Here is a 57,671-nt window from a genome sequence, read left to right as displayed (position 1 = left end):
CGTGCGATGCAACAACTTGTCGACCAGGGCTGGGTTGAGCGTCGTCGTGGCCAGCCGTCACGCGTGGCCGCCAGAACCTCTGCAAATAATGCTTCTGGTAGCAGTTTATTAGCACCGCAGTTAAGCGCATTAGTTGAGCAAGCACAACAATTAGGTGTGGATTACGACGAGTTACAGCAATTGTTAAAGCAATTTTGGGATAAAAAGTAATAATTATTTAGTTGAATGTTGATAGGAAAGTCGAACATGGAAGCCGAAGATAAGCCCGTTTTACAGTTTAATCTAGTCAATAAAATCTATGCCGAGACAACTAAGTCTGCAACCGGACATAAGGTGTTGCGCGATTTGTCGATGACACTTTACCCTGGCATGGTGGTAGGATTACTCGGTCAAAACGGCGCGGGTAAATCGACATTAATGCGTTGCGCGTTAGGGATTGTCGATATCGACAGCGGCAACATCAACACCTTAGGTGAATCGCCTGAAGCGCTATCTATTGCCGCAAAACAGCGTATTGGCTATGTACCACAACAGCCTTTTGGTTATGAAGGCTTCACCATCGATAAAGCCTTAGAATTGCACCGCAGTTTTTATTCCCATTGGGACATCGCCTTAGAGCAAGATTGGTTAAAGCGTTTTGATTTAGATGTCACTCAAGCCGTGCAAAAACTGTCTGTCGGCCAGCGCCAATCTTTAGCATTAATCATGGCGATGGCGTATCGACCAAGCTTGTTATTACTCGACGAACCCGTCGCTAGCCTCGACCCTATCGCCCGTCGGCAATTTATGGGTGACTTATTTGACCTCGCCCTCGATTCTGGCTCGGCAGTTTTATTTTCATCGCACATCACCTCCGATTTAGAACGTGTCGCCAGCCATGTTGCACTAATTAAAAAAGGCGAGTTAGTGCTGTTTAAAGAAATTGATGCTCTACGCGAGGAGGTTAAATTACTCAGTATTAGCGATGACACTCAGTTACCCTCAAACTATAAAATATTAAGCCAAACCGGACAAACCGTGCTGGTGGACACCCAGGGTAATCCAGAGGTTATTGCAGGTGTACAAAATGAAAAATCATTAAATTTAGAACAGTTATTTATGGAGCTGCACCGATGAGTGCGCTGCAAACTCATAGCCCACAAGCTACATGGCGTAAACCATACCAAGGGATGTTGCGCTTATGGTTATATGACTTAGGCAGTGTCAGCTTTTTGGGCACAAGCCTGCTTGGGTTGGTATTGGGGATTGTGTTGCTAATCAGTGGAAAAACTGACGTGGTGAGTTTGGTTTTTGCAATGTCGACAGTCTCAGCCGCTGCCAGTATTGCCTGGCAGTTAAATCGTTTAGTGGCGACTGAGAACAGCCAGTTAATTCCGGGTTATCAAGCCAATGTATTGCAACAATCACTGACTATTGCAATCGCTATTATTAGTTTGCAGGTGTTGGCTTGTGTGATCTTTTCGGCGTATGACGTGATAGCGCAATTGTGGTTAGCCGTTGCGGTAGGACTTGGATTTATATGGCTCTGCTTGTGGCGTAGCCACTATTTTCACTTATCTTTTGCGCTGTTTATTATGGTGCCATTTTTAGACGAGCTCGCCTCTAGTGTGTCGCAGTGGGCCAGTGTAATCATTGTCGCTATGCTGTTTTATCGTGTGACTGTTTTGTGTCGGCAACTGCGCTGGAACAGCGATGCTCGGGTGGTGTATCTCAATGCTGTGCAAATGGGTTTGATGTGGTTACCGAGTATTAAAGGTTTCGCGTGGATTAGCAGATTCGAGCGCTTGTTTCATCCAATGAATTTCTTTATTGGCCCAGTATTAACCATGATGATGTTAGCCCTGCCTGTTATTGCTATCGGGTTAATGCTGTTTTCGTGGCTGTTTGACTTTAATCTGCCTGCGATGTTTTTAATTGCTCAATTCTCGGTAATAAGCTGTGCGATTATTCATTGGAGCCGTATTCAGCGTTGGCGTGCCACCGAAAGCTTATTTTTATTGCCTTGTTATAGCGGGTTAAACGGGATGAAAGACGCCTTTTTTTACAGCCAATATCGTTTTATTGCGGCCATGGTGTTCATTGTCACAGGGATTGGTTTATTGCAATTCTTGTTTGAGCCACAATTTAGCTTATTGTTTTTAGTCCACTTAGGGTTAAGCACCTTTTGGGGTTGCGCAATTATGCTCGGCACTGGGTCGGCAAGCCGTAATAGCCACCAAGCAACCGCGGCAATGTTTGTGGTGTTTGTACACTCGATAATTGTGTCGATGAGTTTTGCCGCACTAAGAGATGGCGACAGTATTACCCCGTGGCTATTGCTGGATATTCCGTTAGCCGTAGTGGGTGTGTTGGCATTAAGGTGGGGTAAACGTCAACTTTGGAAGCATGGCATCACCGCGCCTTAAACCGGCGTTTGTTGTTTATCAGTTTTGCTTGTGAACGTGATGTTAATCGCACTTATAGAGTAAAAGCTCTTATGGTTTTAATTGGCTTAAGGTAGAATGCAAAAAGCGGAACACCTGTAAGCTAAAAAGGCCACTGTTAAATGTCATTAAATCAATACCACGTCGTACGACTTCTGCAACAGCAAAGTCAGTCTTTAGGCAATAATATTGCTCTAGAAGGCTTCGAAATGCCAGCTCCTTGGCATACTGTTACTTGGAATAAATTCAATACATTAACTGACACGGTTGCCCAACTGTTGATTGAGTTTGGCTTACAAGTGCAAGACAAAGTAGTGATATTGTCACAAAACTGCCCACAGTGGACTTGTGCTGATATTGGTGCACTTAAAGCGCGTAATGTAGTGGTGCCTGTCTATCCAACCAGTACACTTGAACAAGCGGTGTTTATTGTTAATGACGCTCAAGCAAAATTAATTTTTGCCGGTGATCAGCAGCAATATGACATGGCGTGTGACATTGCCGCTCAAGCCGACTGTGTGCAACAGATTGTCGTGTTTGATGCCAATGTTAGCTTACGCGCCGATCATCACCTGTATTTTGATTCGCTATTAACCGCACAATTTAATCCAAGCGTGACCCAAGAGTTAACCAGCCGACTAGCCAATACCAATCTTGATGACTTGCTCACATTGATTTATACCTCTGGCACAACTGGTAACCCAAAAGGGGTGATGATCGATTACCGCAATTTTGCCTCGATGATCAATCAACATGACCAAAAATTACCTTTTACCGCCGGTGATGTGTCTTTAGCCTTTTTGCCGTTAAGCCATGTATTTGAACGCGGCTGGAGCATGTATGTATTGTGCCGTGGCGGACATAATGTTTACTTAAATGACACCAATAAAATTAAACAAGCTCTGGTTGCCGTTAAGCCACACACCTTATGTGTCGTGCCACGATTTTTAGAAAAAATTTACAGTGCCGTGCACGACAAAGTCGGTAAAGCGCCTAAAGTACGCCAAGCATTGTTCGCCTGGGCGATGAAAGTCGGTAAGCGTCAATTTGAAGTAGACCAAGGCCGTGCTAAATCGAGTTTATGGTTAAGTGCCCAGTGGACGCTGGCGAATAAGCTGGTTTACAGCAAATTACAGCAAGTGCTCGGCGGCCGACTTAAATTTATGCCAGTGGGTGGCGCAGCACTCGATGTCAATGTGGGTAACTTTTTCCACAGTATTAGCGTACCTGTGTTGTGTGGTTACGGCATGACCGAAACCTGTGCCACAGTAACGTGTAATACCCTAGATAATCGCGTGCCAGGCTCAAACGGTAAGCCGTTAGATGCCATGCAAATCAAGCTGGGCAAAGACGATGAGATTTTAGTCCGTGGCGACACGGTAATGCGAGGCTATTACAATCGCCCCGATGACACCGCCGAAGCCTTTGAGGACGGTTGGCTAAAAACCGGTGATGCAGGACGTATTGATGAACAAGGTAACTTATATATTACCGACCGTATCAAAGAGTTAATGAAAACCTCTAACGGTAAATACATTGCCCCACAGCGTGTTGAAGGTAAGGTTGCATGTTGCCCGTTTATCGAACAAGTGGCCATAGTTGCCGATGCACGCAATTACGTGTCAGCGCTGATTGTGCCAGCATTTGAAGCGTTAAATACCTGGGCTACTGCGCAGGGCATACATGTTGAAAACCCAATTGAGTTGTTACGTCACTCACAAGTGGTGGCACATTTTGAACAGCGCTTAATCGAGCTTCAACATGAGCTAGCTGGGTTTGAAAAAATCAAAAAATTCACCTTATTACATGAAGCATTCTCGATGGAATCTGGACTTATCACTCCAACACTAAAGCTGCGTCGTAAAATGATTTACAGCAAATATCACAGTGAAATTAATGCCATGTATGGGCAGTAACGCTTCATCAAGAACATCCCCAAAGGACGCATTCGCGTCCTTTTTAGTAATACTTAGTGATAATTGTCAGTATTTCCAGTAGCGGTACAATACTCTATTTTAAAATTAGGCAGCATAGAGGGAACTATGGAAATAATCACGGTAAATGGAAAGCCTGTTTTTAGATCTAGCACTCAGTCGTTTTATGACAATCATTTAGCTAGAAAATTGCTAGTGGTTTTTTGAAGAGATGAGTGTTGAATGATGAAAAATACGCAAGGTGAGGATGTTACTTTTGGGATATTTCCGCCCTTGTTGTCATTTATAACCTTTTTAATTGCTTCTGTGCTGATGACTATATCATTAGGTGTAGGGGCATCTGTTGCAATGAATTTTTATTTTGACCCTTCACCAGAAGCGATTTTAGGCGTGTTAGCCGTTTTATCTATCATTTTTTTCTTGGTGAATTACCAAGTTATTCTAGGTTCATTTTTTGCCGTCAAGGTTCTAAAGCTATTCCAATATGCTCTCTTAGTTTTACTGATCCCTATTGTGATAATAGAAGGCTTTTCCGTGGAATTATTTATTGTTAAATTGGTTTCAGCAGTTTTAGCGATGAGCTCAATTTTTATTTTAGACAGTAAAAAATATCGAATTTTTGTTCAACATCGATTAAATAGTGTTGAAGACTATAAATCTGTTCTTGCGGAGATAGCTGCTGAAGAAGGCGCTAAATATTAAAACCGCTCTTCGTTGATTAAACTCACTTGTAGATCTGTTTTATTGGTCAAAAAGTGTAATCAGTCCTTGGACGTTACCCGCCTTAATTTACCTAGTTATTTCAGGTGAGTTAGTAAAATTAATGGCTCGAAAAGGCAACATAAAAATTATCCATGAATTTCGTTTACATTTAATGGATGCCGTTGGAGTTTCAATGAGCGTTTCTGGTAGCCTATTCAATGGAACAATTGAAACAATGGCTATTGGTATATATGAAGAGCTCGCTGATTGATGAAAAGACAAACTAAAAAGAAAAGTGATGGCGATATTGTCGGATTATTTCCACCTATGAAGTCCATAGGGGCTTTTTTAGCTACGATACTATTCATGATGCTTGCCATATCGCTTTTAAATTTTCTCATTTTAGAGTTTTATTTTGGTATAGTTGATATAGGGAGCGAGCTTCTATTCTTATATTTTGCGGCATTAGTAATTCTTTTCAATGGCTTCAATTATGCAATTGTTAGAGGATCTTTCTTTGCTGTAAAAGTCTTTAAATGGTATTTCTGTATTTTATTTATTATATTTTTGCCGACAGTGTTTTTAATCGCACAAGAGGCCACATTTATTTATGCATATCTGTTAGCCGTCATTGTTTTATTCATGTCACTTTACCTGTTACAGAGTAAATACTATCAAATTTTTGTTGAGTATCAGTTTGATGCTTTAGAGGACATCAAGGAAGTTCGTGCTGAAATAGCGGCTGAAGTTGCAGCAGACAAAGCTAAGCATGGAAATAAGTTCTAGTTGTTTGGCTTCAGAGTGACAATGATTTAAGCCGATATTTGATGGCATTTTGTCTGTTTAGTTGATTTTGGCCATCATAGATGAGTACGATCCCCAATCGAGAAAATAATTTTATTTGATTTTTTAGATGGTTACTGTTTGCCCCCTAACATGCCCCAATAATTCCTTCGCAATAAAGACATTTTTAATGACCTCGAGTGAGATGTGTCGTTAGAATGGGTTAATGACATTTGTTCATCGAAAAACATCAATGGACTCAACATAATAAGAAAGGACTTTTTTGTGGCAGACACTCAATTTAGCATGACCCTTAAACCGCGTTTTTGTGAAACCGATGCTTTAGGACACATCAATAACACCGTAATCCCTGTGTGGTTTGAAGCAGCGCGTGAGCCGATTTTTGATATTGTAAATCCGGGGCAAGATTTAACTAAATGGAATATGATTATTGCCGGTTTTACCATCGCCTTCGCCGCGCCAACCTACTACGGCACAGAAGTGACGGTGAAAACTCACATTAGCCGTTTGGGCAACAGTAGTTTTGATATTTTACAAAGCTGTTGGCAAAACGGTAAAAAGACCGCAGAAGCCACTACCACCATGGTGCATTACAATTATCAAACCGAAAAAAGCGAACCATTGGCCGACAATGTGCGCCAGCAATTAGCTGCGTTGACGGGTCCGGTAAACGGCTAATTAACGCAAAAACTTAACCACATAACTGCAGCTGGCATTAATATGAAAACCTTCAGATTTTGCCCATGCCAGCCCAGTACGCACTAGCTTTTCTGCAATCCCCTGGCCGCGCAATGCTGGTGGAACAAAGGTGCGATGAAAATCAATACTTTGGTCCGCTAAGTGGTATTCAAGCATGGCTTCAACGCCTTGAATGTTGACCACAAAACGATGTTGTTCGGCTTGGTGCTCTACGGTGACGACGTCTTGATTACTCATGGTGTTATCCTTGTAGTGTATTGATTTCAATATTTATTACAGACATTTACTGATGCTTCGATAGGGCGGCCAGTAATTCTGGGGTTAATTTGGCTTTTTGTCCCGTTTTAAAGTTAAACATCACCACTTTAGCCCAACCCTGTGTAGTGACCGATTGCTGAGTCTGGCTAAACACGGTGTAATGCATCACGAAGCGGTCTTCTGTAATGTCGCTAATTTTGATGCCTACAATAATTGAGTCAGGAAACGTCAGCGGGCGCTTAAAGCGGGCGTTAGTTTCGCTTAATACCGGGCCTACACCTGTGGTTTTTAAGTCGGCAAGTAGGTTAATTTGATTAAAGAAATCGAGACGCGCCGTTTCAAAATACTTAAAGTAGACCGAATTATTAACATGTTGCAGTGCATCCATTTCCCCCCAGGCGACTTGAATTTGAGTGCTGATAGCGTGTTTGGCTAAAAAGTCTTCCATGGGATACCCTGTGTGAGATTAAAATTAAACGCTTGTTTGAAAGCGTCGTTAATCTACCAGTCACAAGACGGAACAACAAGGGTTATGGCCACTGGCCGACAATTTATAAGGACTTTATCTTGCCAAAACCGACATTATTAACCACCTCTAGCACATGGCTGTCGTCTGGTTGGGCGGTATTTTCAGCACGGCTAACAAGGTTACAAACCCAACTAAGCTTACCGCAAAAGTTGTATCTGCTTGCGATAGTATTATTGTTTACTACAGACTCTGTGGTGTGGGTAGCGGTGATTAGTGTTATTGCAATGTCGATTGAGTTTTGGCATTTGTTTGAACGTATGTGGCACAGTTTGGCGGGTAAGGCGGTGTTATTATTGTTTTATGCCATTGTGGCTAACTTTGCGGTTGCCAGTTCAAGCTCGGTAGTAAACGATGTAGTAGGCGTGGCATCGAACAGTTTCAATTACACTCACAACTTTGCAATATTGCTTTATATTCCTGCGTGGAGCGTGATTATGAGCAGTATTGTGTTGTTGCTTTTACAGCTTATTTTCCCGCTAATGTTTAGCGTGTCATTTTTATTGCGTCCTTTTGGCGTGACTAATTTTAGACTGATTAATCATCAACATTTTCATCGCACCACATTTTGGGTGCGAGTGGTGCTTGCGGCTGTGGTGTTGTATCACTTAGCCATGTTAATGGATCTTTACGGCCAAGTAGAAAAAGCCTTAGACGACCCGCAAGTCGTGCAACTCGTTGAAGCCCAACCTGAAGAAGCGTTAATAGTCGAAAATGATTTGGCTTTGGTTGCGAGCGGCCTAGCAAAAGAGGTGAAGCCGAAACCTAAACCAGTACCTAAAGCTAAAACGGCGGCAGAAATTGAGCGTGAAAAAGAATTAGACGCTATCGATGAAATTGCTAAACAACCTTATAACCAACTACGCAGCCAGTATTTTTCTAGCGTGCGTAAAGCGATTGCTTTATTTGCATTTCAGCTTGAGGCCAATGCCAAATCGCGTTGTAAAAAGTCAGCGAAGTCGCATGTGGTAGAGCTTAATGATTATGAAATTTTAGAGATCACCCCTGATATCAATGGCGAATATGGTTACCATTTTGAAGTGAAGAAATGCATCTCGCCGGCGTTTCCCAGTTAAGTCTGGTGAGTTATGGTGAGCTAGGTAAATAAGATGAGTTGGGTGAACGAGCTTTGCTTTTAACGAAAACAAAAAACGACCCTTAAGGTCGTTTTTTTAGTCATATTGTTTAAACCCGAGGCTTAGTCAAAATGCAGCTCATTAAAACTGGTCACTTTTTTACAATCTGCTTGGCGCTGGCCGGCAAAGCGAAGCATTTGGCAGGTTGTCATTCCCGCTGCTGCAGCGGCTTTTAGCTCTTCAGCAACATCTGACACAAACAAAATTTGCTTTGGCTTGAGGCTAATCGTATTGCAAATGTTGCAATAGGCTTGCTTGTCTAATTTATTGCCAGTGCGACTATCAAAATGGCCGCTAAATGAAGGGGTTAAATCACCTGAGTCAGAGTGGCTAAATAACAGTTTTTGTGCTTCGACAGAACCTGAAGAAAAGCTATAAATACGGATACCTTTTTCTTTAATGCGCTCAATGCTGTCGATAAAATCAGGGTAAATATGCCCTGTAAAATCAACACGATTGTAGCCTTGCTTCCAAATCAAACCTTGTAAGGTTTTCAGAGGCGTAACTTTACGGTCTTCGTCGATCCACTGCTGTAAAATTTCAGTCACACGCGCTAACGAGGCATCTTGCTCAAGGGCGATATCTTTAATGTCGCTGATGCAACAATCAACCAAAACATTGTGTTGGTTTTGCTCAAGAAACTCAGCCATTGCAGTGCGTGAATATGGAAATAACACATCCTGAATAAAGTTAAGATCGGTAGTGGTACCGGCGGTATCAACGATGATAGCTCTAATACTCATAAGATTTGTGACTCCCAAACAATAATTAACTTAATGATGATCCTATGCTTTATTGGCCGCTAAGGCTAGTGCTATTGATTATATTGCGTCGAGGTTTGACGACTTTTAGTACAAGATGTGAGCTAGATTTAGATAATGCTAAATTGCCTTGTGTTAGTGGGTCTGTTAGGTTCAATAAGGTGTACAAAACAAGGACGATAATATGGTTACAGTAATTAACGGCTACACCACTAAGGGATTGAATTTATGGGGGCGATGCCTGTTTATTGGCTCGCTGTTACTGAGTGTCATCGCTGTAAATACCCATGCTGCGAATGCGCCGAAAATTGATGCATTTCCACAACCGCAAACCGAGATCCTCAGCGTTAACTTAAACTCATTTAGCACCGCGGCCGACTTTGTTGTGACGTTACCTCATGACTATGCCGAGCACCCCGACAAACGTTATGTGGTGTTATTGGATCTCCATCCTCGCAGTCATTTGTATTTAAGCGGTATGCACGATTGGATGAGCCATAATGGTGGTTGGCCGTGGTTAGACACCATTATTATTACTGCGCCAAATGGCCATAAAGGGTTGGGGGAGTTAAAGTCTGCCGCGATTGAGAAACGAGGCGATCAAGGATTACTCGACTTTTTTGAACAGCATTTGCTGCCCGCCATCGACAAGCAATACCGCACCAATGGCTTTCGAATTTTTAACGGCTTTACTGGCAATGCTGGCTTAGTGTTGCATAGCTTACTCAATCGCCCTCAGTTATTTAATGCTTATATTGCTGCCAGCCCAGTACTGTCTGATGATTTTGCCTTTGTGCTAAACGATGCGCCTAAGCGGCTTAACACTCTCAAGGGTAAGCAAAGATTGTTGTTTATGAGCACCAGTGACAGCGATTTTGAACAAAGACAACTCGACTCGTTTGCCATGCTTGAAGATATGCTTGTAACCCACGCCAATGCGCAACTGAGTTATAAAATAAAACGCTTTGATGGCAGTTACTATATGACGCAACCCATTTTGGCTACGGCCATGGGTATCGAGATGATATTTAACGATGTGCATACTGTATTGGCTGCAGACTCCGCAATATCACAACAAGGAACGAGAACGATTTTAGCCTACTATAAACGCTTGTCTGATGACGTGTATGGTTTTGATGTACCCGCTATTGATTCGTTATTGGCACTTGGAGACAGTTTTGTTGACAATAATCCTGCACAAGCCATTGCGGTCTATCAAGATACGCTAAATGCTTATCCGAAGGCGCATACCGCGTATCATGCTTTAGCCATGGTGTATGCGGACTCAGGCGAGTTAACTAAAGCGATTACGGCTGAAAAACAAGCCTTAGCAAGTACTGAGCATCCGTTTTATCTGAATAAATACACTCAGCAATTAGCGACATTTCAACAGCCTCAACAATAATTCACACCAGTCAATGTAAAGTGTCACAGGGCCGAGCTGTCCTGTGACACACGTTATCATGGCCCGTTAATCAACCTATTTTGCGGTTTCGTGGGCCAGCCACTGATTAATTTTTTGCTCCATCAAATCCAGCGGCAATGCGCCGTTTTCTAATAAACGGTCGTGAAACACTTTAATGTCGAACTTATCGCCTAAGGTTTGTTTGGCTTTTTCACGTAACTCAATAATTTTCAATTCACCGAGTTTGTAACCTAGCGCTTGCCCTGGCCATACGGTGTAACGTTCAATTTCGGCTGTGGCTTCTGATTGATGAATTCCTTCGGTGGCAATGGCATAGTCAATGGCTTGCTCGCGGCTCCAGTCTTTTGCATGCATGCCAGTATCTACGACTAAACGTACTGCACGATGCAGCTCAGATTGTAGGCGCCCAATATCGTCAATTGGGTCATCGGCATAAATGCCCATCTCGGCAGCTAAACGTTCAGCATACAAGGCCCAACCTTCACCCGCAGCGTTAGAGTAAAACACGGTACTGAGTAATGGCAGTTCATCAGATAAGCCAATAATGGTTTGCAAATGATGCCCAGGATTGGTTTCGTGGTAAGTCAGGGTTTGCAATGAATATGATGGCAATGAAGCCGTGTCATATAAGCTTATCCAAAACGTACCTTTACGGCTGCCATCTTGTGAGGGTGCATCGTAAAATGCGCCACTAGTTGATGCCGCGCGGCTGTCTGGTACCGCTGCAATCGCTACGTCTTGATTGGGTAAACGACCAAACCATTGCGGTAATTTAGCGTCAATAAGTGCTAAATCAGCATCAATATCGGCCATCAGCTGTTGCTTGCCTTCAGGTGTATTGGGGTAAAGGTATTTGGGATCATTTAGCAATATCTGCATGCGCTCACCCACAGTGCCGTTAACATAGCCGACTTTTTTCAGTAATCCGTCCATTTCTGCGGTGATACGTGCAACCTCTGTTAACCCAAGCTGATGAATATCCTCAGCGGTTCTGTTTGAGTTACCTAAATGCTGGATCATTGCTTTGTACAGCTTTGCACCTTGGGGTAGGTGGCCAATACCTGCATTATGGCGAGCCTTGGGCTGCACAGCTTCTAGTGCAGCAATTAATTGGCGGGTTGCTGCGTAGTATTTGGTATCGACTAATTCAGTGGCTGATTTAACCAAAACATCACGATTAACCACGTTAGCCGTATTGAGTTTAGCGTTAAAGCTGGTAACTAAAGGGTGAGTCTTTGCCGGGCCACTTATTTGAGATTTTAAGCCGCTCAAGGTGTTATTAATCACAAAGTCTGGTGGGATAACACCCACTTCTACATCATGGTTTAATTTGTCGATTAAGGTGCCCATCGCCGCAGGGTACATGCTTAAGCGAGTTAAATAAGCCTTTGCTTCGGCGGTATTGGTGACGGCAAATTTGTCTTCCATGTAACCTGGAAACTCAATCTGTAAGCCTGATAAATGATTCACAGCATAAGGTAAAAACCACACACCATATTCGCCCAAAACCGTGCCATAATTAACCACTTTAGCGGGTAATAATGCGCCTTTAATTTCAGACTCAATGGCCGCTAAGCTGACTTTTTCTGATTCGGTTAACGTTTTAACGTCAATGGCTTCAAGTTGCTTGAGCATCGCTTTTAAGCCATTACGCCGATGGGTTTCACCTGATGGACTGTAGTCTGTGAGTTTTGACATGATTGTGGCATTGATGCTGGCATCACTGACACCATAATAAGTGGCAATTTCCGGGCGCATGACAAAGAAATCTTTAGTTATTGAGGCCATTTGTTGCTTAAGGCTTTGGCTTGTCGCGGCGCTAGTTTGGCTCGCTTCACCTGTTGTGCTGTCGGTTGGGGTTGCTGAATCAGTACATCCGCTGACAAGTAGGGCGATTACTAGGGCGTTTATTATTTTATTCATGGGTTACTCTGCCGGGCTGGTTGGCGAATTAGGCTACATAGCCAATGACTTCTCGTTATACTTCTCGTTACTTGTGCTAACGACTTATGCCAACTACTTATGTAAGTGAATTAGTCGGTTTTGCTAGTCAATAAGGGTATTGAATGTCGATGGTTTTTACGGTTATTGACGACTGTTACTGACTAGGTTTTTTTCACCAGAGGTGTAAGCTTGGTGATGTATCGTGTTCGATTTTGGTTATGGTAGCAGTTTTTAGCGTTAGATCACGATTTTACCGAGTACAGAAATATAGTCTAACCTTAGGACTGTTTAATACTGTTATTTAATCCCCTTATTAGCGCCTTATTTAGTGCGCAATATTGCTACAAATCCTTAGAACTGCTTATTAATACGGTTAAATATAAAGGAGCGAGATATGTTAGGTGAAAGCCATGCGTTATTAGTCGATTTTCCTGAGTACACAGTGACCATTTTAACGTTAATTGATGGTGACAGTGAGTTTGCTGCCAATGCTCGTCGATATCATGATTTAGACACTGAAATCCGCAAATTAGAGTTGAAAAATTCCCCAACGAGTGATGAGTTTATGCATCAAGCGAAACACGAGCGATCTGTGCTTAAAGATAAGCTTTATCTTCAGTTTACTAAAACGTAGAGGTTTTTCGGCAGCGAGGTGTCGATAGTATTTTTCGTCTTCCCGGCAGTGTTTTTAAGCCGGGATCCCGGTGTTAGTTTTTGTCGTGTTGTACTCATGCCCTGCGGCCACTAACGTCGTGGCGCTTCGCCCACACCAGACCAAGAGGAAACCAACGGCTGTTTCCTCTTTCTTTTTTATAAAAGAACTGGCCCAGCCGTCACATCAAAATTATCCCATTTGATTTAAATAATAGAGGCGATAATTTCGCTACGTGGCTAAATCCAGCTTTTTGACTGCGCTTATAGCCAGCTTCATCCCATCTTGTCATAAAGAGTGAAAATGCTAACGCATCAGATGGGGCGTCTGAGGTGAATTCCTTCACATCAGACAAGTGGCTGAGCAACAGGGATGTACTGGTGTGTGTCGGAGAGTGAATGCCATGATGAACCTGTGACATGAGTGCTCAGTGATACATTCTTGGCTCTAAGGTTTTCAAACTAATTCAAACTCAATCTAATACACAATTAATTCATGCTTTATATCATTTACTCTTTCACAAACACCTGACGGCCGTTTACCCAGGTGGCGATGACCTTGTTTTGCCATATTTGTTGCGGGTTGATAGCAAAGTAATCGTCCTCAACCAGAATAAAGTCTGCTTTCTTGCCGGATTCTAGCGTACCTAATAACTGCTCTTGGTGGCCGGCATAGGCAGCGTCGATGGTGAAGCTTTTAAACGCTTCAATACGCGACAGTTTTTCACCCGCTAACCAACCATCTAAAGGTTTGTTGAGATGATCTTGACGGGTGACAGAAGCGTGTAGACCAAAAAATGGGTTTGGCGATTCAATAGGAAAGTCTGAACCATTAGCGATGACCGCATTAGCGTTTAACAATTTACGCCATGCATACGCACCGGCAAGGCGGGCTTTGCCTAAACGATTTTCAGCCATGTTCTTGTCGCTGGTGGCGTGGGTTGCTTGCACTGACGCGATAACGCCAAGCTGAGCAAAGCGGGGCACGTCGGCAAGGTCGAGTATTTGTGCATGTTCAACACGGTGGCGTAATGCTTTGGAGTCAGTTGCTGCAATGGCGGTTTGATATTTATTGAGCACCACTTGATTGGCGTTGTCGCCAATGGCATGAGTGTTGACCTGAAATCCGGCTTTCATTGCCTGTAAAATGAGTTTGCCTAATTGCTCGTCTGAATACAGCATTAACCCTTTGTGACCGGGTTGATCTGAATATTCTTTAATTAACGCAGCGCCGCGGCTACCTAATGCACCGTCGGCAGATATTTTTACACTGTCGACTTTAAACATGTCGTCGGCAGTGGTGATGTGGCCTTGTTTTAAGATGTTATCAAACCTTGGGTCTTCAACCGACAGCATGCCATTGACTCGAACGATCATGGCATTGTTAGCTGCCAAATGTTGATATGCTTTGATGTTATCGATGCTGATGCCGGCATCATGTACGCTCGTGAGTCCGTATGAGGCTAAACTGTCCATTGCTAGGGATAAGGTTGATTGTAATTGCTGCTGATTAAGGTCTGGAATGATGTTAAATACTAAGTTCATCGCATTATCGATAAGCACACCGGTAGGGTTACCTTGCTCGTCTTTAACTATTTCGCCGCCTTCTGGTGCAACAGTAATGGCGGAAATTCCGGCCAGAGCTAACGCTTTGCTATTAACCCAAATGGCATGACCATCAACACGGCCAAAAGATACTGGATTAGCTGTAAAGGCTTTATCTAATGTGTCTTTGGTTGGGAATTGTTTGCTGTCCCATAACTCCTGGTTCCACCCGCGGCCCATTAACCAACTGTCAGTGGGGTTTTTCTTAATGAATGCTTGGGCGCGTGTTACGGCGTCTTGTTCGCTACTGGTGTTGGTTAAATCAGCGGTTAATAAGCTTAAGCCGTAACTGAGCACATGACCGTGGGCGTCGATTAATCCTGGCAGTAAGGTTTTACCTTTACCATCAATGGTGATGATATCGGTTGAAGAGGGTAAAGTCTGGTCTTTGGTGAAGAGTTGGTCGACTTTATCGTCGGTGAACTGAATCGCATTAAAGGTGTGTAATTTACCGTTAACTAAGGTGTAGCCATTAACATCATGCACTAATGTGGTTTGCGCAACGGAGTTGGCGCTTAAACCGGTAAGGCACAATGCTACCGACAGTGCTAAATACCCTTTTTTCATCATTTTATCCCTTTATGCAATTCATTATTCAACACTTATTAAATGTTAATTAATCGTTAATGGCAAGGGCTAAAAAAATTGGAAAAATCGCCTAACAGGGTTAGGCGATTGTGGTGCTGATGCTTATTTAAATTTAGCTAACGTTTTAGCCAAATCATTCACATCTAGCACGTTGTAGTCAGGTTGTGCCGCTAGTGGGAACAACACTTTACCAGGACGACGAATAAATGCAGTTTGTAGGCCGGCCTTATCAGCACCAGCAATATCCCAACCGTGGGCTGCAACCATTAGGGCTTCGTTAGCATTAACGCCTAAATCTTTAATTGCCCATTGGTAAGTGCTTAAATGCGGCTTAAATACACCAACAGACTCGATGCTTAAGTTGGCATCAAAATATTGGCTTAAGTTTGCATTTTTAAGCTGTAATTGAACGCCTTCTAATGATGAATTCGTTAAGGTTACGAGCTTATAACCTTGAGCTTTTAATGCCGCTAAACCCTCAGCAACATCAGGATGCGCGGGTAAAGAGCGTAATGGCGTAACAATAGCAGTTTTAGCCTGTTCGTGAGTGATGGCAATGCCGTTAATCTCGGCCACCATTTCGAGTGATGCCACTCCAATATTACCAAACGATTGATACTCGCCAGTGGCTGAAACCACTAAAGAGTGATGCAACATAGTTGAGAACCATAATGGCAATAAATCGTCACGACCATTTAGCGCCGTGCCGACTGATTTACGCATGTTTTCTAGATCTAACAGGGTTTCATTCACATCAAAAATAATCACTTTTGGCTTGGTGAGTTGTGCTGCTGATTCTGTTGAGTCATTAGCAAAAGCGTTGCTGCTGTTAAGCAACAAAAATGCACTAGCAAGTGATAATAGTGTGCGGATTTTCATAATACCTCTGTCAATATAGGTTAGGTTAAGGGTAAATAATTTTGAGCGTTCGTTCATAATATGCCTAGCCTAAATGAAATAGAGCTTAAAATCACCCTTTAATTGATATTGGCTGTTGAGTGAAACCATGATTGTGTGTTTGAAATGAGCTTTAGATGCGCTAAAAACCGGCGGCAGTAATAATATACTAACGCCGGATATATAGCTTAGCGAGGCAGGGCAACCACCTGACCATTTTTGACCACGTTTTGACAAGGATTAACCCCATAGGCATACGCCAGTTGTGCTGGAGTGTTGATATCCCATAAGCAAAAATCGGCCTGTTTGCCCACAGTAATACTGCCAACGCGATGCTCGAGCCCCAATGCCTTGGCGGCATTAAAGGTCACACCTTGTAAGGCTTCTTCTGGGGTTAACCTAAATAAGGTACAAGCCATGTTAAGCATTAATAAGGTTGAACAAATCGGTGATGAACCAGGGTTAAAGTCGCTGGCAATCACCATCGGCACCTTGTATTGACGCAGTAAATCGATGGGTGGTAATTGAGTTTCGCGTAAAAAGTAAAAAGCCCCGGGTAATAAGGTCGCGCAGGTACCACTTTCGCTTATCGCTTTAACTCCAGCCTCGTCTAAATACTCAATATGATCAACCGACTTAGCACCCAAGCTTGCGGCTAAGGCGCTACCCCCCATATTAGATAACTGTTCAGCGTGTAGTTTTATCTGCAACCCGGCTTGTTTAGCCGCACTTAATACTCGCTCGGTTTGCTCAAGATTAAAGGCGATATTTTCGCAAAATACATCAACAGCATCCGCTAAACCTTCTGCAATAACCGCGGGCAGCATGTCATTAATCACAAGGTCGACATAGCCGTCTACATCGTTCTGGTATTCTGGCGGAATGGCATGGGCGCCTAAAAATGTGGTGCTAACATCGATATGATGATGCTCGCCAAGCTCACGAGCGATGCGCAATAGTTTGAGTTCGGTTGCGGTATTTAAGCCGTAACCCGATTTAATCTCAACGGTAGTAACACCTTCTCTGGCGAGGGCATTTAAGCGTTGGCGGCCGAGTTCAAATAACTCTGCTTCATCGGCATCACGACAGGCATTAACCGTTGAAATAATACCGCCACCTGCGCGGGCAATATCTTGATAACTGGCGCCTTGGAGCCGTTGTTCAAACTCATTGGCGCGATTGCCAGCAAACACCAGGTGAGTGTGCGCGTCGATAAGTCCTGGGGTTATCCAACCCCCTTTACCTCTGTAAACCGGCGTTGCCAAAACATCAAATTCGGGCAGTTCACTGCGTGGGCCTACCCAGGCTATTTTACCGTCTTTTACGGCAATCGCAGCTTGAGGTATCGCCCCGTAAACACCATGAACGCTCGGGTCCATCGTTGCTACGTTGACATCTATCCAGACTTGATCCCACACCATGATAACCCCTAGAAAGACAAAATCGCGGTAAATAATTATTCGCTAAACAATACTTGTTTTAACTTGTATATACAAGGTAGAGTTGATGCAGTAATAAACAATCATCCTATTTTAATGAGCGTGGAAATCCTGATATGGCCCAAGCAAAATTTGCCCAAATTAAACAATTTATTTTGAGCCGTATTGAAACTGGCGAATGGCAAGAAAACGAACGCGTGCCGTCTGAAAACCAATTAACGGACTTGTTTGCGTGTAGTCGCATGACCGCAAGGCGGGCGTTAACTGAGCTGGTGGACTCGGGCGTGTTAGAGCGTACTCAAGGCGTGGGGACTTTTGTGGCGGGGTTAAAATCACAATCGTCACTGTTGGCCATTCGTAATATTGCCTACGAAATTAAAGACCGTGGCCATGGTTATAGCGTTACACCGCTTGAGTTAACACAAATATCTGCCACAACCGTTGTCGCAAATGCGTTAGGGCTTGAGGTTGGCAGTCCGGTGTTTTATTCGGTTTTGGTGCATTGCGAACAAGGTTTGCCCCTGCAAGTGGAAGAGCGATTTGTTAATCCTGCGTTGGTTCCCAATTATTTAGCACAAGACTTTACGTTGCAGACGCCCCACGAATATCTCTCTGCCGTAGCGCCGTTAACTGAAGCGCGCCATACCGTTGAAGCCATCATGGCCAATGAACGATTACAGCAGCAATTAGCGATAACTGCGACTGAACCTTGTTTGCAAATTTTACGCCGCACCTGGTCGCGCCAAGGAGTGGTGAGTTTTGCACGGCTAGTGCATCCCGGTAGTAAGTTTAAATTAACCTCTGCGTTGGTAAGCAAATGATGCCAATCAATGAATTTATCGTACCCAGTTAGCAGCCATAAGATTAAAACCTAAAACCTAGGCCTAAGACTTAAAATTTATTACAACAAGACCAATAAAAAACCAAACCGAATTAATCGGTTGAAGAGGATAATATGGACAAACGACACGATCCAAGCCGTCGCATTATTGCGCCACACGGTACTCAATTACAGTGTAAAAGTTGGCTAACTGAAGCGGCAATGCGGATGTTAATGAACAACCTTCACCCCGATGTGGCTGAACGCCCAGAAGATTTAGTGGTATACGGCGGTATTGGGCGCGCCGCGCGTGACTGGCAAAGCTACGACAAAATTATTGAAGTATTGCAGCGCCTTGAAGACGATGAAACCTTATTGGTGCAGTCGGGTAAACCTGTTGGGGTGTTTACCACTCATGCGAATGCGCCAAGAGTGATTATTGCTAACTCAAACCTAGTGCCACATTGGGCTAACTGGGAGCACTTTAACGAGCTCGATAAAAAAGGCCTGGCGATGTACGGCCAAATGACCGCCGGTTCGTGGATTTACATTGGTTCGCAAGGCATTGTGCAAGGTACTTACGAAACCTTTGTCGCCATGGCAAAGCAGCACTTTAATGGCTCGTCAGCAGGTAAGTGGATTTTAACTGGTGGCTTAGGCGGCATGGGCGGCGCACAACCACTGGCTGGTACCATGGCGGGTTACTCGGTACTCACCTGCGAAGTGGATGAAACCCGTATCGATTTTCGCATGCGCACGGGGTACGTCGACAAAAAAGCCACGTCATTAGACCAAGCCTTAGCGATGATTTACCAAGCAAACCAAAACGGCAAGCCTGTTTCAGTCGGTTTGTTAGCCAATGCTGCTGATGTGTTTACTGAGTTAGTGACCCGCGGTATTACCCCTGATGTGGTGACCGACCAAACGTCCGCGCACGACCCATTAAACGGCTATTTACCGCAAGGTTGGAGCTTAGAATACGCAGCGAAAATGCGTAAAACTGACGAAGCAGCAGTCGTTAAAGCGGCGAAGCAATCAATGGCGGTGCAAGTTAGAGCCATGTTGGCATTGCAAGCAGCAGGCGCAGCTACGACTGATTATGGTAATAATATTCGTCAAATGGCATTTGATGAAGGTGTAACAAATGCCTTTGATTTCCCTGGATTTGTGCCTGCGTATGTTCGACCTCTATTTTGTGAAGGTATTGGACCATTTCGTTGGGTTGCGCTGTCTGGCGATCCTGAGGATATCTACAAAACCGACGCCAAGGTTAAAGAGTTAATTCCTGATAATCCCCACTTACATCATTGGCTCGATATGGCGCGTGAGCGTATTGCGTTTCAAGGTTTGCCTGCACGTATTTGCTGGGTCGGTTTAAAAGACCGTGCCCGTTTAGCGTTAGCGTTTAATGAGATGGTTAAAAGTGGCGAGTTGTCGGCCCCAGTAGTCATTGGTCGAGACCATTTAGATTCAGGCTCGGTTGCCAGCCCCAATCGTGAAACTGAAGCCATGCTTGATGGCTCTGATGCGGTGTCAGATTGGCCATTAATGAATGCGTTATTAAATACCGCCAGTGGCGCCACCTGGGTGTCGTTGCATCATGGTGGAGGTGTCGGCATGGGCTTTAGTCAGCATTCTGGTGTGGTGATTGTGGCCGATGGTACCGATGAGGCGGCTGTTAGGCTAGGGCGCGTATTGTGGAATGACCCTGCAACTGGGGTGATGCGTCATGCCGATGCGGGTTACGACCTTGCAAAAAAATGTGCCAAAGAGCAAGGCTTAGACCTGCCAATGTTAGGAGCGTAACCCATGTCGACTTACTCATTTGAATTGATCCCAGGTACATTAACACTGGCACAAGTCCGTGCGATTAGCCGTAATAGCGTTAAGCTAACGCTTGCCAAAGATGCGATTAAAGACATTAATCAAAGTGCTGAAATTGTCCAGCAAGTGCTACGTGAAGGTCGTACTGTATATGGTATTAACACTGGGTTTGGCTTGTTGGCCAACACCAAAATAGCGCCGCAAGATTTACAAGTTTTGCAGCGTTCAATTGTGTTGTCTCATGCCGCAGGTATTGGCCAATATATGCAAGATGCCACGGTGCGTTTAATGATGGTGTTAAAAATTAACTCATTAAGTCGTGGGTTTTCAGGTATTCGGTTAGAGGTGATTGAATTTTTAATGCAGTTGGTTAACGCCGGTGTGTATCCGTGCGTACCCGAAAAAGGCTCTGTAGGTGCGTCTGGCGACTTAGCGCCATTAGCACATATGTGTTTGCCATTATTAGGCGAAGGCGAAATGAGCTACCAAGGACAGATTATATCGGCAAGCGAAGGACTAGAGATTGCCGGATTAGCACCGATTGAACTGGCCGCTAAAGAAGGCTTGGCATTATTAAATGGCACGCAAGCATCGACCGCATTAGCGCTTGAAGGCCTGTTTAATGCAGAAGATTTGTTTGCCGCCAGCTCTGTTATTGGCGCTATGAGTGTAGAGGCGGCAATGGGCAGTCGTAGTCCATTTGATGCTCGTATTCATGCGGCGCGTGGTCAAAAAGGTCAAATTGATTCGGCGGCGATATTTCGTCATTTATTAACAAGCGAGTCAGAGATCAGCCAAAGCCACACCAATTGCGAAAAGGTGCAAGATCCATACTCACTGCGTTGTCAGCCACAAGTATTGGGTGCGTGTTTAACTCAAATTCGCCAAGCAGCAGAGGTGTTAGGCACTGAAGCCAATGGCGTCACCGACAATCCGCTAGTGTTCCAAGATACTGGCGATATTATTTCGGGCGGCAATTTCCACGCTGAACCAGTGGCAATGGCGGCAGATAATTTGGCGATCGCGATTGCTGAAATGGGCTCGATTGCTGAGCGACGTATGGCATTATTAATTGACTCTAGCTTGTCAAAGTTACCACCCTTTTTAGTTAATAATGGTGGGGTGAATTCAGGCTTTATGATTGCCCAGGTCACGGCAGCCGCACTGGCGTCTGAAAACAAAACCTATGCGCATCCTGCTTCGGTAGATAGCTTACCAACATCGGCAAACCAAGAGGATCATGTTTCGATGGCCACTTTTGCTGCGCGACGCTTGCGTGACATGAGCGAAAACACCCGCGGCGTGCTCGCCATTGAATTATTGGCTGCGGCGCAAGGGCTAGATTTTAGAGTCCCATTGCAACCCAGTGCATCAGTGGCTTTGGCTAAAGTAGAGTTAAGGGAGGTTGTGTCGTTTTATGATCAGGACCGCTACTTTGCCCCAGATATCGAAAACTCGGTCGATTTATTGCTTAGTGCCAGTTTCAATCGACTATTACCGCAAGGGTTAATGCCAAGCTTTTAGGTCAGATTTTTAGACAACACTTTTAGTCCACACTTTTAGCGTTAAATTTATATAATAAAAGGGCCGCAAGGTCCTTTTTATTCGGTAAAATTTTTGAAATATTGCTGGTGGTATGTTGAGTTAATTTTATTGAATGAATGTGCTGAATTGAATAGTCATTTAAGTGCATAATGTTGGCTGTAAACCTTTACACTCTGGTTTGTCTTTTTGGATATTAAACGTTCTTTTGTGTAAAGGACAATGTTGCTAAGGATTGTGTGTGAATACAGAAGTACGTATTGAAATTGCGGCCTGGTTAACGAGCCTAGGTATTAACAGCCAACCTACAGATGGGTTAGCGACCTCGATATTAATTTTTTCCTGTTTATTGATTGCTGGGGTCGGTTATTACATTGCACATCGTTTTGTGGTGCATGGGTTAAATGTGATTATTCGTCGTTCGTCGGTGACGTGGGACGATATCTTTATGCGTTTCAATGTACTCGAACGCCTTGCGCTATTGGTGCCAATAGCGATTCTCGACTTGCTCATACCGATAGTGCTGACGTCACATGACCTTGCCAGCATGATTATTGATCGCTTGCTGAGCTCGTTATTAGTGTTTTTTATCTTACGGGCTATTTACAGCGCATTGAATGCCGCTGATGAAATTGCCGACGTTAATCATATTAACCGTCGCTTACCCGTAAAGAGCTTTGTCCAGCTAACCAAATTATTCTTGTTTTTTATTGGTTTAATTGTTGTCTTCGCAATCTTAGCCGACCGGTCGCCTATTTATTTCTTTAGTGGTTTAGGTGTTGCCACCGGTTTAGTGATGTTGGTGTTCCGCGACACTATTTTAGGTTTTGTCGCAGGTATTCAGTTAGCGGCGAATCGTATGGTGAGTAAAGGCGACTGGATCCAAATGGATAAGTACGCTGCAGACGGTGCGGTAGAAGATGTGACGCTAACCACGGTCAAAGTGCGCAATTGGGACAATACCATTACCATGATCCCTGCCTACGCGTTGGTGTCTGACGCCTTTAAAAACTGGCGTGGCATGTCTGAGTCTGGCGGTCGCCGTATTAAACGTTCAGTGAATATCGACGTTAACAGTATTCAGTTTTTAACCGATGAAGAACGTATTCGCTTAGGCAAAGTTAATTATTTAAAAGAATATTTGCCGCAAGCATTCAGTGAAATCAGTGCCGCTAATGCCAGTATTAGTGACATTGAGATGAAAGTGAATGGCAGAAGACTCACTAATATCGGTACTTTTAGAGCGTATTTACAAGAGTATTTGCGTCGTCATGACAAAATTCATAAAGACATGACGTTAATGGTAAGGCAGTTGGCTCCGACTACCGAAGGCTTGCCGATAGAGCTGTATATTTTTACCAATGATATCCGTTGGACTTATTACGAAGCGATTCAAGCGGATATTTTTGATCATATTTTTGCGGTATTACCCGAGTTTGGCTTACGTGCATTTCAAATACCGACCGGAAATGATATCCGCAGCATTAAACAAGGTGCTGAACAACATTGATCATCGTGCAATATAAAGGAATTTGAAGTGGGCAAGTTATTTGCGCTGATGTGCTTGGCTTTGCTAATGGTGCCTGCACAGGCTAATTGGTTAAACGACATCAATCGGAAAGTCCGTTCTTTGGGGGCAGAAGAAGCACAATTCGCCACACCACTTTCAGCGTTAGAGTTAGCAGGCTACCCAGCTCAATATCAATATCAACGTGTGATTGTGCCGAGCCATGACACGCCTTTATTTGTACTCCAAGCAGGGCTTGAGCATCAAGATACCGTGGTACTCATACATGGCCTAGGTGATTTAGCCTCTAAAGATTGGCTTAGCGTTATCCCTGCATTAGCCGAAAAATATCATGTAGTGGCTATTGATTTACCAGGTTTTGGTTTGTCGCAAGGCGCGGTATTTACTTACTCTCCAAAAGAATATGCCAAAGTGATTGACTGGGTTATTGGGCAGTATCGTCATGCTGGGCAACTGCGCTTGGTTGGTCATTCAATGGGGGCTGCGATTAGTTTGTATTATGCCAGCCAATATCCTGGGCGTATTGAACAACTGGTATTGGTCGATGCCGCAGGCATTTTAGATCGCACTGCATACATTAAACATCTTTCCACCCGTGATAATGATCAGGCTGATTTACCACAAGGCATGAGGCGAGTATTAGCGCGAGTCGATAACTTTGCCGATAAAATGCTTGAAAAAACCGGCACCGGATTTGACCCAACACGGTTATTTAGCGCTGATTCGTCAGTGCGTAATATGACCATTGGCGAGCAAACGAATATGAATGCCGCATTGGCGCTCATGGAGCAAAACTTTTCGGTGCTCAGTTACCAACAATTGCCTGCCACCCAGATCATTTGGGGGGCACAAGATACCGTAGCGCCACTCCGCACTGCCTATGCTTTGCAACATGTGTTGCCTTTGTCTCAATTGCATGTGATTAACGATGCTGGCCATGTGCCGATGAAATCTCACCCTCAGGTATTTAATTCATTATTACTGGCTAGCTTGCAAGCCTCTGCTACCGTGCGCCCATTACGCACGGCTAATGTTAGCCAGCGTGTTGGGCGTTGTTTTCAAGATGATCAAACCCAATTTAGTGGTCAATACCAACAGATTATATTGAATGACTGTAAGCTCGTGCGTTTTGATAATGTGGATACGCAACAACTCATCATGACTGATTCGATACTCAACATGGCAAAGAGCCGTATTGGTGCAGTAGGCCAAACAATGACAGTCACTCGCAGTGTTATTACTGCAACAGATACTGACATAGTGGGCAGAATGAAAAGTGATCGCAGTCGTTTTGATTTTGCAGGCGTGACTTTTTACGGCGAGTCGCCAGTGTTTGTATCGCAAGCATCGACTCGGCTGGTATTGTCGCTAACAAGAATTATCACTGCTACCCACTCAACACGACTGGGTGGCAGTTACGTATTGGCCGAACAAAGTTTAGAAAGCGCCTTATAAATCGTTTACCGTCGCTCTGTGGGCGCTTGTAATTGGTAAACGGGGATGTTTTTGGGGCGATAACCTGTAATTGAGCGGTAAAAATCCATTAATTGATTCATTTCAACTTCGATATTACCGGTGGGCACCATTGGCGCCGAGAGCACAATTTTTTTACGGCCAAAATCTAATCCCACAGGAACAATCTTAACCTCAGCTTTAACGGCAATATGATAAAAGCCACTTTTCCAGCGGGTAACTGGGCTGCGTGTACCTTCTGGTGCCAGAGCTAATTTATAGTTGGGGTTTTGTTGAAACAGTTGGGCAGCAGCATCTACTAAATTGTTATGTTTGCGTCTATCTACAGGGCTGCCTCCCATTGCACGAAATAACCATCCCCAGGGGGCGATAAACAATTGGTGTTTACCTAAAAAGTGGATTTTAGTGCCTAATGCGCTGCGGGCCATAATACCGATGATAAAATCCCAGTTACTGGTATGAGGGCCGACTATCATCACGCACGGTTGAGTTTTATCGAGTTGTCCTTCAAACGTCCACCCCAGTAGACGCAGCAATCCTGAGCAAAGTGTAGTTAACATATTGAGTCCTAATCAGAGCATTTATGCTTCTTGTTATTAGTTTTTCGCACCAAATCGGGGCGTTTAGTGATTAAAGCATATAACCCAATATTAGCCAATTGTGTATGAGGATGAACGCTGCGGGCTGACTAAGTGAGTAGCACCCGCATTGATGTGATAAGGGAGTGTTAATGAGTGGTCGGTTTATTAAATTCAGCAATACGTTTGGCTTCGTCTAATATGACTTGTTCTCGCTCTGATTCTGATTTCATTCGTTCAAAATCAAATTTCATCCGTTGCTGTTTAGGCAGCGCTTGGCGTGCGTCCATAATCGGATGGTCTCTGATAATGTCATAGTGAGCGAACAAATTAGGGAAATCAGTGGCGACTTGTTCAGACATTGATAATGCATCAAACAATTTACCGATGCGTACGACACCTTCAGAGAGCTCGCAACGGTCCTCTAGCATGGCCGCCGCAATATAGCGGATATCGGTTAGGATTTGTTGTCTTCGCTCTTCTGCCTTGGCTTGACGTTCAGCTTGCGCTTGTTGGTTGGCCTCAGTACGACGCTTAAGCGTTAATAATAGGTGAGTAGCGTACGCGGCAAGGGCGATGATAATGAGTAATGCAATAACGATGGCGATTGTTGGCACAATTTATCCTTTTTTGAATACAAAACTGGCGCGTACCTAGTTGATTTGGTATTTACCCAATCAACTCGGTGTGCGCCAGTTTATCCCATTCAAATGAAATTCATTGAGTGGTTTAGTCTTCTTTTTGATAGTCTTTTAGCAGATCGGCACCCGATTCAAAACGATTCATTAACTCATCGTCAGTCAGTTGCTTTTTAGGGCTTGGCGCTGGCGACTCATCACCTTCAGTTAAGCCTAAGCGTTGCATTAACTGTTCAATTTTATCTAATTGAACGTCTAGCCACTTTTGATCTGCATCAGGAAGATCACGACCTTCTTCAAGTTGATCAAGTAATTGATTCAGTCTTGGATCGTCTTCTAACTTTAATAACTTTTGCTCGTCAGTTAAGTTAGGCTGTTTAGGCTTAACCACTAATGGCTCAGTAATTGATTTAGGCAATGTTAATGCAACCGGCTTTTTACTGCCATGGCGTGCATCTTTTTTTACCGCTGCGCCACTACCTGATGCTTTACTGAGTAAAGCTTCATTGTGGCGGCTGCCAGATTTACGGCCCGTTTCTGATTTCTTACCATCGACCGTGTTGCGATCGGCTTTTTTTACTCTTGGGGCAAACTTAGGGCCGTTTTCGCCGCCTTTGCGAGTTTTTTTACTGCGAGCCATGATGTTCTCGTTAGGTTTTCTAAACACGTCCTTACAGAGCAATTTCTATAAGGCACTAAATATGGATGCGCTTTATATCAGGTTTTGACGATTTTTGCATCAAAACCAGATCTTTCGATGCAAATAATAGCTCAAAATCGCTATTGGAGGCTAAATATTCGAATGTTGCTTGCTGATAAAAGCTGACATGAGTGGGATTGTTTTTATAGTGCCACTTCGCAAATAAGGCTTTGTCGGTCATCAATGGCGTACTAATGGCTAACCAACCATTAGGTTTAATCAATTGATTGAGTAATTTCCATTCTCGGTATGGATGCCTAAAGTGCTCAAAAACGCGATAACAGCAAACAAAATCGTAGCTTTGATTTAATACAGATTGATCTGCTGCGAAGAACGGGTCGTATTGATTAACTCGATGACCAGCCTCGGTAATGGTTTGTTGGCTTTTTTCATCTAATACTCTGCCAAAGTTTAACCCTGTTAAACTGCCTGTTTGTTGCTGCGAGATTTGTTGTAATAACGGTAATACAAATTGTGATAATTGCTTTTGTTTTGAGGAACGTTGCGCTCGACCATAGCGTTGTCGTTCTAAGTTAGGCATAAGGTGTGATTTTGGATTAGCGAAAATTAAGCCGCACTGTGAGCAGGCGTAGAAAGCTCTTTTTTTGTCTTGCACAAAAAACGCAGCTGAATGATGACAAAGTGGGCATGGGCTCATTAACGACAGCAGCACCTTAGTAAACAATATATATAGTGATAACAGTAAATTATATCAATGTCCAAATTCTAATGCAGATTATACCATTCCACATTAATAAGTGACCACTCAGAATGCGTTCAGCGGTTTTTGATTAAGGCGTTGCTATGTAGTCATGTTTGTTCCCTTTCAAATAGCGAGAACGCAGAGCAAAAGCGGCTGGTGCATTCCTTTCAGGCGAGTTTTAAAAGGGCTTACACTGCGTTGCATGACTTCGAAAGAGAACAACTATTCATTCAGTCATTCGCCTTGTTTAAGCCCTTTTAAATTCTCGCTGAGAGATCATTTACTAACGAGCAATGGTATTAGTAGAAATAGACTTGCAGACGATAGAACCCTAAAAAAAGCATAAAAAAAGGTGGCAGTAAACTGCCACCTCGTAAAACAGTGCTTATACGCACCTTATTCTGATTCCAAGTATCCGTACTTGCTATGTGACTATCCCGGTCAGATCGTAACTTTTATTGTGCTTTCCGTGCTTTTTTAGTTGTTATTGGTCATCGCTGACGCTTTTTTATATTCTGTCGCCGTCCTGACTACAGCTTCCGTAGATGGTCTTCAATGACGCATCATTATCCTAATTGTCTTCTGTGACTAACAGTCAACCATCCTTGTTTTAATGTACCTTCGAGTAAGCTTCTTGTGGGCGCATCTTCAACAATATGTTGGATTTGCGGTTATTTGAATCATTCAAATAACACCAAAAGGGTTACTCTGTTGTGTAAGGCAGTGCTAAATAGCAAATTGACCAGTCGGTCTGTTCCTTACAAATTTTACGACCTGGATTTCAAATTGAAACCGCGACTCATATTATTATTGTTGAGTGGCCTTAAATTATTATTGTTATGTGTTTTCTTTATTCTTATATCTTAAATGTATCAGTCCGAAATCTGCTTGATGTTATTAGATTTATGGTTCAAACAGTTGGGTTTACCTCGGTACGGGGTGTATTTAACTCTAAAACCGTGAACTGTGTCAAGTAATAATCCGTGAAGTTGACGTAAACGTAAGCTTTTAGCGGTAAAAAAAGGGCATTTAAATGCCCTTTTTATTATTCAATATTAAGCTAATTATTTCTTAATGGTTGAAATATATTTAGATAATGCTTCGATATCTGCATCAGATAATTTTTTAGCAACATCTTGCATCATGCCATTCAAATCGTTGTTACGAGTACCGTCACGGAACTTAGTTAACTGGATTTTGATGTAGTTAGCATGTTGACCGCTAATCATAGGGAAGCCAGCTGCGCCAGCGCCACTGCCATCTGGGCCATGACATGCGATACAAGAGGTGATGCCACGAGCTGCGTCGCCACCTTGGTATAGTTTTTCGCCTGCTTCAGTCCCTTCAACCGCTGGATTAGCTGATTGAGTTTGACTCGCAAAGAATGCAGAGATGTCAGCAATGTCTGTATCGCTTAATCCCATTGCCATACCGCCCATAATAGGGTCCATACGGCCTTCTTTACCACCCGTTTGCATGGCAGCGCGGAATTCTGTTAATTGCTTTTCAAGATATGCAGGGTGTTGGCCTGCAATTTTTGGGTACATATCGATCATGCTGTTGCCGTCAACACCGTGACAGGCAGAACATACGATTACTTTAGTTTTGCCGACTTCAGCATTACCTTCAGCCATAGCAGGTGATGACATAGTGGCTACTACAGACAGCGCAAGAGCTAACTTTTTCATGGCGTTCCAACTTCTTGTTAATTTATTGTCCTGAGCTTACTAGGAAGACCCGCAAGCGTGGTAAAATAGTTTTTCCAAGCGCTAATGATGTAGTTTACGTCGTTCGAGTAGAACGAGATCAAATATTACTACATCACACATATCAGCGTTACTTGGGTATATAATGTGATCCAGCTAATATTTTACACGAAAACGTGCAAAAGTAAGCAATTGTTAAACATTTATGGTAATGCGTTTACTGAAAGTAATTAAATTGGAGTGACTAGTGACCGAATCTCGTATCGATTTCCGTAAGGCAAAATTTTTAATCAGTGCGCCAGATATTGCACATTTAGATCAGTATCTACCTGGGGATATCGGGGTTGAGATTGCGTTTGCTGGCCGTTCAAATGCGGGTAAGTCGAGTGCGTTAAATGCACTAACAGAGCAAAAAAGCTTAGCCAGAACCAGTAAAACGCCTGGTCGTACTCAGCTGATTAACGTATTTGAATTAGATGCCGACCGTCGTTTAGTCGATTTGCCGGGTTACGGTTTTGCCCAAGTACCATTGGCATTAAAAAATAAATGGCAGCAAGCATTAGGCGAATATTTGCAAAAACGCGCCTGTTTAAGTGGTGTAGTGGTGTTAATGGATATTCGTCATCCACTGAAAGATCTCGATATGCAGATGATTGAATGGGCGGTATTAAGCCATATTCCGGTGTTAGCGCTGTTGACTAAGTCTGATAAGTTGACCCAAAGCGTCAAGATGAAAACCGTTAATGATGTACGTAAAGCGTTAGGTGAGTTTAGTGACAAGGTACAAATTGAGCCGTTTTCGTCACTGAAAGGCACGGGTAAGCCTAAAGTGCTGAGTATTTTGAATGAATGGTGCCATCCTACATGGTTGGCTGAGCAAAAAGCGTTACGTGAGCAAACCGAACAAGAATAGCCTCTGATGTAATGCGGGCATGTTTTTGAATTAACCGACTTTATGTCGGTTTTTTTATGTAAAAATTCGGATGAAGAAATTGAGGCAAAAAAAAACCGACAACCAAGAGGCTATCGGTACAAAAATTAGCTCTTTTGGGGAGAAGCTAAATTCAACAAGACTCAAGTGCCACCAACTCAATTTGATGACCCTCAATAACCATAGAATAACTGCTTTTTTATCAAAGTTAAAGTATTTACTCTAAATATTTTTAGGTACGAAAAAAAACCAAAAAAAAGCCCCAGCAACCTAAGTTGCTGGGGCGCCGAATTTGGCTAGTCACTATTGCTAGTGAAATAAAGGTTTGAAAGATTGAACATCTTAACCTCTGTACCCTACGACTGAGATAATAGCGCATTCGCCTTAAAATGAAAAACTGTTTTTCATAAAAAGATACAATAACTGTGATTGTCACTGCAAATGTTTGCTTAATTGTTAACCATGTCGTGTGGATTGTTGAGTGTTTTACAAAGTCGTTAAGATTTATACCCATCCGTATGGCGCTTATTTTTAACGAAAGAAAATTTGTAAAAATAGTGTGCAGGTTTGTAGAGTCCGGCTTATTGAAGACAATTCGCGGTTTGCAATGACGAAGGTATCACTTCATTTGTGTCCTTACCGGCCAGTACAATAAACAACAATACCGTATTATCAAATACGGCATTGTGGATGGGTGAGTTAATACATTACAAAATGTCAGTGATAAGCTTAATGTGGATTAGTGTGCTTCATCCCAGTTATCGCCCACACCCGCTTCTGCCAGTAACATCACATCAAGTGATGCCGCCTGGGCCATTAGGTCGCACACTTTGGTTTTAAGTGCGTCAGCTTTGGCTTCATCAACTTCAAATACTAATTCATCGTGTACTTGCATAATTAGGGTGATTTCACCTTGCGTGTCTTGGTTTATCCACTGGTGAATGGCAATCATGGCTTTTTTGATGATATCGGCAGCGGTGCCTTGCATCGGTGCGTTAATCGCGGCGCGTTCAGAGGCTTGGCGGCGCATTGCATTACGGTCGTTGATTTCTGGCAGGTACAGGCGTCGACCAAATAGGGTTGATACATAACCTTGCTCAGCCGCAGCAGCACGCGTTTCTTCCATATATTTCAACACACCCGGATAGCGAGCAAAATAGGTGTCGATATAAGTTTGTGCCTCGTTACGCGGAATATCTAATTGCTTGGCTAATCCAAACGCTGACATGCCGTAAATTAAGCCAAAGTTAACCGCTTTCGCGCGGCGACGTTGTTCGGTAGTCACTTCTTCAAAGTGAACGCCAAAGACTTCAGCTGCGGTTGCTCTGTGGATGTCTTTACCTGCCGCAAACGCGGTTAATAAGCCGTTGTCTTGGGATAAGTGGGCCATAATGCGTAATTCTATTTGCGAATAGTCGGCCGCTAAAATTTTACGCCCGGCTGGTGCGATAAAGGCCTGGCGAATGCGGCGGCCTTCTTCGGTACGAATAGGGATGTTTTGTAAATTAGGCTCGCTAGACGACAAACGCCCGGTTGCGGCATTAGCTTGATGATAACTGGTATGAACGCGGCCGGTGGTGGCATTAACCATGAGCGGCAATTTATCTGTGTAGGTGCTTTTTAGTTTAGCCAGACTACGGTGCTCAAGAATAATTTTAGGCAGCGGATAGTCTAGTGCTAATTCTACTAACACTTCTTCAGAAGTTGAAGGCGCGCCTTTCGGGGTTTTCTTTTTTATTGGGTAGTTAAGCTTTTCAAAAAACAGCGTTTGCAATTGCTTAGGTGATGCGAGATTAAACTTTTCGCCGGCAATTTCATACGCTTTATTTTCAAGGTCATCGAGTTTTTTGGCCAGTTCACCACTTTGCTGACTCAGTAGCATTGAGTCGATCAATACCCCTTGGCGCTCAACGTCGGACAATACCTGAATTAACGGCAATTCTAATTCGTTAAATACGGAGGCTAATTCTGATTCTTTTTCTAAGCGAGGCCATAAGTGCTCATGTAAACGGAGTGTGATATCGGCATCTTCTGCGGCGTATGGCCCAGCAGTCGCTAAGTCAACTTGATTAAAGGTGATCTGTTTGGCCCCTTTACCTGCAACTTCTTCAAAACTGATATTTTTGTGGCCTAAGTATTTGAGTGCTAAGCCATCCATATCATGACGTGATGCCACCGAGTTAAATACATATGACTCAAGCATGGTGTCAAAGCGTACGCCGCCAAGCTTAATGCCGGCATTGGCTAAAATACTCATGTCATATTTTAGATTTTGGCCCACTTTTTGTGGCATTTTACCTTCTAAAATAGGACGCAGTTTTTCTAGTGTTGCGGCTTTATCTAATTGTTGTGGGGCATCCAGGTAGTCATGTGCTAGTGGCAGATATGCTGCCTTGCCTGCCTGAGTAGCAAAGGATAATCCCACAAGCTGGGCTTCCATGTAATTGAGGCTGGTGGTTTCAGTATCAACAGCAATCAGTTCAGCTTTGCTAAGCTCGGCTATCCATTTATTTAATGCATCTTCGGTGAGGATGGTTTCATATTCTGTTTCTATAGGCGCAGATACGGTGATTTCTTCATCGGTGTCCTGGCTAACAGTGCCAGTGGGTTGTTTGTTGTCTAATACTTCTGCTAACCAGCGCTTAAACTCCATTTCACCAAAGCATTTAATGAGTTCATCGCGGTCTTGAGGTTTAACATTAAGTTGGTGCCAGTCTTGTCCTAACTCAACATCTGTTTTGATGGTGGCAAGTTCGTATGACAGCTTAAGCATATCGGCATTATCGATAATTTTAGCGGGCATGGTTTTTGAGCCTCTAAAGCCTACCTCTACCACACTTTGTGGATCGGCAAGTAGCTGCGCCACACTGCCAACACCAGTTAACATGGCTAACGCGGTCTTTTCACCCACACCAGGCAAGCCGGGTATGTTATCGGCTTTGTCGCCCATTAATGCTAAGAAATCGATAATGCGATCTGGGCCAACGCCAAATTTAGTTTTCACTTCTTCTGGGCCCATGATGGTGTCGGTCATGGTATTGATTAAGGTGACGTGTTCGTTGACCAGCTGCGCCATGTCTTTATCGCCAGTACTGATTAACGTAGCACGGCCTTCTTTGCTCGCTTGTAAGGCTATGGTGCCAATGACGTCATCTGCTTCAACACCTGAAATGCTAATCAGTGGTAAGCCCATTGCGTGAATAATACGGTGCAGCGGTTCTATTTGGCTGCGAAGATCATCTGGCATAGGTGGGCGTTGCGCTTTATATTCGCCATACATGTCGTTACGGAAAGTTTTGCCTTTAGCATCAAAAATCACTGCAATATGGCTAGGGCTATAACGGCTCAATAAACTCCGAAGCATGTTAACAACACCATAAACCGCACCTGTCGCTTCACCTTTTGAATTCGTTAAATGAGGCGGCGCATAATAAGCGCGATAAAGATAAGAAGAACCATCGACGAGGATAAGCGGATTATTCGGAATTGTTGGCATAATTTGATTTTTCGTATTGTGTATTTTGCGAGACTGATAGGATGACATTATACCCACAGCACCTCAAGGTACTTGTGAGATTGTCGCCAATTTATCTCTTTAAGTGAGGAAGAGATTAATGGTCCGACAAGCCGCACGGTTGGTGAGTTTAGCTTATGTGGTTACAGGGTAAAATGTTGAATTTTATCGACGAAAAATGACCCGCAGCCTGTGGATAAGTCTGTGAGTGAAATAATCAACGTTGCTGGATAGATTTTCTTACGGCTTGAAATGAAATCAGTAACTTGTTGAATTTTATTTATTATTTTTATTTTTGTGAGCTATTTATTAATTTCAATAAATATAACTAATTTGTGGACTTTTTTATTGATGTCAGTTAAGCCACAATGGATTTTAATAATGTTTTATGGCTAAAAAAAGCCCATCAGGTAAATTTGACGTTCTAAGTTAGCACGATTTTTAATCAGATCAACCGTTTTGTTGGATTTATGTTGTAAATTTTACATTATCAATTAAAAGTACAATGAACAGTACAACTAAACGCTCAATTCAAATGCGTCACTGCATAAGGCATTAAGCCGAAGAACCAACGTTACATTACAAATGAAGGTGAATAACATGAAAAAGATAGCCGTGTTACTGAGTGGATGTGGGGTGTTTGATGGCTCTGAAATTCATGAAGCCGTGTTGAGCTTGCTGGCCATTACCCGTGCCGGTGCACAATATCAATGTTTTGCCCCAGACATTGCCCAAATGCACGTCGTGAATCATTTAACCGGTGAGGTCAATACTGACGAAACCCGTAATGTATTGGTCGAGTCTGCTCGTATTGCGCGTGGAGAAGTGCTTAATGCCAGCCATTTAGATATCAATGATTACGATGCGTTAGTGATCCCTGGTGGTTTTGGCGCGGCGAAAAACTTATCAAATTTTGCCACAACGGGTAGCCGCTGCCATATCAACCCGATTGTGGAAAACTTTATTCGTGATTTTGCCAACGCCCGTAAACCAGTTGGTTTTGTGTGTATTTCTCCGGTGATGATCCCGCTGATTTACGGTCAAGGTGTGACGGGGACTATTGGTAACGACAGTGATACCGCGCAGGCATTTAATGAGATGGGAGGATTACATCAGGCGGTTAAGGTGGATGATATTGTGGTTGATGAAGTGCATAAAGTGGTGAGCACGCCTGCATATATGTTGGCTACGTCGATTTTAGAGGCCCATTTAGGTATTGAAAAACTAGTTAATAAAGTGATTGAAATGATTGATTAATGGTTGCTGTTGTTAAAACAAAAACCACCGATTAAGGTGGTTTTTTGTTTGAGGCTATTGGCTGTTTTGCTGTAGTTTACGGCTGTCAAACAGTGCTTGTGCTAGGCCGACGAGTAAACCGCCGATGTGGGCGCCATTCGCAATTGGCATACCGAGTAAATCAGTGAATCCAAGCACTAACCATATCATCATAAAACCCATATACGCCTGTGGTAAACGAATGCCGCAGCTAGGTTTTCGAATGCCCATTAACCAGGTGTATCCTACTACAGCATAAACTACGCCAGACAAGCCGCCAAAGTTTGGCCCCGTCATATAAAACTGCACTACGCTCGGTAAGGTGCCAGCAACAAGCAGTAAAAATAGCAATGGCCTTGTGCCAATATTGGTTTCGATTTTGCCACCTAAATACCACCACCACAGTAAATTAAAGATGATATGCATGGCAGAAAAGTGCATTAAACTTGGGGTAAACAAACGCCATATTTGGCTTATGTCACTTTGTGGTACGGCGCTGAAAAACGATAGTTGAGTGTATATTGCGTCAGCAAAGCCTAGATTCATCCCTGCAAATACCGCGACACAAGCAAAAAACGTAATGAGTGTAAGTGGGCCTGCACCGCTTAAAAATTGTTGCAGCAATCCTTTAGCGCCTGGGCCATAGTTAAACTTTGCTGAGGTGTCGCCATTGTCCCATGAGGCTTGTAAATATTTGCTGTCATAGGGATTTTTAGCAAACAGCTCGAGCTCCGCACGCGCTTGTGGTTCATCTGCGGGATTGCTAATGATTAGGCCAACACCTTGGGCATGTTGCACTGCATGGCATTGAATGTTCAACCCTTTAAGGTAATCAATAAATGCTTGCGCAGCGCGGGCGTTAGGAAGTTGGCCTATTTCTATCATGAGTTGGCGAGGCTCCAAGCACTGAAACCACCGTCAAGACTGTAGACGTCATCAAAGCCTTGCTCATTTAAATAACTTGCCGCGCTTTGGCTGCTCATGCCGTGATAACACACAACCACAAGTGGCTTATCCATATCTGCAGCTGCAATATAATGGGCTAAGTTTTCGTTGGTTAAATTAACGGAGTGTTGAATATGGCCTGCTGCAAAGCTAGCTGCGTCACGAATATCAACAACCTGCACCTCGTTAGATGCCTCAGACATATGGATTAGCTCATTAACAGACAAGTGTTTAAAACCAGACATGGTATTACCTATAAAAAGTTTACAGAAAGCATTTGTATGGAGGCCAGTTTGCAACAAGGGGCTGTATAAATACAACCCCTTGAGAGTGCAGACTGTATAATCTTGGGGGTTAATCCCAGCTTAAAATTACTTTGCCAGATTGACCTGAGCGCATTGCATCGAAGCCTTGCTGGAAATCATCCACATTAAAATGGTGAGTAATGATTGGGGTTAAGTCTAAGCCTGATTGGATTAAGCTGGCCATTTTATACCAGGTTTCAAACATCTCACGGCCGTAAATGCCTTTGATGATTAAGCCTTTAAAAATGATTTTGCTCCAATCAATGGCCATCTCGCCACCAGGAATACCCAGCATAGCAATTTTGCCACCATGGTTCATGGTGTCTAACATGGCGTGAAATGCTGACGGTACACCAGACATCTCTAAGCCGACATCGAACCCTTCGGTCATGCCGAGATCTTTCATCACATCTTTTAAGCTTTCTTTGGCCACGTTCACCGCGCGAGTCGCGCCCATTTTACGGGCTAAATCTAAACGGTATTCGTTAACGTCAGTAATGACAACATGACGTGCACCTACATGTTTACACACGGCTGCTGCCATAATACCAATCGGGCCAGCACCGGTAATTAATACATCTTCGCCAACTAAATCAAATGACAACGCGGTATGCACGGCATTACCAAATGGATCAAAAATGGCGGCTAAGTCATCAGAGATGTCTGCTGGGATTTTGAACGCATTAAACGCCGGTAATACTAGATACTCAGCAAAGGCACCATCACGGTTTACGCCTACACCAGAAGTATTACGGCATAAATGAGTACGACCACCACGACAATTACGGCAATAACCACAGGTAATGTGGCCTTCACCAGAGACGCGGTCGCCAATGGCAAAGCCGCGCACTTCTTGGCCCATGTCGACCACTTCGCCCACGTATTCATGGCCGGCAATCATAGGCACTGGGATCGTTTTTTGTGACCATTCGTCCCAGTTGTAGATATGCACGTCGGTACCGCAAATAGCAGTTTTACGAATTTTAATTAATAGATCGTTATGACCCATTTCTGGTTTTGGTGCATCAACCATCCAGATGCCTTCTTCAGGCTTTAATTTGCTTAATGCTTTCATCTTAGTAACCTAATATTCCCGAGCTTATTGACGTGAGCGAGTTAGATAATACCCATTTCTTTACCGATACGGGTAAAGGCGCTGATAGCATGGTCTAGTTGCTCGCGAGTATGTGCAGCAGACATTTGGGTGCGAATACGCGCTTGGCCTTTTGGTACCACAGGGAACGAAAAGCCGATTACGTAGATATGTTCAGCAAGCAACTTGTTTGAAAAGTCACTGGCCAGTTTGGCATCGCCAATCATGACCGGAATAATCGCATGGTCGGCGCCGCCTAAAGTAAAGCCCGCAGCTGACATTTGCTCACGGAAATAACGGCTGTTTTCCCATACGGCTTCACGTAAAGCTTGGCCTGTTTTAAGCATTTCAAGTACGTGAATTGAGGCACTAACGATTGACGGCGCTAATGAGTTTGAAAATAGGTAAGGGCGCGAGCGCTGGCGTAGCCATTCAACCACTTCTTTTTTGGCTGCGGTAAATCCGCCTGAAGCACCGCCTAATGCTTTACCTAACGTACCGGTAATAATGTCTACACGGTCCATTACATCGCAGTATTCATGAGTGCCTCGGCCATTGTGGCCAATAAAGCCAACGGCATGTGAGTCATCAACCATCACCAGTGCGCCATATTTATCGGCAAGATCACACACACCTTTGAGGTTGGCGATAACGCCGTCCATTGAAAATACGCCGTCGGTGGCAATTAAAATATTACGCGCGCCAGCAGCTTGAGCGGCAATTAATTGCGTTTCAAGGTCAGCCATGTCGTTATTGGCATAACGGAAACGTTTGGCCTTACATAAACGCACACCGTCAATGATAGAAGCATGGTTTAAGGCGTCAGACACAATCGCGTCTTCTGCATCTAATAAGGTTTCGAATAAACCGGCGTTAGCGTCAAAACATGAAGAATAAAGGATAGTATCTTCCATGCCCAAAAATTCACTCAGGCTTGCTTCTAATTGTTTGTGAGTGTCTTGAGTTCCGCAAATAAAACGCACAGATGCCATACCAAAACCATGGCTGTCTAAGCCGGCTTTGGCAGCTTGAATAAGCTCTGGGTGATTGGCTAAGCCTAAATAGTTGTTGGCACAAAAGTTAATCACTTTTTCGTGATTTACTTCAATGGCTGTTTGCTGTGCAGAAGCAATGATGCGTTCACTTTTGTATAAACCGTCGGCTTTAACATCGACAATTTGTTGATTGATACGGTCGTAAAAAGAGGTAGATGCCACCTGTGTTCTCCTAAGAATGGTTATTATGCTTATCCAAATCACGCAGTAAAACACCGCTGTAATTGAAGGGTGTTTTGGAGTTATTGGCATTCTAACCTTTATTTTTGCCGCTCCACAGCGTTTTTTTTAGTCGTCAGACCAACATGAATTAGATTAGGGCTAGTGATTGTTCACATTAAAAAAACTAATCGTTAACAAGTGTAATAGTGGGGTTTTATTGCTGCGAGTAGCGCAAAGAAAATCCGCACATATCAGAGCACAATTGTAGTCGGATATTGGCGGATTGAAAGGCATTGCCATGCGCGTAAAATGTATTGCTTGCACGTCAACTTTTATTACGCGGCTTGATGGCGCTCTTGGCTGGCGATATCGAGATAATGTTGTTCTAATCGGCTAAACGTTGCCGACGATGCTGGCGTTTCATAAGCCTGGAATATCATCAACACCCGTAATAGGCCGTCATACAAGGTTGCTTTAGTGATACTCGATGTGCTCGATTGGGTTAGCTGATAGCTAATCCAAAAACTCACCATCATTTTTATGGTGTCAGCTAGTGCGGTCACTTTGTTGTCGTCAACATCAAGAAAGCCATCTTTTTTCAGCTTACGCAAAATATCACTCGAGCGATTGAGCACTTGTTGTTGTGCATGTAGGTAACGTTTTTTGAGCGCATCATCGCGACTTAAAATATCGGCTAAGTTGGCGTACATAAAGCGGAACTGCCACAAAGTATAAAACATGGCGTCAAAGTAACCCATTAATAATTCGATAGTAATGGGCACATCATCATAGGCTTTAAAGCCTGACTCTAAGTGACTTTCGTATAGGGTGAAGATTGAGTTGATAATGTCTTCTTTATTGCGAAAGTGATAATACAAGTTACCCGGACTAATGCCTAAGTGAGCGGCGATGTGGTTGGTGGTAATACTACGTTCACCGTGTTCGTTAAACAGTTCTAGACTGGCAAAAACGATCTTGTCGCGGGTTTTCATATGATTTCCATATTCATTATTAGCTTAGGGTATTGGCTTATTACAGCGATAACATTTCATTAAGCCGACTCAATATGAGTATGTTAACATTGTGTTTATCTGACAAGCAAAAATCGATGACTCTTCTGTTATGAACCGTACCATTTATTCTTTCTTTTTGTATCTTCTATTTCCTCTGGTTGTCATGTATTTGGCTTTTCGAGCGATTAAAAGTCCAGATTATCGTCGTCGATGGTCTGAGCGCTTTAGTTTTGCCAAATTAAAGCCAACGGATGTGTTAGTGCATAGCGTATCGATGGGGGAAACCTTAGCGGCCATTCCGTTGATAAGAAGGCTCATGGCGCAATATCCGCAATATACCTTTACCGTGACCACAACCAGCCCAACAGGCTCTGCAGAAGTAGTAAAAGCCTTTGGGGACTCGGTGCAACATTGTTATTTACCTTTTGATTTTGCATACGCAGTTAAGCGTTTTTTGCGCCAAATACAGCCTAAACATATGGTTATTATGGAGACAGAGTTATGGCCCAATTTACTTTGTTTTGCTAAACAGCAAGGGGCCTCATTGATATTGGCCAATGCACGATTGTCACAAAAATCTGCTGACAAGTATGCCAGCAAGCCACGTTTATCAGCCCCAATGTTAACGCTGTTAGATGTGATATTGGTGCAAACGCAGGCTGAGTCTGAACGTTTTATTGCCTTGGGCGTTCAAGCGCAAAAAATACACGTTTGTGGCAGCCTTAAGTTTGACCTCACAATTGACCCCGATAAAAAACAGCAGGCGATAGAAACTCGAAACCAATGGCAGCGTACAGATAAACCTATTTGGGTTGCTGGCAGCATTCACCCAGGAGAGTTTGATGCCATTTTAGCTGCGCATAAACAGCTGTTAGTCAGTTTTCCTGATGCATTGCTGATTATGGCGCCTCGTCATCCAGAACAATTTAATTTAGCGGCCATTACCATTACTCAAGCCGGTTTTAAGCTGGCCCGTCGTAGTATGAATGATGACGTCAGTATTGATACTCAAGTGCTACTCGGCGATACCATGGGGGAATTATTAATGCTCTATGGCGCAGCCGATCAAGCTTTTGTGGGGGGCACATTAATTGAGGGCGGTGGGCATAATCCGCTAGAACCCGCAGCGATGGGCTTACCTGTATACGTAGGCCCTAATCATTGGAATTTTGCTGAAATTACTGAGTTACTTGCCAATGCAGGTGGATTGCAGTGTGTTGCCGGAGCTGACGATCTTGCTCAAGTATTAGCGGCTAAGTGGAATAACGACAATCAATACCAACAAGCATCGACAGCCGCGTTAGCGGTAGTGACGCAAAACCGAGGCGCATTGGCGAAACAATTTTCGTTTATCGATTCACTTTGGCAATCATTTAATGATCTAAATAGGGTGTAGACTCCGGTAACCATCAAGTAGCTGTTGCCAACATTGCTGTGAAAACGCCAGGCTAGGTAGCTTACCTTGCTCTTTATTAAATGAGCGTAATAATCTGTCTAGGTTAGCTTGTTGCCAGCTTGCTCTGGGTTGACGTAACTCACCGCGGTCAAAATCGATTAAATAAAATTGCTCATGTGCTAATAAGATATTTTTGGCATTAAGGTCGGCATGATATACGCCACGTAAGTGAAACTTAGCAATTGTTTGCCCAAGTGCATACCATTGTTGCTCATCCATAGGCTGTTGACTTAAATAGGCCACTAAATCTTTAGCGCCAGCAACATGCTCAATAATAATGTCGGCGTTGTAGCATAAACCTGAACGTGCAACATGGGCGGCGATGGGCCTCGGTACCGCAAAGCCTTCTTGGTAAAGCGTTTCTAGAATCGCTAACTCCGCCATTGCACGGGTTTGCTTAAGGCTGGTGTATAGATAACTGTCGCGGTTAACTTTACCTACCAATCCGCCGCGCCAATAATGGCGTAATACCCAGGTTTGTGATGAGTCCGTTTTAACAAACCAGGTGGTATAGCGACCTTTAGACTGGCCTACAACTGCGGCTTTGGTTTGCCAAACATCCACAGAGAAATCTTGCGGCGTTAGGGTAGCTGCACTGGGTTCGCACCAGGCGATATGGCCTTGCTGGGTAGTTTTTATTTGCATCTAATTATCAAATAGCACGGGCTTGATTGTGGATCGAAATAACATTATACCTTAAGATCACTCACTTGCATTCCTTCCATCTTTTTCACTGACGCATATTGGATATTCAATGAAAGCTGACTTTAGTTCGATACGTTCATTATGTTTACTGCGTTTGTCTGCTATAGGCGATGTGTGTCATGCCGTGGCGATGGTTCAAGCAATTCAAAAGCATTATCCAGATTTAGCTATCACATGGGTGATCGGCAAAGTTGAGTATCAATTACTTAAGCATTTACCGGGTATCGAGTTTGTTATTTTCGATAAATCCAAAGGTTGGCGCAGTTATGCACAGCTACGCAGTGATTTAAAAGGCCAACAATTTGATGTGCTGTTGCATATGCAAGTGGCATTGCGGGCGACAATAGCGTCATTGATGATTAAGGCGCGTATTCGGGTCGGATTTGATAAAGCGCGGGCTAAAGAAGGCCAATGGTTAGTGACCAACCATGCTGTTGAGCCTATCGCTGAACCACATGTATTAGATGGTTTTATGGGCTTTGCTAAGGCTATTGGTGTGACAGACTTAACCCCAAGCTGGAATATTCCTGTACCGCAAAGTGATAGTGATTTTGCTGCCCAGCTGATTGGTGGTGACAAAGTATTGGTGATTTGCGCCGCCGCCAGTAAAGCAGAGCGCAACTGGTTACCAGAGCGTTATGCTGCCGCCGCTGATTATGCCATATCGCAAGGGTTCAAAGTCATGTTATGCGGTGGTCCCACTGTGTTAGAGAAAAACCTCGCTGATGTTATTCAGTCGCATAGTCAGCACGCTTTCGACAATCAAGTGGGCAAAACAACCTTAACCCAATTATTAGCCGTGTTAAAACAAGCAAGCTTGGTACTAGCGCCAGATACCGGACCATTGCATATGGCGGTGACTCAAGGTACTCCTGTAATAGGCTTATATGCTCATTCTAACCCCGGACGAACGGGGCCTTATCATTTTCGTCAATATACTGTGAGTGTTTACCCACAAGTTATCGCAAAGCAGTTTTCTGCCGAGGTAAAATGGGGAACTCGCGCAAAGGGTGAGCATTTAATGGCGATGATAGAGGCTGATGATGTGATAAAAAACATGAAAAAACTCATGGCTGATCATGGCATGAGTTAGCGATTAACACTCAGTCAAGGTAACGGTTGATAGAGTTACATTTGCTTTGCTGTGATATTCATTTTTATTAAAAAACCAACATACTCTGCGTATCGTGCTTAAGTATTGTGGAAGGGAAACAGTTTATATGAGTAAGAAACGCTATTTATTCTACATTTCACAAAATTATTCTTACGCGATATTAAGACCATTGCAAAAGATCATTTTAGCGCGTGGGGATGAGGTGAGATGGTTTCTAATGGGAGATCAAGTTGCTGACAAGTTTCTTAAACCTACAGAGCATCGATTATTGACGATAGAAGATACGATTCAATGGCAGCCGCATGCGGTATTTGTGCCGGGCAATGTGGTACCTAGTTTTATTCCAGGGGTAAAAGTTGGAGTGTTTCATGGTTTTGATTCTGGAAAAGTTGATAGTTTAGGGCGAAGTGATCATTTTAATATTCGTAATTGTTTTGATCTATATTGTACTCAAGGCCCTGACTCTACATTGCCATTTGAAATATTAGCTAATAAACATGGTACTTTTAATGTCGTCGAAACGGGTTGGCCAACGCTCGATCCATTATTTGAAAATGATACAGACACCTCAGTGCTGATCAAAAATGATGAGCGACCGGTAATTCTTTTCTGCTCGACTTTTTCACCACGATTTACATGTGCACCTATTGTTTTCGACAAAGTGAAACAGATGGCTCAAGATGGGCGCTGGAGGTGGATCGTTCAGTTTCATCCTAAAATGAACCAAGAGATTGTTAACAAGTACAAGCTGTTAGAGAGTGATAATTTATCCTTTATTGAAACTGACAATGTGCTGCCTCTGTTAAAAGAAGCTGATGTTATGTTATGTGATACATCTTCAGTGCTTATTATGTTTCTTCTGCAAGGCAAGCCTGTGGTTACTTTTAATAATAAGACTAATTGGCCACATCTTCTGAACGTGAGTGATGTTGATGAACTAGAGCCCGCTATTGAAAACGCTTTGAGTAAGCCACCAGAACTACTTGAAGAAATTCAACGATATTGCGATCGTATACACCCAAATCGTGATGGTCGCTCTAGTGAGCGAGTATTGGCTGAAACAGATAAGTTAATCGACAATGGTTTAGCGGGATTAAAGCGTAAGCCATTAAATATCATCAGGAACCTAAAGATGAGAAAAATATTAGGTTATTGGAAGTTATAATAGAGTAGTTTACTTTAATCGAATTGATAGAATGCCATAATTTGTGGTGTTCTATCATCTTAATATAATTTTTAGTTTATTATTTATCAGTTTTAGATGTGATTTTTCGTTTTAGTTTTGATACATAGCGTGATTGACATTATATCAGGATGAGGTCGTGAACGTTTTTTGAACCTTGCTTTTATACCTTTGTCCACATAATATTATTATATAAAAACAACATTATTATATAAAAACAACAATGGGTAAACACAACTTATATGGCTTATTTATTCATATCCCGCAAAAATGTTCATGCAAAATACTATAAAAAAATTATCAAAAAAGTGTCAATGGATTGCCAATTACATATAATGGGGTTGCCTAAATTTACCGCAGTTAACTATTTGAAGAATGCCTTTAATGTTGATTTTGATGGTGTTGTAAAATCGCAGTTAATACGTAAAAGAGCACGCAGTCCTATTTGGGCGAATGCTGCTGTTAGTGCAGCGTATCGTTTTTTGCTGGTTTTAATTGAACGTCTAAGGTATGCCAAGTATTTAGCTCTATTAAATGAAGTTAAGCCCGAGTGTATTGTAATTTGGAATGGTAATAAGCTGCCTAATATCACTGTCGCTATGGTTGCAAAATCATTAGGAATAAAGCAGTTTTATTACGAAAATGGATTGTTGCCAGGCACGAGTAGCTTAGACCCTCGTGGTATTAATTTTAATGCGTCGTTGAGTCGTGATCCATCTTTTTATCTTAATTTTGATCCGCAAAATCTTTTAGAGTTTTCTGAGCCTGAAATCATCCCAAGAGAAGACCATAAAAAACGTTGTGCGTTTGATTCAACAAAAATACCAGAACGTTATATTTTTGCGCCTTTTCAGGTGCCTCACGATACGCAAATAGCAAGTTTTTCTCCTTGGATAGACTCAATGGAAATGTTTTATGATGAAGTGCTTAAAGCTGTTAAAAGCTTGAATGATCCTTCTTTAAAAGTGGTGTTCAAAGAACACCCGTCATGGCACAAACATTACTCCCATCTTTATAATAAAGATTCAATTGCGACATTTGCCAATGGAAATAAAACCTGCGATTTAATTCAATGTGCTGAGGCCGTGGTTACTATCAACTCAACAGTAGGTTTAGAAGCTCTATTGCTTAGTAAGTCTGTTTTAACACTAGGACAAGCCTGTTACAACATAGAAGGTCTAGTTAAGAATGCAAATAACCCTGAGCAGCTAAGTGAAAATATTAAAGCTGTAATACAAGGCTGGGAACCGAATTTGCAACTGCGTAGTAAGTTTTTTAAGTTTATTGAGCATGTATATTCTATTCCTGGGGTTTGGAAACATACTGAAGACAAGCATATTAAAGCAATTGAAGCTCGTTTTACTGGTAGTGATGAATTTGCTAAATATCAAGATATTTTTTGAATAGTAGTTTTGGTTAGCTAGAGCACCGTAGTGCGGGAGCTTGTGAGCCTGTAATTAGAGACTGTAACTAATTTTGTGTAACTGTCTAGACGTTAATACTCATACTAAGCGTTTGTAATTTTTGTCGTTGTGATAATTTATCCTTATACACTTAATGCTTGGTCACCTCGTTTCTATCTGGTTATTTTGCTACCAAAGGTTACCAGCGGATTTTTTGTGACTCATAAAGTGCGCCTACTGACGGCTTGGCATCGGAGAGAATCGTGGATTATATGAGAAATACGATAAGTCCTAGTTATACCAATCAGCACAAAAATGTGATCATTCTTACTGGTTAAAATCGCTTATAACGTCGTTAGAAATTTTGAAGGTAGAACGGCTAACTCACTGAGGTTTCTGCATTATTCTAAGCGGTTTTTCCTGCGAAATCTCTGATCACTTATTTATCCTGATTGGTATTATTGCCAATAAACGATGATTCAGAAAAGATATAAAAAAGGCAGAACGTAAAAGTTCTGCCTTTTTATTATGAAGTGTAAACGTAGGTTATTTCACGGTACTTGGTTTATTCAACCAAGGCGCTCTGGCATCTGTGCCACCATAAAGCTCAAATTTTCGCCCCAGTTTCTGACCGCCATCTCGGGTTAATGGTTGCCACGCTAGGCTGCCACGATTTGATACTGGTGTAGGTAAAATCGCATCGAAAGGAACTGAAATATAGAATCCTTTAGTAAAGCTACCTTCGCCAAATTGATCGGCAGACAAGTTCGTTTTAGATGCAAATGCACCCACGATTACGCCGCTATCGAATTGTTTAGAGAAATCGACAGTCACACCACGATCTTCCGCTAAATACTGACCGTAACTGACTTTAAGCAACACATCATCGAACCAGCTTGGTTGATAATAAACACTGGCGTGGCCGGTAAACGTACCGGTTTGAGCTCGATACTCACTCCCAGATTCAGCATCAAAGTTTATTTCTTTATTAAAAAAACCAAATACATTGTCAGGGTCGCGTTGTTTGACGTAGTTTGCGTCAACACCAAAAGCCCATTCGCCGTTCATTGGGCGATAGAGTACTTCACCACCCACACCACCAAACATCATTTCGAGATAGCCCACATAAGCTTGCGCGTAGATATTTTCACTGAGTTTATCGAGCCAGGTTAACTGCAAGTTATCAACACGTACCGGTGTATCAGAAACATACTGTCTTACTAGCGTTCTAACTCGTTTAAGATCTGTACCATCAGGTGGTGTTTGATATTTAAACTGATCGTAGTTATCAAACAGGTTGATGTAGACTGAACTACTAACTTCAATATTCTCAGTCAGCCAGCGACTCGCGCCGCCATTGATGCCAACATTAAATAAGTAAAAGTTTTCCGAACCACCAAAAGATTGAACTATCTTTGGTGCAAAACCATAATTCCACTGGTTAGGCGTGTCCCAATCAGGTGTTTCAGTGGGTAATGTCGGTTCTACAACTGTTGTACTGTCTGTTACTTTTGCATTGATGTAGTTATGTTGTACCGCATTGGTAAACTGTTTTGCATCAATGTGGGTTTCAGTGGTTGGTAAATGCCCCGCAACTTCAATTATTTTGAAGGTTTTTGCTTGTGGGAAATGATTAACTAAAATTCGCCCTGCATGATCGTGAGCATATTTTCTATCACGGTATTTCGTTTGCGTCGCAACAACGGTAACCTCATCATTTTTGATGTAGATTTTGGCGCCTTTGTAGCCTGCATCAAAGGCTAATTGCTTGTTAAGCTCCGGTAAATTGACTTTGCGGTCGGCTAAATCGGGCTTCTCTTCAATCGGTTGCTTTGGGGTGTCGCGCCAGTTTGATTTTAAGGTATTAAAGTTAGTCGCCAGACTAAAACCGAGCGTCCAGGTATTGCCACGCTCATAACTGAGTTTAAAATCGCCCCAATTACTGACACGGTATAGCATCCCATAGTTGATAGGACTGTCTTGTGTTAGTTCATTACCCGTGCGTAATGCAGCAAAATCAGACTTGTAATCATTACCATCATATTCCACTTTTAGACGCAATGGATCCCAGGGTGTTTGATACTCAATACCGGCAAAAATGGCACTACAGCCTTTAAACCAACGTTCAAAGTCAACATTGCCACCTTTACCCTTGTAGCCTGTATTTCGATTGCAATCTACCGATGATTGTTTGTTGGTATCAGTGACATTACCTCGGTTGCCGATATAACCCCAACCGAAGCCTACAGTCGCATCAAAAGGGCCAAAGCCTTTAGTCATAGCAATATATTCGCTATCAAATAAACCGGTACCGCCGATGTCACGAACGCCGATAGACGTTTCAGGTATCCAGTAGCTTTCTTCTAATAAGCGCAGTTTTACATCAATGCCTTTGTCGGTGTAATAGGTATCACCGCTAAATTCAGGATCATTGCTGTAGAGTACATCGGGGACTTGGGTATAGCGGATAGTGGTTTCTAACCAGGGAAATAACTGCAGTGATAATGCACCGTGATAATAATCTTCGTTAAAGGTTCCGCTGACACTAAACTCGCCTTCAGCTGCCATTCTACCCGTCGGCATTTGAATGAGGCCCACGCCCCCGAAATCATATTGTGAAGGTGTCAGTTTTGGCGTTGATAGTTCATCGCTGTGCGCTATGGTACTAGTAGTTATCCCGCTTACCATGAATGAAATGGCTAAAACAGAAAAGACAGATTGTTTTGCTTGCTTCATGGTTAACGTATCCAATGTCTTATAAGTTCAAGAATTTGTTGGTTTAACTCTGGCTCGTTATCCCTAACACCGTCAAAATCAAGATAGATAATCGCCCCAGGTGCAATATCAATATGTTGTTGGTTCCAATAAGCAATAGGATATTTTTCTATTTGCCCATCTGGCTGAATCAGCCAGGCAAAGCTATTTTGTGATGCATTTAATGGCATCGCATTCTCAATATATTGAGAAGCATTTTGTCTCACTACGAAGGGTTGCGAGCCATTTTGAGTCACGGCGCCTAAGACCATCACATCTTGAGGTTTACTTGGAAGCGTGAGTAAGTATTTTCCCTGCAAGAGTGGGTTTAACTCTTCTTTTAATCGAATCACATCATAATCAAGTGGAATAAACTCACGTTGAAGAAACTGATTTTTTTCGATCCATCTAGATAGTGTTTTTAACGCCTGAATATGATCAGGCTTACCCATATCGCTATATTGTGTTTTAAGGGAATCAAGCACCAATTGTCGCTGTCTAAAAAAAGCCGCTTCTGTACTGAAATCATACAAGCCTGCTCCTAACCAATAAATGGGTAAAGGATTCGATTGTTCAGAAGAAAGGTTAGTATTTGATAAGCTATCTTGAATGACTTGTACTAAGCGTGGTGGGCTAACATATGTTAATGATGCGGTTGAATTACTGTATACCGATTGAGTAACAGTGACTTCAGTTTCGGCATAACTAAGTGGTAAATTACAAATTAATAGCATTAAAGCTGAACACAATTGAATTAGCGGCTTCATTTCACGTCCTCAAATCCATAAGGCTTCAGAAGAGTCATTTCTATGTAGGGTAAGTTAGGGGCAATTTTTTGATAACTTTTGATCACTTTGCCCGTCGATTCATCAACCCAAAATTGGTTGTCATATTCGATATCGAGTTTAGCGACGACAACATGCTCATTGAATTTTTTAAGCGTTACGGCTTTATCATTGATAGTGAGTGTTTCATCACTAACAAAACTAAAGGTGGAGTGCTGTTGATAATTGATATGATAACCAGGTTGCCAATCTACCGTACTTTTCCATTGCATTGGTGTACTACTTAGATGCAAGCCTAAAGCGACAGGATCAGTTTGTTCGCTGTTAATGTTAAGGCGATTACCAACAAATAAATTTATCGATTTCAATAAACGACCATTACGCGTCACTAACAAACCTTTGTCAGCTGAGAGCCATTTAAGCTCAATATTTTTAGAATCAATGCGGGTTAATGGCAGTGTTTGTGGGGCTTCAGCATATGCAAGTACGATATATGATCTATTTGTGTTATTGATTCTGACGTGGATGCTGGCATAAGGACTTTGTTCTATTTCGGCAACAGTGACATTATCATCAGGGAAACCTACGACGCTTTCTTTAAGCATGCCACCAATCTGTACGAAGGTGTTGCTACAGCCTGTTAAGATGAAGAAGAAAAGCAAAGGGAGTAGACTTTTTTTTTGAAAAATGGAATGCATACGAGCTCAGTTCCTTAAGCTTTGGCTTTATGACAAAAAAAAGAAAATAAAAAAGCACATTAGAAAATGTGCTTTTTTAACAGGCTTACGAATTAGTTTGTTACTGAAGTCGTAGTAGTGCCTGTGCCAGTACCTGTACTAGTTGTAGTAGTACCAGTACCAGTACCTGTACCTGAACCGTCTTCAGAGTTGCTGTCGTTTGCAGCTGTTGTAGCAACTGCCACAATAACTGATCCAGCTACAGCTGCAACACCAGCAGTAACACCACCAATTGCACCACCAGTAGCACCGCCAGTAGCACTACCAGTTGTAGACGTTGTAGTTGTATCAGTAGGTTCTGCTGCATAAGCTGAACCGATCATTAATAAAGCAGTAGTTAACGCGATAGCTGATTTTTTCATATTCAAAGTATTCCCGTAAATTATTCAAACACACCTAAATGGAAGATTAGCATATAATCGATTCACTTCCATATATAATTCGACACAAATGCTTAATAAATATTCAGCTTGATCGAGTTGCTAATTTACACGATTTTCAGTTTTTTTACAAAAACAGTTTAATTAATTATCAATTACACGTGTGTTGGGCTGGCATGAGCTGTTAAAATATCAGCAACCCTAACACCCACATTATGGCGTTGAATGATGCATAGAAGAGCAATTTACCCAGGTACATTTGATCCTGTGACTAATGGTCATGCAGATTTAATTGAGCGTGCAGCGCGTTTATTTAAGCACGTTATTATTGGTATTGCCTCAAACCCGTCTAAACAACCGCGTTTTACGCTTGAGGAACGCGTTGCTCAGGTCAACCTTGTCACTGCTCATTTAGATAATGTTGAAGTCGTTGGGTTTACTGGGCTTCTGGTTGATTTTGCTAAAGAGCAGCATGCAAGTGTATTAGTGCGTGGATTACGTGCAGTATCTGATTTTGAATACGAATTTCAGTTAGCCAATATGAATCGCCGTTTAAGCCCCGATCTCGAAAGTGTTTTTTTAACCCCAGCAGAAGAGAATTCGTTTATATCGTCTACTTTGGTTAAAGAGGTTGCTCTTCATGGCGGCGATGTGAGCCAATTTGTTCACCCACACGTTGCCGCAGCATTGAAGCAAAAAATCAATGCAACAAAGAAAGGATAACTCGATTGATGTTAAAGGGATTTTACTTGAGTAAGTTAGCGATTTCATTGGGGTTAAGCTCGGCTTTATTATGCTCTGTAGCGCAAGCGGCACCCTGGGTCGATACCAGTGATATTTACTTACGTGCAGATATACAAGCGCTTGCAGATGCCGGGGTAATAACGTCTCCTATTAATACATACCCATTAATGTGGTCTGGTATTGGGGTTGATTTAGCGCGAGCTGAGCCATCGTTATTGAGTAAAGCATTAATTGATGCTTACGCTCGGGTTAATTTTTACTATCAAGCAGCAGTGAATAATCGAGGCAATACGCGTGTCAAAGTAGCTGCGGCAACTGATGCGGCTCGTTTTCAGCATTTTGGTTCTGATTATCGAGAAAAAGGCCAAATACAAGGCTCGCATGAGTATTTGGGCCAAAATCTTGCTTATAAACTATCAGCGTCAGCAAATTACCATCCGAATGACGATAAAGACTTTCGTTTTGACGATAACTATATCGCGGTAATTTTAGGTAATTGGGTGACCACATTTGGTACTGTTGCGCAGTGGTGGGGCCCAGGGTTTGACTCTTCTTTACACATGTCGACTAATGCAAGGCCAATGTCTTCGTTGATGATAAGTCGTAATAATCCTCAAGCATTTGAAACACCTTTGCTTTCTTGGTTAGGTGCTTGGACGCTGACCGCTGGGGTGAGTCTCACAGAACAAGAACGCGATGCACCCAATGCGTTACTATGGTCATTTCGCAGTGCGATAAAGCCATTAAAGCAGCTTGAAGTCGGTGTATCGTGGACCGCGATGTTTTGCGGTGAAGGGCAAGAGTGCGATGTGGACAGTGCTTTTGATGCTATTACTGACCCACTAGAATGTAATTCCACTGATTGCAACAGTAATACCAATCAAATGACAGGCTTTGATGTGCGTTATAGCGATGACTGGTTTGGTATTCCTGTCGGTTTATATGTAGAGCAAACCTGCGAAAATGCTTCAAACGCTTCGAGTATGTCTGATTGCGGACAGATGTTTGGTGTCGACTCGCGATTTAATTTTTCAAAACAGCAATATAAAGTGTTTTTTGAATATTCCGACACTATGGTCAATTGTGATGCGGGATCTGAATATAACTGTTTTTATGAACACTCAACGTACCAAAGTGGTTCACGTTATTATGGTCGTACCTATGGCAGTACCTATGAAAGTGATGCACAAACCTATGTATTTGGGCTTATAGGGCAGTTTGAAAATAGTCATGGTTTTACCTCTTTACTGCGATATGCTCAACTTAATAAAGATGGTGTTAATCGCGCTAGTGTATGGGCTCCACAGCCATTAAAAGAAGATTTATTGATGCTTGAGTTGTCTTATCGTATGCCTGTGTTTAATGGCATGTTGACCTTGGGTGGCAGCGTAGCTAACTCTGAGTTTGAAGTACAAGATGACGATACGCAGGCGACAGTGTTTTCTACTTTTGAGTATCGATTTTAAATTGAACCTCATCAAATCAGGTTAAATAGCAGCATGCACTAGGGAGCCAATTTGGCTCCCTTTTCATATTTATACCATTCCGCATTAATAATTGACCACTCAGAATGCGTCCAGCGGTTTTTGATTAAGGCGTCGCTATGTAGTCATGGTTGTTCCCTTTCAAATAGCGAGAACGCAAAGCAAAAGCCGCTGGGGCATTCCTTTCAGGCGAGTTTTAAAAGGGCTTACACTGCGTTGCATGACTTCGAAAGAGAATAACTATTCATTCAGTCATTCGCCTTGTTTAAGCCCTTTTAAATTCTCGCTGAGAGATCACTTACTAACGCGGAATGGTATTAAAATAAGTTCCTTGGATTGTCGCGTTATCGCTGCTGGCAGATGCCGCAAAATACTGTGGTGCGTTGGCCTAGTTTGATTTCACTCAATAAATTACCGCAATGGGTGCAGGTTTCGCCGCCGCGGCCATAGACATGTAGTTTTTGCGCAAAGTAACCTGGTTTTCCATCAGCGTTAGTAAAGTCTTTTAGGGTGGTACCACCTTGCTTTATAGCATGGGCTAAAATTTGTTTCACTTCACTGACTAGCACCGTTAATCGTTCAATATCAATGCTGCCCGCTTCGGCTTGAGGGTGGATACCCGCGGCAAACAAGGCTTCGTTGGCATAGATATTCCCAGCGCCCACCACAATGTGATTATCCATTAAGCACTGTTTAATGGCTTTCTTTTTGTCTTTTAATGCGGCTTGTAACTGCTGCGGGGTAAAGTCTGAACTTAATGGTTCTGGGCCCAGTTTTGACAATAATGGGTGGGCTTCTTCGGGTAATTCGTACCATAACCAGGCGCCAAAACGCCTAGGGTCATTAAAACGTAGCATGCGGCCATTTTCTAACACTAAGTCAATATGGTCGTGTTTTTCAGCAGGCGTGTTACGCGGTAAAATACGCAAACTCCCTGACATGCCTAAGTGGACGATGGTCATGCCTGCATTGGTATCGATTAATAAATATTTAGCACGACGACGAACGTTGTTAATGCGTTGACCAACAATGTTTTGCGCAACATCAGGTACCGGCCAGCGTAGTGATCCATTACGCACAATCAATTCACTGACAGTTTGTTCAATAAGGAACGGGCTGATCCCCTGGCGGGTGACTTCAACTTCTGGTAATTCAGGCATAAAAACTCATTATTTTGATTGAGGCATTTCAGCAAGCACTGGCTGTAAATCAGCGCGTAAGCTTGGTGGTATTTTGTACCAATTTTTATTTGATGACTGCAATAAGCCATCGTCGGGGAAATAACGCCATTGCTGTGCGGTGTGAATATTACTTATCGCGATAGTCAGCGTTTGTTCATTGGTGCCATGCTCTGGTTGAGCAGTTAACGGCGACACACTAATATTTTGCCACGCTTGGGCCCATTGTTGACAGTTAAGGACCTGCTCATGACACCACCACTTATCTTCTTTTTTACTTAGCCATTTGTCATCGAGATGTAGTTGCACTAACGGCAGTTGCGGGTCGAACAGCGCCACAGCGTCATCGGGAAGATTAGCGGTTTTGTCATCAATAAATGATAACACCGCGATCATAAAGACACTGGCACCGATAATAATGTAATTCCAATTTTTTCGAGAAAGCGCCATAAAAGAGTCCTTTTCATTAGATGCAGCGGTATGCTGATTTTTTAGTTTATCACCCACGCGATAAAAAACGAATCTAACGATGTAAGGCTTAAGCGGATTAATCAACATGGTTGGTATAACAATACGAAAGAGGTCGGGATGTAGATTACCCGAGAATACAGATAGCAACAGCGTGGGCCGAGAGATGGCAGATTAGGTCATCGAGGCAATAATATGAACGTTAAACAATTAAGCGCCTCGACAATCATTCGCGGATCGTGATTGTCGAGATGCTGTTTTCTTAATTCAAATTATTTAAAATGAATCATATTTAAAGCAAGTCGGCAAAAGGCTGAATAAATACGCTATCACCGGCAGGAATAGTTGCAGTGTCGTCGGCGATGACAATAAGGCAATTGGCATTCACCATTGAATTCAACATTCCTGAGCCCTGTGCACCAGTGGTACTGACATGTATTTGTCCATCACTGCCGATACTATAAACGCCACGTAAAAACTCCGTTCTGCCTGTTTTACTGCGTAAAGCGTGGTCTGCAATGGCAGGAATAAACTGAGGTTGCCAATTATTTTCACCGGCTAATTTACGAATAGCAGGTTGGACAAATTGCATAAAAGACACCATTACTGCAACGGGGTTGCCCGGTAAACCAAAAAATAGACTTTGATTGATTTTACCTACCGCTAAGGGGCGACCTGGGCGCATATTGATGCGCCAAAAATGGGTGTTGCCAACATTGGCAAGTGCCATTTTGATGTAATCAGCATTGCCTACTGACACACCGCCTGAGCTAATGACAATATCCGCTTTTGTCGCGGCGTCGCGTAATGTGTTGGTTAGGGTTTGTTCGTTATCGTCGATAATCCCAAGGTCAATCACCTGACAACCGAGTTTCTTCGCCATCGACAAAATGGTGTAGCGATTAGCATCAAAAATACAGTTGGGCTTTAGCTCATCACCGGGTTGACTCACTTCATCACCTGTTGAGAACACCGCAATCACGGGCCGCTTAAAAAGAGGCAAACGATTAAAACCCAATGATGCCATTAAGCCCAGTTCTGCAGCGCCTAATCTGCAACCTGCAGATAGTGCCACTTCACCTTGGGCAATGTCTTCACCGGCAAGTCTTACATGCTGGCCTTTGACGATGTATTCAGTCTCAAGCAAGGTGACCTTTTGGCCGTTTTCTTCGGCTAACTCGCGAGCTTGAATGGTGTCAGCACCTTGTGGCACGGTTGCTCCAGTCATAATGCGTACCGCTTCACCAGCATGGAGGAAATTTGGGTAGTTACGCCCAGCAAGCACTTCTGCCACAATCTTAAGCGGCGCAGTCGACACACTGTCAAATGCAAAAGCATAGCCGTCCATGGCTGAGTTGGTTTGCTGCGGCACATTAATTTCTGAAATAATGTCGTGAGCAAGAATGCGGTTATCAATATCAATAAGATCAACCAGTTCTGTTTGGCTAGTCACTTTCACTTGGCTTAATACTTTACTAATACCTTGCGAGACGCTAATACCATATTCAGACTCTGGTTGGTCTCGTAACGCTTCGGCGTCAAAACAAATGGGTAATTTAACGGGAGGAGCCTGCCAATGTTGTTGGTAGTGCTGAACAAAATCAGCAATTTGCTGCACATTGTTTAAATCTAATCGCGTCAAGGTGTCTGGCACCTGGGTGTCTTCGCAGCAAGCGATAGCGACAATATTTTCGTCATGCACATGAATAAATGGTTTATTGTGAGCAGCACGGTGTAATTCAATTTTGGGTAATGCTAATTTTTTAAAGCCTTCGACTAATACAATATCGACTTTGTCAGCTTCAATTTGGCGCAGCAAATGTTGTAGTTGAGGATCGTCCTCGACAGGATCTTCAGTCATTAATGCCCAGCGCACATGAGAGGCGACCAATACTTGTTTGGCACCCGCTTTTCGCATCTCAAAGCTGTCTTTACCGGGAATATCAACATCAAAATTATGATGTGCATGTTTGATAACGGCTAAACGAATACCGCGTTGATTGAGTTCAGGAATAAGCTGGGTTAACAGGGTTGTTTTACCGGTGCCGCTGTATGCACAAAACCCTAAAACGGGAATAGGTAATGGATTACTAAAGACTACAGTCATCGTGGACCTCTTAATAAATTACTTGGCAATTTGCTGGGCGAGTTGCTGTTTTTGTTCTGGTGTATTGACGTTAACAAAAGCATTGGGCTGATCGGCAAAGCTCTCTACTGCCACTTGATGTTGGCGATACCAAAAATCAATTTTGCGCTCACCGGCATCCAAAAACGCCTGCATAGACTCGGCTAAATAGGGTTTAAGCAAGAGCACGACCGGCTGTTCACGTTCACCATCGCTCGCAACAGCAATATCGGCATTTTGCTTGATAAGAGCGGCTAATAATCGCGATGCTAAATCGTCTGGTAGCATCGGGCAATCACAAGGCACCACCAATAAATACTCTGCTTGAGTTTGTTTTAACGCCGTGACCATGCCAGCTAATGGACCTAGGTAGCCACTGTCTTGATCACTAAAAACGCGATAACCCCATTGTTCATATTGAGTTTGGTTGCGGTTGGCATTAATCATAATGCGATCAACCTGATTGCTGAGCTTGTCAATAGTATGGCAAATCATTGCTTGGCCGTTAAGATCGACTAAGCCTTTATCGTTACCGCCCATTCGTCTTGCCATGCCGCCCGCTAAAATTACTGCGTCAATTTGTGGTGCCATAATGTAATTCCGTTGTATTAGTCTGATGCACTGTCTCTGCTGTAGGAACATGCATGCTGGTATGAATGGTACGTTGCTTAATATGCCAATGCTGTTGGCATAGGGCTGTGAGGCCGCAAGTTTGGTGGCTACTGATTAACAGGCCTGTGCCGTCTTGTTTTAATTGATTTATCATCGCCAGCACTAAACGTTGCGAATGTTTGTCCATATTGGAGATGGGTTCATCGAGCATAAGTAGTTTGGGTTGGGTAATCCACGCTCTGGCAATCGCAAGTCGTTGGCGTTCGCCGCCAGATAAATCACTGGCATGGTGAGTTAATAAGTCGTCCAGTTGAGCCATACTAATGGCTTGCTTAATTCTGCTGCTACGCTCGCTTGGCGTTAATTTCAACTGATTTAGTGCATAAGTTAAATTGTATTTTACTGACCCATCAAACAAATAAGGGTGTTGATGTAAATACACCGCTTTGCCTAATAAGCTGTCTGCCTGCCACCAGGGTTTAGGCGTAAAGCCATGTCCCAAAACCACGCCTTCGGTTGGCTTAATCAAGCCCGCAAGAATTTTCATTAGGGTTGATTTTCCAGAGCCATTATCGCCCTGCAAATAGATCACATCGCCTTGTTTAAAATTCAGTTTATCCACGCTAAACAAGGTGTTTTTTTGAAACTTCATCAGCACATTCTGAGCATGGATCTGTACCGGATTGCTGGTGGATAAGCTATTTAATAAGGCCATCTTAATGACTCCTTGGGAGGGCTTTACCTCGCAATGAACCTAAGATGAAGTTTAGTACCAAGGCTAAAATTAATAATACTAATCCTAATGCAATGGCTTGAGCAAAATCACCCTTACTGGTCTCCAGTGCGATAGCGGTAGGAATATTGCGTGTGACATTCATAATGTTCCCTCCCACCATCATTGAACAGCCAACCTCAGTAAGAATGCGACTAAAGGCGGCAATAATG

General features: G+C 43.0%; 52 protein-coding genes (2 of these 52 running past the window's edge). 23 read left to right on the top strand and 29 right to left on the bottom strand.

Features of this window, described 5'->3' with window-relative positions:
• From AC19MX_RS12860 to AC19MX_RS12830, 7 genes are all read left to right on the top strand, one after another.
• Positions 1-210, top strand: the 3' portion of a protein-coding gene (locus tag AC19MX_RS12860; protein ID WP_498298521.1) for a GntR family transcriptional regulator. The gene continues 168 nt to the left of window position 1, outside the view; 210 of the gene's 378 nt are visible here — the last part of the coding sequence; its start codon lies beyond the left edge, outside the window; its stop codon occupies positions 208-210.
• A gap of 36 nt (positions 211-246) precedes the next feature.
• Entirely contained in the window at positions 247-1,116 is an 870-nt protein-coding gene (locus AC19MX_RS12855) for an ABC transporter ATP-binding protein (RefSeq protein WP_498298519.1), read from the top strand.
• Complete coding sequence (locus tag AC19MX_RS12850; RefSeq protein WP_498298517.1) at positions 1,113-2,405, top strand: ABC transporter permease; 1,293 nt, start codon at positions 1,113-1,115, stop codon at positions 2,403-2,405. Before AC19MX_RS12855 ends, AC19MX_RS12850 begins: the two co-directional genes overlap by 4 nt.
• Positions 2,406-2,545: 140 nt before the next feature.
• Positions 2,546-4,339 carry an AMP-dependent synthetase/ligase gene (locus tag AC19MX_RS12845; protein ID WP_498298515.1) on the top strand — a complete coding sequence of 598 codons (1,794 nt, stop codon included), beginning with the start codon at positions 2,546-2,548 and terminating at the stop codon, positions 4,337-4,339.
• A gap of 240 nt (positions 4,340-4,579) precedes the next feature.
• Positions 4,580-5,059: a hypothetical protein gene (locus tag AC19MX_RS12840; protein ID WP_498298513.1), complete on the top strand. Its 480-nt coding sequence runs from the start codon at positions 4,580-4,582 to the stop codon at positions 5,057-5,059.
• A gap of 270 nt (positions 5,060-5,329) precedes the next feature.
• Positions 5,330-5,845 carry a hypothetical protein gene (locus AC19MX_RS12835; RefSeq protein WP_498298511.1) on the top strand — a complete coding sequence of 172 codons (516 nt, stop codon included), beginning with the start codon at positions 5,330-5,332 and terminating at the stop codon, positions 5,843-5,845.
• A 303-nt stretch (positions 5,846-6,148) separates the two neighbouring features.
• A complete protein-coding gene (locus AC19MX_RS12830; RefSeq protein ID WP_432402411.1) occupies positions 6,149-6,541 on the top strand; it encodes an acyl-CoA thioesterase in 393 nt (130 codons plus the stop codon).
• Here AC19MX_RS12830 and AC19MX_RS12825 read toward each other — a convergent pair whose 3' ends face one another.
• Together AC19MX_RS12825 and AC19MX_RS12820 are read right to left on the bottom strand one after the other, a co-directional pair.
• Entirely contained in the window at positions 6,542-6,799 is a 258-nt protein-coding gene (locus AC19MX_RS12825) for a GNAT family N-acetyltransferase (protein ID WP_432402225.1), read from the bottom strand.
• 46 nt (positions 6,800-6,845) lie between these two features.
• Entirely contained in the window at positions 6,846-7,268 is a 423-nt protein-coding gene (locus AC19MX_RS12820; protein ID WP_498298509.1) for an acyl-CoA thioesterase, read from the bottom strand.
• Between the two features lie 119 nt (positions 7,269-7,387).
• Here AC19MX_RS12820 and AC19MX_RS12815 point away from each other — a divergent pair, with 119 nt between their 5' ends.
• Positions 7,388-8,422 (top strand): hypothetical protein, encoded by a 1,035-nt coding sequence (locus tag AC19MX_RS12815; RefSeq protein WP_432402229.1) that lies wholly within the window; start codon positions 7,388-7,390, stop codon positions 8,420-8,422.
• Between the two features lie 122 nt (positions 8,423-8,544).
• On the opposite strand, the gene mtnC is transcribed toward AC19MX_RS12815, so the two are convergent.
• Positions 8,545-9,225 carry an acireductone synthase gene (gene mtnC, locus AC19MX_RS12810; RefSeq protein WP_498298507.1) on the bottom strand — a complete coding sequence of 227 codons (681 nt, stop codon included), beginning with the start codon at positions 9,223-9,225 and terminating at the stop codon, positions 8,545-8,547.
• A 202-nt stretch (positions 9,226-9,427) separates the two neighbouring features.
• Between mtnC and AC19MX_RS12805 the strand changes: the two genes are divergently transcribed.
• A complete protein-coding gene (locus AC19MX_RS12805) occupies positions 9,428-10,648 on the top strand; it encodes an alpha/beta hydrolase-fold protein (protein ID WP_498298505.1) in 1,221 nt (406 codons plus the stop codon).
• A 75-nt stretch (positions 10,649-10,723) separates the two neighbouring features.
• Here the strand turns inward: AC19MX_RS12805 and AC19MX_RS12800 are convergent, their stop codons facing one another.
• The gene (locus tag AC19MX_RS12800) at positions 10,724-12,592 is read right to left on the bottom strand and encodes a DUF885 domain-containing protein (RefSeq protein ID WP_498298503.1); all 1,869 of its coding nucleotides are present in this window, start codon (positions 12,590-12,592) and stop codon (positions 10,724-10,726) included.
• Positions 12,593-13,007: 415 nt separating this feature from the next.
• Here AC19MX_RS12800 and AC19MX_RS12795 point away from each other — a divergent pair, with 415 nt between their 5' ends.
• The gene (locus AC19MX_RS12795) at positions 13,008-13,247 is read left to right on the top strand and encodes an HP1242/YdcH family protein (RefSeq protein ID WP_498298501.1); all 240 of its coding nucleotides are present in this window, start codon (positions 13,008-13,010) and stop codon (positions 13,245-13,247) included.
• A gap of 527 nt (positions 13,248-13,774) precedes the next feature.
• Here the strand turns inward: AC19MX_RS12795 and AC19MX_RS12790 are convergent.
• From AC19MX_RS12790 to hutI, 3 genes are all read right to left on the bottom strand, one after another.
• Entirely contained in the window at positions 13,775-15,439 is a 1,665-nt protein-coding gene (locus AC19MX_RS12790) for an amidohydrolase (protein ID WP_498298499.1), read from the bottom strand.
• 120 nt (positions 15,440-15,559) lie between these two features.
• On the bottom strand, positions 15,560-16,336 hold the full coding sequence (locus tag AC19MX_RS12785) for a haloacid dehalogenase type II (protein ID WP_432402241.1): 777 nt from the start codon (positions 16,334-16,336) through the stop codon (positions 15,560-15,562).
• A gap of 206 nt (positions 16,337-16,542) precedes the next feature.
• Entirely contained in the window at positions 16,543-17,775 is a 1,233-nt protein-coding gene (gene hutI, locus AC19MX_RS12780) for an imidazolonepropionase (RefSeq protein ID WP_498298497.1), read from the bottom strand.
• Between the two features lie 134 nt (positions 17,776-17,909).
• Between hutI and hutC the strand changes: the two genes are divergently transcribed.
• The 5 genes from hutC to AC19MX_RS12755 all read left to right on the top strand — a co-directional run bounded on the left by hutC (position 17,910) and on the right by AC19MX_RS12755 (position 24,962).
• On the top strand, positions 17,910-18,614 hold the full coding sequence (gene hutC, locus AC19MX_RS12775; protein ID WP_498298495.1) for a histidine utilization transcriptional repressor HutC: 705 nt from the start codon (positions 17,910-17,912) through the stop codon (positions 18,612-18,614).
• Positions 18,615-18,748: 134 nt separating this feature from the next.
• Complete coding sequence (gene hutU, locus AC19MX_RS12770) at positions 18,749-20,419, top strand: urocanate hydratase (RefSeq protein WP_498298493.1); 1,671 nt, start codon at positions 18,749-18,751, stop codon at positions 20,417-20,419.
• A gap of 3 nt (positions 20,420-20,422) precedes the next feature.
• A complete protein-coding gene (gene hutH / locus AC19MX_RS12765; RefSeq protein ID WP_498298491.1) occupies positions 20,423-21,961 on the top strand; it encodes a histidine ammonia-lyase in 1,539 nt (512 codons plus the stop codon).
• A 259-nt stretch (positions 21,962-22,220) separates the two neighbouring features.
• Positions 22,221-23,489 carry a mechanosensitive ion channel family protein gene (locus AC19MX_RS12760; protein ID WP_432402251.1) on the top strand — a complete coding sequence of 423 codons (1,269 nt, stop codon included), beginning with the start codon at positions 22,221-22,223 and terminating at the stop codon, positions 23,487-23,489.
• Positions 23,490-23,516: 27 nt separating this feature from the next.
• Positions 23,517-24,962 (top strand): alpha/beta fold hydrolase, encoded by a 1,446-nt coding sequence (locus tag AC19MX_RS12755; protein WP_498298489.1) that lies wholly within the window; start codon positions 23,517-23,519, stop codon positions 24,960-24,962.
• Between the two features lie 5 nt (positions 24,963-24,967).
• On the opposite strand, the gene AC19MX_RS12750 is transcribed toward AC19MX_RS12755, so the two are convergent.
• The 5 genes from AC19MX_RS12750 to AC19MX_RS12730 form a co-directional block, all read right to left on the bottom strand.
• The gene (locus tag AC19MX_RS12750) at positions 24,968-25,540 is read right to left on the bottom strand and encodes a lysophospholipid acyltransferase family protein (RefSeq protein ID WP_498298487.1); all 573 of its coding nucleotides are present in this window, start codon (positions 25,538-25,540) and stop codon (positions 24,968-24,970) included.
• A gap of 167 nt (positions 25,541-25,707) precedes the next feature.
• On the bottom strand, positions 25,708-26,175 hold the full coding sequence (locus AC19MX_RS12745) for a DUF2489 domain-containing protein (RefSeq protein ID WP_498298485.1): 468 nt from the start codon (positions 26,173-26,175) through the stop codon (positions 25,708-25,710).
• 112 nt (positions 26,176-26,287) lie between these two features.
• Positions 26,288-26,836, bottom strand: a complete 549-nt coding sequence (yihI, locus tag AC19MX_RS12740; protein ID WP_498298483.1) for a Der GTPase-activating protein YihI — start codon at positions 26,834-26,836, stop codon at positions 26,288-26,290.
• Between the two features lie 55 nt (positions 26,837-26,891).
• The gene (locus AC19MX_RS12735) at positions 26,892-27,554 is read right to left on the bottom strand and encodes a class I SAM-dependent methyltransferase (protein ID WP_498298481.1); all 663 of its coding nucleotides are present in this window, start codon (positions 27,552-27,554) and stop codon (positions 26,892-26,894) included.
• A gap of 1,109 nt (positions 27,555-28,663) precedes the next feature.
• Entirely contained in the window at positions 28,664-29,287 is a 624-nt protein-coding gene (locus AC19MX_RS12730) for a c-type cytochrome (protein WP_432402263.1), read from the bottom strand.
• A 265-nt stretch (positions 29,288-29,552) separates the two neighbouring features.
• Here AC19MX_RS12730 and yihA point away from each other — a divergent pair, with 265 nt between their 5' ends.
• Positions 29,553-30,218, top strand: coding sequence for a ribosome biogenesis GTP-binding protein YihA/YsxC (gene yihA / locus AC19MX_RS12725; protein ID WP_432402265.1), 666 nt, complete (start codon positions 29,553-29,555; stop codon positions 30,216-30,218).
• Between the two features lie 757 nt (positions 30,219-30,975).
• Here yihA and polA read toward each other — a convergent pair.
• Entirely contained in the window at positions 30,976-33,732 is a 2,757-nt protein-coding gene (gene polA / locus AC19MX_RS12720) for a DNA polymerase I (RefSeq protein ID WP_498298479.1), read from the bottom strand.
• A 618-nt stretch (positions 33,733-34,350) separates the two neighbouring features.
• On the opposite strand from polA, the gene elbB reads away from it, so the two are divergent.
• On the top strand, positions 34,351-35,007 hold the full coding sequence (gene elbB / locus AC19MX_RS12715; protein WP_498298477.1) for an isoprenoid biosynthesis glyoxalase ElbB: 657 nt from the start codon (positions 34,351-34,353) through the stop codon (positions 35,005-35,007).
• Positions 35,008-35,061: 54 nt separating this feature from the next.
• Here elbB and glpG read toward each other — a convergent pair whose 3' ends face one another.
• The 5 genes from glpG to AC19MX_RS12690 form a co-directional block, all read right to left on the bottom strand.
• A complete protein-coding gene (glpG, locus tag AC19MX_RS12710) occupies positions 35,062-35,910 on the bottom strand; it encodes a rhomboid family intramembrane serine protease GlpG (protein ID WP_498298475.1) in 849 nt (282 codons plus the stop codon).
• Positions 35,907-36,215: a thiosulfate sulfurtransferase GlpE gene (gene glpE / locus AC19MX_RS12705; protein WP_432402273.1), complete on the bottom strand. Its 309-nt coding sequence runs from the start codon at positions 36,213-36,215 to the stop codon at positions 35,907-35,909. The genes glpG and glpE overlap by 4 nt, the downstream gene beginning before the upstream one ends.
• A 109-nt stretch (positions 36,216-36,324) precedes the next feature.
• Positions 36,325-37,350 carry an L-threonine 3-dehydrogenase gene (tdh, locus tag AC19MX_RS12700; protein WP_188918508.1) on the bottom strand — a complete coding sequence of 342 codons (1,026 nt, stop codon included), beginning with the start codon at positions 37,348-37,350 and terminating at the stop codon, positions 36,325-36,327.
• A 41-nt stretch (positions 37,351-37,391) separates the two neighbouring features.
• Positions 37,392-38,585, bottom strand: coding sequence for a glycine C-acetyltransferase (locus tag AC19MX_RS12695; RefSeq protein WP_432402275.1), 1,194 nt, complete (start codon positions 38,583-38,585; stop codon positions 37,392-37,394).
• 335 nt (positions 38,586-38,920) lie between these two features.
• Positions 38,921-39,577: a TetR/AcrR family transcriptional regulator gene (locus AC19MX_RS12690; RefSeq protein WP_498298473.1), complete on the bottom strand. Its 657-nt coding sequence runs from the start codon at positions 39,575-39,577 to the stop codon at positions 38,921-38,923.
• Between the two features lie 130 nt (positions 39,578-39,707).
• On the opposite strand from AC19MX_RS12690, the gene waaA reads away from it, so the two are divergent.
• Positions 39,708-40,994: a lipid IV(A) 3-deoxy-D-manno-octulosonic acid transferase gene (gene waaA, locus AC19MX_RS12685; protein ID WP_498298471.1), complete on the top strand. Its 1,287-nt coding sequence runs from the start codon at positions 39,708-39,710 to the stop codon at positions 40,992-40,994.
• On the opposite strand, the gene AC19MX_RS12680 is transcribed toward waaA, so the two are convergent.
• Complete coding sequence (locus tag AC19MX_RS12680) at positions 40,980-41,699, bottom strand: 3-deoxy-D-manno-octulosonic acid kinase (RefSeq protein WP_498298469.1); 720 nt, start codon at positions 41,697-41,699, stop codon at positions 40,980-40,982. The two genes, waaA and AC19MX_RS12680, sit on opposite strands and share 15 nt — an antisense overlap.
• Before the next feature lie 109 nt (positions 41,700-41,808).
• Here AC19MX_RS12680 and AC19MX_RS12675 point away from each other — a divergent pair, with 109 nt between their 5' ends.
• The 3 genes from AC19MX_RS12675 (at position 41,809) to AC19MX_RS12665 (ending at position 45,459) form a co-directional block, all read left to right on the top strand.
• The gene (locus AC19MX_RS12675) at positions 41,809-42,852 is read left to right on the top strand and encodes a glycosyltransferase family 9 protein (protein WP_498298467.1); all 1,044 of its coding nucleotides are present in this window, start codon (positions 41,809-41,811) and stop codon (positions 42,850-42,852) included.
• A gap of 127 nt (positions 42,853-42,979) precedes the next feature.
• Positions 42,980-44,038 carry a CDP-glycerol glycerophosphotransferase family protein gene (locus AC19MX_RS12670; protein ID WP_432402285.1) on the top strand — a complete coding sequence of 353 codons (1,059 nt, stop codon included), beginning with the start codon at positions 42,980-42,982 and terminating at the stop codon, positions 44,036-44,038.
• Positions 44,039-44,298: 260 nt separating this feature from the next.
• A complete protein-coding gene (locus AC19MX_RS12665; RefSeq protein WP_432402287.1) occupies positions 44,299-45,459 on the top strand; it encodes a capsular polysaccharide export protein, LipB/KpsS family in 1,161 nt (386 codons plus the stop codon).
• Positions 45,460-46,005: 546 nt separating this feature from the next.
• Here the strand turns inward: AC19MX_RS12665 and AC19MX_RS12660 are convergent.
• From AC19MX_RS12660 to AC19MX_RS12645, 4 genes are all read right to left on the bottom strand, one after another.
• Positions 46,006-48,195 carry a YjbH domain-containing protein gene (locus AC19MX_RS12660; RefSeq protein WP_498298465.1) on the bottom strand — a complete coding sequence of 730 codons (2,190 nt, stop codon included), beginning with the start codon at positions 48,193-48,195 and terminating at the stop codon, positions 46,006-46,008.
• A 2-nt stretch (positions 48,196-48,197) separates the two neighbouring features.
• Complete coding sequence (locus AC19MX_RS12655; protein ID WP_498298463.1) at positions 48,198-48,980, bottom strand: capsule biosynthesis GfcC family protein; 783 nt, start codon at positions 48,978-48,980, stop codon at positions 48,198-48,200.
• Complete coding sequence (locus AC19MX_RS12650; RefSeq protein ID WP_498298461.1) at positions 48,977-49,696, bottom strand: YjbF family lipoprotein; 720 nt, start codon at positions 49,694-49,696, stop codon at positions 48,977-48,979. Before AC19MX_RS12650 ends, AC19MX_RS12655 begins: the two co-directional genes overlap by 4 nt.
• Positions 49,697-49,788: 92 nt before the next feature.
• Complete coding sequence (locus AC19MX_RS12645; RefSeq protein ID WP_432402295.1) at positions 49,789-50,097, bottom strand: hypothetical protein; 309 nt, start codon at positions 50,095-50,097, stop codon at positions 49,789-49,791.
• A 246-nt stretch (positions 50,098-50,343) separates the two neighbouring features.
• Here AC19MX_RS12645 and coaD point away from each other — a divergent pair, with 246 nt between their 5' ends.
• Complete coding sequence (gene coaD, locus AC19MX_RS12640; RefSeq protein ID WP_432402413.1) at positions 50,344-50,838, top strand: pantetheine-phosphate adenylyltransferase; 495 nt, start codon at positions 50,344-50,346, stop codon at positions 50,836-50,838.
• 8 nt (positions 50,839-50,846) lie between these two features.
• Positions 50,847-52,325, top strand: a complete 1,479-nt coding sequence (locus AC19MX_RS12635; protein WP_498298460.1) for a capsule assembly Wzi family protein — start codon at positions 50,847-50,849, stop codon at positions 52,323-52,325.
• 362 nt (positions 52,326-52,687) lie between these two features.
• On the opposite strand, the gene mutM is transcribed toward AC19MX_RS12635, so the two are convergent.
• The 6 genes from mutM to AC19MX_RS12605 form a co-directional block, all read right to left on the bottom strand.
• On the bottom strand, positions 52,688-53,503 hold the full coding sequence (mutM, locus tag AC19MX_RS12630; RefSeq protein WP_498298458.1) for a bifunctional DNA-formamidopyrimidine glycosylase/DNA-(apurinic or apyrimidinic site) lyase: 816 nt from the start codon (positions 53,501-53,503) through the stop codon (positions 52,688-52,690).
• 9 nt (positions 53,504-53,512) lie between these two features.
• Entirely contained in the window at positions 53,513-53,971 is a 459-nt protein-coding gene (locus AC19MX_RS12625) for a hypothetical protein (protein ID WP_498298457.1), read from the bottom strand.
• Between the two features lie 310 nt (positions 53,972-54,281).
• Positions 54,282-56,096: a bifunctional molybdopterin-guanine dinucleotide biosynthesis adaptor protein MobB/molybdopterin molybdotransferase MoeA gene (locus tag AC19MX_RS12620; protein ID WP_498298455.1), complete on the bottom strand. Its 1,815-nt coding sequence runs from the start codon at positions 56,094-56,096 to the stop codon at positions 54,282-54,284.
• Between the two features lie 18 nt (positions 56,097-56,114).
• Positions 56,115-56,705, bottom strand: a complete 591-nt coding sequence (gene mobA / locus AC19MX_RS12615; protein ID WP_432402305.1) for a molybdenum cofactor guanylyltransferase MobA — start codon at positions 56,703-56,705, stop codon at positions 56,115-56,117.
• Positions 56,689-57,441 carry an energy-coupling factor ABC transporter ATP-binding protein gene (locus AC19MX_RS12610; RefSeq protein ID WP_498298453.1) on the bottom strand — a complete coding sequence of 251 codons (753 nt, stop codon included), beginning with the start codon at positions 57,439-57,441 and terminating at the stop codon, positions 56,689-56,691. The genes mobA and AC19MX_RS12610 overlap by 17 nt, the downstream gene beginning before the upstream one ends.
• A 1-nt stretch (position 57,442) precedes the next feature.
• Positions 57,443-57,671: the final stretch of an ABC transporter permease gene (locus AC19MX_RS12605; RefSeq protein WP_432402309.1), read on the bottom strand. 479 nt of this gene lie beyond the right edge of the window; only the last 229 of its 708 coding nucleotides appear in the window; its start codon lies off the right edge, out of view; its stop codon occupies positions 57,443-57,445.

The organism is Shewanella sp. MF05956, assembly GCF_059758055.1.
This window is presented reverse-complemented; position numbering and strand designations above follow the sequence as displayed.

Bases quoted from the DNA above. Each gene is read 5' to 3' on its own strand.
- AC19MX_RS12855 (WP_498298519.1), top strand. From the start codon at position 247: ATGGAAGCCGAAGATAAGCCCGTTTTACAGTTTAATCTAGTCAATAAA.
- AC19MX_RS12850 (WP_498298517.1), top strand. From the start codon at position 1,113: ATGAGTGCGCTGCAAACTCATAGCCCACAAGCTACATGGCGTAAACCA.
- AC19MX_RS12845 (WP_498298515.1), top strand. From the start codon at position 2,546: ATGTCATTAAATCAATACCACGTCGTACGACTTCTGCAACAGCAAAGT.
- AC19MX_RS12840 (WP_498298513.1), top strand. From the start codon at position 4,580: ATGATGAAAAATACGCAAGGTGAGGATGTTACTTTTGGGATATTTCCG.
- AC19MX_RS12835 (WP_498298511.1), top strand. From the start codon at position 5,330: ATGAAAAGACAAACTAAAAAGAAAAGTGATGGCGATATTGTCGGATTA.
- AC19MX_RS12830 (WP_432402411.1), top strand. From the start codon at position 6,149: ATGACCCTTAAACCGCGTTTTTGTGAAACCGATGCTTTAGGACACATC.
- AC19MX_RS12825 (WP_432402225.1), bottom strand. From the start codon at position 6,799: ATGAGTAATCAAGACGTCGTCACCGTAGAGCACCAAGCCGAACAACAT.
- AC19MX_RS12820 (WP_498298509.1), bottom strand. From the start codon at position 7,268: ATGGAAGACTTTTTAGCCAAACACGCTATCAGCACTCAAATTCAAGTC.
- mtnC (WP_498298507.1), bottom strand. From the start codon at position 9,225: ATGAGTATTAGAGCTATCATCGTTGATACCGCCGGTACCACTACCGAT.
- AC19MX_RS12805 (WP_498298505.1), top strand. From the start codon at position 9,428: ATGGTTACAGTAATTAACGGCTACACCACTAAGGGATTGAATTTATGG.
- AC19MX_RS12800 (WP_498298503.1), bottom strand. From the start codon at position 12,592: ATGAATAAAATAATAAACGCCCTAGTAATCGCCCTACTTGTCAGCGGA.
- AC19MX_RS12795 (WP_498298501.1), top strand. From the start codon at position 13,008: ATGTTAGGTGAAAGCCATGCGTTATTAGTCGATTTTCCTGAGTACACA.
- AC19MX_RS12790 (WP_498298499.1), bottom strand. From the start codon at position 15,439: ATGATGAAAAAAGGGTATTTAGCACTGTCGGTAGCATTGTGCCTTACC.
- AC19MX_RS12785 (WP_432402241.1), bottom strand. From the start codon at position 16,336: ATGAAAATCCGCACACTATTATCACTTGCTAGTGCATTTTTGTTGCTT.
- hutI (WP_498298497.1), bottom strand. From the start codon at position 17,775: ATGGTGTGGGATCAAGTCTGGATAGATGTCAACGTAGCAACGATGGAC.
- hutC (WP_498298495.1), top strand. From the start codon at position 17,910: ATGGCCCAAGCAAAATTTGCCCAAATTAAACAATTTATTTTGAGCCGT.
- hutU (WP_498298493.1), top strand. From the start codon at position 18,749: ATGGACAAACGACACGATCCAAGCCGTCGCATTATTGCGCCACACGGT.
- hutH (WP_498298491.1), top strand. From the start codon at position 20,423: ATGTCGACTTACTCATTTGAATTGATCCCAGGTACATTAACACTGGCA.
- AC19MX_RS12750 (WP_498298487.1), bottom strand. From the start codon at position 25,540: ATGTTAACTACACTTTGCTCAGGATTGCTGCGTCTACTGGGGTGGACG.
- yihI (WP_498298483.1), bottom strand. From the start codon at position 26,836: ATGGCTCGCAGTAAAAAAACTCGCAAAGGCGGCGAAAACGGCCCTAAG.
- AC19MX_RS12735 (WP_498298481.1), bottom strand. From the start codon at position 27,554: ATGAGCCCATGCCCACTTTGTCATCATTCAGCTGCGTTTTTTGTGCAA.
- AC19MX_RS12730 (WP_432402263.1), bottom strand. From the start codon at position 29,287: ATGAAAAAGTTAGCTCTTGCGCTGTCTGTAGTAGCCACTATGTCATCA.
- polA (WP_498298479.1), bottom strand. From the start codon at position 33,732: ATGCCAACAATTCCGAATAATCCGCTTATCCTCGTCGATGGTTCTTCT.
- elbB (WP_498298477.1), top strand. From the start codon at position 34,351: ATGAAAAAGATAGCCGTGTTACTGAGTGGATGTGGGGTGTTTGATGGC.
- glpG (WP_498298475.1), bottom strand. From the start codon at position 35,910: ATGATAGAAATAGGCCAACTTCCTAACGCCCGCGCTGCGCAAGCATTT.
- glpE (WP_432402273.1), bottom strand. From the start codon at position 36,215: ATGTCTGGTTTTAAACACTTGTCTGTTAATGAGCTAATCCATATGTCT.
- tdh (WP_188918508.1), bottom strand. From the start codon at position 37,350: ATGAAAGCATTAAGCAAATTAAAGCCTGAAGAAGGCATCTGGATGGTT.
- AC19MX_RS12690 (WP_498298473.1), bottom strand. From the start codon at position 39,577: ATGAAAACCCGCGACAAGATCGTTTTTGCCAGTCTAGAACTGTTTAAC.
- waaA (WP_498298471.1), top strand. From the start codon at position 39,708: ATGAACCGTACCATTTATTCTTTCTTTTTGTATCTTCTATTTCCTCTG.
- AC19MX_RS12680 (WP_498298469.1), bottom strand. From the start codon at position 41,699: ATGCAAATAAAAACTACCCAGCAAGGCCATATCGCCTGGTGCGAACCC.
- AC19MX_RS12675 (WP_498298467.1), top strand. From the start codon at position 41,809: ATGAAAGCTGACTTTAGTTCGATACGTTCATTATGTTTACTGCGTTTG.
- AC19MX_RS12670 (WP_432402285.1), top strand. From the start codon at position 42,980: ATGAGTAAGAAACGCTATTTATTCTACATTTCACAAAATTATTCTTAC.
- AC19MX_RS12665 (WP_432402287.1), top strand. From the start codon at position 44,299: ATGGCTTATTTATTCATATCCCGCAAAAATGTTCATGCAAAATACTAT.
- AC19MX_RS12660 (WP_498298465.1), bottom strand. From the start codon at position 48,195: ATGAAGCAAGCAAAACAATCTGTCTTTTCTGTTTTAGCCATTTCATTC.
- AC19MX_RS12655 (WP_498298463.1), bottom strand. From the start codon at position 48,980: ATGAAGCCGCTAATTCAATTGTGTTCAGCTTTAATGCTATTAATTTGT.
- AC19MX_RS12650 (WP_498298461.1), bottom strand. From the start codon at position 49,696: ATGCATTCCATTTTTCAAAAAAAAAGTCTACTCCCTTTGCTTTTCTTC.
- AC19MX_RS12645 (WP_432402295.1), bottom strand. From the start codon at position 50,097: ATGAAAAAATCAGCTATCGCGTTAACTACTGCTTTATTAATGATCGGT.
- coaD (WP_432402413.1), top strand. From the start codon at position 50,344: ATGCATAGAAGAGCAATTTACCCAGGTACATTTGATCCTGTGACTAAT.
- AC19MX_RS12635 (WP_498298460.1), top strand. From the start codon at position 50,847: ATGTTAAAGGGATTTTACTTGAGTAAGTTAGCGATTTCATTGGGGTTA.
- mutM (WP_498298458.1), bottom strand. From the start codon at position 53,503: ATGCCTGAATTACCAGAAGTTGAAGTCACCCGCCAGGGGATCAGCCCG.
- AC19MX_RS12625 (WP_498298457.1), bottom strand. From the start codon at position 53,971: ATGGCGCTTTCTCGAAAAAATTGGAATTACATTATTATCGGTGCCAGT.
- AC19MX_RS12620 (WP_498298455.1), bottom strand. From the start codon at position 56,096: ATGACTGTAGTCTTTAGTAATCCATTACCTATTCCCGTTTTAGGGTTT.
- mobA (WP_432402305.1), bottom strand. From the start codon at position 56,705: ATGGCACCACAAATTGACGCAGTAATTTTAGCGGGCGGCATGGCAAGA.
- AC19MX_RS12610 (WP_498298453.1), bottom strand. From the start codon at position 57,441: ATGGCCTTATTAAATAGCTTATCCACCAGCAATCCGGTACAGATCCAT.